Source organism: Streptomyces sp. B1I3, from assembly GCF_030816615.1.
In the GTDB taxonomy this organism is placed as follows: domain Bacteria; phylum Actinomycetota; class Actinomycetes; order Streptomycetales; family Streptomycetaceae; genus Streptomyces.
Map to the genome: position 1 here is coordinate 1126772 of NZ_JAUSYD010000001.1, position 55917 is coordinate 1182688.

Sequence of the window (55917 nt, forward strand, 5' to 3'; positions counted from 1 at the left end):
CAGACCGGTATCGGCAAGGTCAGCAAGAAGGGACTGCGTTCCGAAGCGGCCCCCGCCCGGTCCTGACGACGTCCCCCCGAGTCCGCCGGAACGCACCCGCACCCGGCCCCTCCGACACACGCCGGCCTACGCCGGCACCCCCGAGTCCGCCGAGAGCGGCACCGAAAGGCCCCATCTCCATGGCACTTCCCGCCATCGCCCCCTACGCCCTGCCGACCGAGGCCGAACTGCCCACGAACCGCGCCGACTGGACCGTGGACCCCGCACGCGCCGTGTTGCTCGTCCACGACCTGCAGAACCACTTCCTCAGCGCCTACCCGGCCGGACAGCAGCCCCTGACCGGGATGCTCGCCAACACCGCCCGGATCATCGAGGCGTGCCGCAGAGCCGGTGTGCCGGTGGTCTACTCGGCGCAGAACGGCGGCCAGACCCCCGAGGAACGCGGACTCCAGCTCGACTTCTGGGGCCCCGGCGCGGCCGACGACCCCGAGGCCCTGGCCATTCCGGCGGCGGTCGCTCCCGTGGACGGGGACACCGTCCTGACCAAGTGGAAGTACAGCGCGTTCGTGCGCACCCGGCTGGAGGACGTCCTGCGTGAGTCCGGCCGCGACCAGCTGGTCGTCACCGGGGTCTACGCGCACATCGGCGTCCTGATGAGCGCCTGCGACGCGTGGATGCGGGACATCCGGGCGTTCGTCGTCGCCGACGCCGTCGCCGACTTCTCGCGCGAGGACCACGACATGGCGCTTCGCTACGCCGCCGGCCGCTGCGCTTCGGTGACCACGACCGACGCACTGCTGAAGGAGATCTGACCGCTGTGGCACTCACCCGTGAACTCATCCGCGCCGACGTCGCCGACTCGCTCGGCGAGGACCCCGCCGACATACCCGTGGACGAGAACCTCCTGGACTACGGGCTCGACTCCGTCCGCATCATGGCGTTGCTCGGGCGCTGGCGCCGGGACCACGGCGTGCGGGCGGACTTCGCCGACCTGGCCGAGCAGCCCTCCGTCGAGAGCTGGGCCGCGCTGCTGGGAGCCGTCTCGTGACCGTCCCGCTCACCGGGGACACCGGTCAGGATGGCCTCGGCCAGGGCCTTCTCCCGCTGACCGCCGCCCAGTCCGGCATGTGGTACGCCCAGTCGCTCGACCCGCTCAGCCCCGCACAGAACACGGCGGAGTGCCTGGAGATCGACGGGCCGCTCGACGCCGGACTGTTCACCGAGGCCCTGCGGCAGGTGGCCGACGAGACGGACTCCCTGCGGGTGCGGGTCGAGGAGTCCGCGGACGGGCCGCGCCAGTACCTCGGTCCCCTGGGCGAACTGCCGTTGACCGTGCACGACCTGCGGGACGCGCCGGACGCGGACCGGCGGGCCGAGCAGTGGATGCGCGCCGACCTCGCCGAGCCGTGCGACCTGGCTGCGGGCCCGCCCTTCCGCCACGCGCTCTTCCGCGTAGGCGACGAGCGGTGGCTCTGGTACCAGCGGATCCACCACCTCGTCATGGACGGTTTCGGCTACTCGCTCCTCGTCCGGCGTACCGCCGAGGTCTACTCGGCGCTGGTGCGGGGCACGGACCCCGGCCCCCGGGTCTTCGGGGCGCTGGCGGACCTGGTCGCGGAGGACACCGCCTACCGCTCGTCGGACGCCTTCGACGCCGACCGTACACACTGGCGCGAGGCGTTCGGCGACCGGCCGGAGGTGCCCCGGCTCGCGGGCCGGGGCGCACTCCCCTCGCGTACGTTCCTGCGCAGCACGGCCCATCTGGGACCGGCCGCCACGGAGAGTCTGCACGGGCTCGCCGAACGGCTGCGCGCGACATGGCCCGACGTGCTGATCGCCGCCCAGGCTCTGTACACCGCCCGGGCGACCGGTCGCGGCGAGGTCGTGCTCGGCCTGCCGATGATGGGCCGGCTGGGCTCGGTGTCGCTGCGCGTGCCCGGCATGGTGATGAACGTGCTGCCGCTGCGGCTGACGGTCGCTCCCGCCATGACCTTCGCCGAGCTCGTCCGCCAGGTCGTCCTCGGCATTCGCGAGGTCCGCCGCCACCAGCGCTACCGCTACGAGGACATCCGGCGCGACCTGCGACTGCTGGGCGAGAACCGGGCTCTGGTCGGCCCGCTCGTCAACGTCATGCCCTTCGACTACGCCCTCGACTTCGCGGGAGCGCCTGTCCGCGCCCGGAACCTGTCCGCCGGGCCGGTCGACGACCTCACGGTGAACATCTACGACCGGGCCGACGGTCTCGGGCTGCGCATCGACCACGACGGCAACCCCGCCCTGTACGACGAGGGCGAACTCGCCGCGCACCAGGCACGGTTCCTGCACCTCGTGGAGCGGCTGGTGCGGACGGACCCGCACAGCCCGACCGCCGTGCACGCCATCGTCACGCCCGCCGAACACACCCTGGTCGTCGACACGTTCAACGACACCGCCCGTGCTCTGCCGCCGACGACGCTCATCGGCCCGATCGAGTCGCGCGCCGCGCGCACCCCCGAGGCGACGGCCCTGGTGCACGGGGACACCTCGCTCACCTACGCGGAGCTCAACACCCGGGCCAACCGGCTGGCCCGGCACCTGCAGACGCTCGGCGCCCGGCCGGGCACGGTGGTCGCGGTGTCGGTGCCTCGTTCGGTGGAGCTGGTCGTGACCCTGCTCGCCGTACTGAAGGCCGGGGCCGCGTACCTTCCGCTGGACCCGGACTACCCCGAGCAGAGACTCGCCTACATGCTGCGGGACGCGGCGCCGGTGTGCGCCGTGACCGACCGGGCCGGACGGCTTCCCGACGGCACCGGTACCCCGCTGGTCGTCCTGGAAGGGCTCGACGTCTCCGGACATCTCTGGGTGAACCCGGCGCGCCCCCTCACGCCGGCCCATCCGGCGTACGTCATCTACACCTCCGGCTCCACGGGCCGCCCCAAGGGTGTCGTCGTGTCGCACGCGGCGATCGACAACCGGCTCCGGTGGATGCAGGGCGAGTACGGCCTGACCGCCGAGGACCGGGTACTGCAGAAGACCCCGTCGTCGTTCGACGTGTCCGTGTGGGAGTTCTTCTGGCCCCTGCGTCAGGGGGCCACGTTGGTCGTCGCCGACCCGGGGGGCCACAAGGACCCGGTCCATCTGGCCCGTCTGATCCGCGAACAGGCCGTCACCACGTGCCACTTCGTCCCCTCGATGCTCCAGGTCTTCCTCGCCGGGGCGGAAGCCGGCGCGTGCGGGAGCCTGCGCCGGGTCTTCTGCAGCGGTGAGGCCCTGCCCCGCGAGACGGCGACCTCCTTCGGGCGCGCGCTTCCCGGCGTCGAACTGCACAACCTGTACGGGCCCACGGAAGCGGCCGTCGACGTCACCCACCATCCGTGTGCGGCGGACGGTTCCGGACCGGTTCCGATCGGCAGGCCCGTGTGGAACACCCGGCTCTACGTGCTGGACGCGGCGCTGCAGCCCTGTCCCCCCGGGGTCGCCGGAGAGCTGTACCTGGCGGGCCGTCAGCTCGCCGACGGCTACCTGGACCGTCCGGAGCTGACCGCTTCCCGGTTCGTCGCCGATCCCTTCGGCCCGCCGGGCGAGCGCATGTACCGCACGGGGGATCTGGCCCGCTGGACGCCGGACGGCGAGGTCGACTACCTCGGCCGCACCGATCACCAGGTCAAGCTGCGCGGCCAGCGCATCGAACTCGGCGAGATCGAGGCGGCGCTGGCGGCGCGGGCCGGGGTGGACGGGGCCTGCGCCGTGGTTCGGGAGGACAGGCCGGGCGAGCAGCTGCTGGTCGGCTACGTGACCGGTGACGCCGACCCCGTGGCCGTACGCGCGGCGCTGGGGCGGGAGTTGCCGGAGCACATGGTGCCCACGGCCGTGGTGGTCCTCGACGCCTTCCCGCTGAGTCCGAACGGCAAGCTGGACCGCAGGGAGCTGCCCGCCCCCGTCTTCACCGGCGGAACGGCGTCCCGGCGTCCCTCCGGTCCGCGCGAGGAGACCCTGACCCGGCTCTTCGGCGAGGTCCTGGGCGTGGACCGGGTGGGCCCGGACGACGCCTTCTTCGACCTGGGCGGCACGTCGTTGCTCGCGGTGCGGCTCGTGGCCCGCGTCCGCGAGGAGTTCGGCGCCGAGCTGACCATCGGCTCGCTCTTCGAGGCGGCCACCCCTGCCGCCCTCGCCGTCCGGCTCGACACCGGGTCGACCGCGTCCGAGGACGCGCTGGACGTCGTACTGCGGCTGCGCGGCGGGGACCACCGGCCACCGCTGTTCGCCATCCACCCGGCCGGCGGCATCGCCTGGTGTTACGCCGGCCTGTCGGCCGGGCTGGGTCCCGGCCAGGCGCTGTACGGCATCCAGGCCCGCGGGCTCGTAGGCGACGAGCCCCTCCCGCGCACCCTCCAGGAGGAGGCGGCCGACTACGTCGGGCGCATCCGTGAGGTCCAGGAGCACGGTCCCTACCGGCTGCTGGGCTGGTCGGTCGGCGGGGTACTGGCGCATACGGTGGCCGTCCTGCTCCAGGAGGCCGGCGAGGAGGTCCAGCTCCTCGCCCTGCTGGACTCGTTCCCCGCCGAGCAGTGGAGGGAGAGGCCGGCCCCCGAGGAGGGTGACGCGCTCACCGCGGTGCTGCGCATGGCGGGCTTCGAGCGCACCGGCGAACGCACCCGGGCCGATGTGGTGACGACGCTGCGCAGGGCGGGCAGTCCGCTGGCCGGGCTCAGCGACCTGACCTTGTCGAAGATCGTCGACATCGTGCCCAACCACGCCCGCATGATGCGTGAGCACGAGCACCACGTCTTCGACGGCGACCTGCTGTTCTTCACGGCCGCAGCCCCGCGGGCCGAGGACTGGCTCACCCGCGAGGCCTGGCGGCCGCACGTGACCGGGAGCATCGTGAACCACGATGTCGACTGCACGCATCCGCAGTTGATGCAGGACCGGTTCCTCGACGACGTCACCGCCGTCCTGGCGGCCCGGCTGAAGGAGCTCGACGCATGAACGGCGAGAGCGGCCCGTTCGATCCCGGCGCGGAGGACGACGCCACCCATCTGGTGCTGGAGAACGCCCGGGGGCAGCTGTCCCTGTGGCCGGTCTGGCGCGAGGTACCACCGGGGTGGTCCGCCCGCCCCGGCCCGCCCCCTACGGGGCCTGCGCCCGCGAGTGGGAGCCGGGCCGCCGAGGGGAGGCCGGGCCACTGAAGGGAGCCCGCCCCGGTGCCCGCACCCCGGGGCGGGCCTCCTACGGCCTGGCCCCCGGGGTGTCCGGAGACAGCAGCTCCACCAGGCCGTCCGCCATTTCCGTTCGCCAGCACAGGTAGTCGTGCCCGCCGTTGAACTCCCGGTACGAGGCGTCCTCGTACCCGGCCGCCTCGAGGGTGTCCCGGAGCCTGCGGGCGGCCGGGAGGGCCACCCACTCCTGCTCACCGAAGGAGAGCCGGAAGCGGACCGGGAGCCTCGGCCCCCGGGCGATCTGCTGGGTCAGCCACTCGGCACCCGGGCCGTCCGGCCACCAGAAGGAACCCGACTGGACGAGGACGTTGCCGAAGCGCCCCGGTGCGGACAGGGCCGTATGGGCGGCACACAGCCCGCCCAGACTCTGCCCGGCGACGACGGTGCGCGCGGGGTCGTCCGTGACCGGCAGCCGGGCGGCCGCCCAGGGCAGCAGTTCGTCGGCGAGGAAGGCCGCGTACTCCGGACGGCAGGTCATGTCCGTCCAGCGGGTGTCCGCGTCCACGGACTCCGGAAGCAGGGCGACGAGCGGGGGGATCCGGCCGTCCGCGATGAGGTTGTCCAGCAGGTGTGCCAGGCCGAGACGCGGCTGCCAGTGCTCCCCGTCCAGGAGGACGAGCACCGGGAGGTCGGCCGGATGCCCGGCGGGCAGGGCCGGTTCGTAGAGCCATACGCGGCGGTTGCCGCCGAGGCCCCGGGCAGGGACGTCGTGGACGGCGGTACGGCCGTGGGCCACGTCCGGCCTGGGCTGCCAGTCCTGGGCGCGTGGGGCAGCCGGGAGTTCGGCGTAGGAGACCGGATCGCCGCTCCACCGGCGCGGCAGTGCCCGGGGATTGTGCGGGTCGGGCCGGCGCTGGGTGCGCAGCCACTGCCAGTAGGCGGGGGTGCCGCTCTCCGGGCCGCCCCCCTCGTCCACGTAGAAGTCGTACGTGCCCCGCCAGTCGTGGCGCAGCCGCAGCGTCCAGTGCCACACGTCCGTGCCGGGCAGCCGTTCCATCAGATTGCCCTCGGGGGCCCGGGGGTCGCCGAGCTTGTTGGGGAGCACCTGGACGGCGCGAGTGGCGGGGCCGCCGCGCCACAGGAACGTCACCGCGCGGTGGTCGTCGCTGCCCCGGGGATCCGGTGAGACGACCGGTCCGCGCACGGCGGCCCAGAAATCCTCGGTCCCCTGAGCGGCGGGAAGCGGGCATCCCGGTTCGGTGAGTCGCGTCAGGGGATCCGGACGCGCCGTCCTCGGCGGTCTGCGCGGGGCGTCCTGCGGCGGTTTCGACGTGATCACGAGGGAACTCCGAACAGAGGGACGTGCGACTTAGGGTCACCTTACCTTTTGTCCGGCCCCTCGCCACGAGGGGGTCACGGGGCGCGACTCCGACACACTAAGGCTAGGCTAACCTAAGCGAATCCGGGGGACGTTCGGCCACTCGCGAGCCGGGCGCCTGCCCGTCCCTCTTCACTCCGCCGCCAGGAGCAGCTCACCATGATCCCTGCCAGACCCTCCCGCACGCCCGCACCGGCCCCCTTCGCCTCCCGGCCCCGGCTGAGCCGGGTCGCCGCGCTCGCCGCCGGCGCGACGCTCGGCCTCGGCGCACTCGCCGTCCCCCTGACCGCCACCGGCCCTGCCGGAGCGGACGCCACCGAAGCGGTCGCACTCGTCGCGGACACCGTGGCGCCCGCGGTCACGCTGGGCACGACGTCCGTGAAGGCGGGCGGTGAGGTGACGTTCCAGGTGTCGGGCTTCCCCGCCGGAACGAAACTGGCCGTCAAGTTCGACGACACGACGGTCCTCCTGCGGGACCTGCCGATCGGCGACGACGGCAGCGCGTCGGGGCGGGTGACCGTCCCGGCCGACGCGGCCCCCGGCGGCGAACACTGGCTGCGGTTCCTGGCACCGCAGACGAGCGTCCGCAGCGAGAACCTGTCGGTGACGGGCACCACTTCCACTCCCGGCCCGACCCCGGCGCCCACCGCGAAGCCGACTCCCACACCGACACCCACGGCCACCGCTCCGGCCGCCACACCGAAGGTGCGGCTGGCCGGATCCGAGGTCGCAGCCGGCGGAAAGGTCACCTTCGCCCTGTCCGGATTCACCAGGGGCCAGAGCGTCACGGTCAAACTGGACGACACCGGCATCATCGGGCAGTGGCCCTCCGCCGTGAAGGCCGACGGCACCCTCACCGCAACGGTCACCGTACCCAAGTCGACTGCCGCGGGCGCGCATTGGCTGCGCTTCCTGGCGCCCGCCCCGTCGACGAGCCTGAAGGCGGACATCTCGGTGACACCCTCCGGCACGGGCGGCGGTGACACCGGCCCCTCCGCCGGAGGCACCTCCGGCGGAGGGGACACCTCCGGCAGTGGCGGCTCCTCCGGCACGGGCGGGTCCGGCACGGGCGGGTCCAGCACAGGTTCCTCCGGCACGGGCGGGTCCGGCACGGGCGGGTCCGGGAGCGGCACCGGCGCCGCCTCGGCCACGATCACGGCGGGCTCGCAGGTCGCCGCCGGCGGCAGGGTCTCCTTCCGGGTGACCGGATTCCCGGCAGGGCAGCAGCTCACCGTGAAGCTCGACGACTCGAAGATCATCGGGCAGTGGCCGGGCATCGGCGCGGACGGGTCGTTCTCGGGCAGCGTGACCGTACCCGCGGACGCCACCGCAGGAGCCCACTGGCTGCGCTTCCTCGCCCCCAACCCTTCGACGAGCCTCAGAGCCGACTTCACGGTCACCACGGGTGCGGCGGCCGACGCCGGGGCAACCACGGGCGGGAGGGCAACCGGCGGCTCCGACGCGCCGGTCCCCGCGGCCTCCGGCGCGCCTGCCGCCGCGTCCAACTCGCGGGGCGCCAAGGCCGAGGTGACGGCCGACCAGGTACAGGCGGGCGGGAAGATCCACTTCAAGGTGACCAAGTTCCCGGCCGGACGGACCGTCACCGTCAAGTTCGACGACGAGGAGATCCTCGGCCAGTGGAAGGCCGACGCCGCCGGCGCGTACGAGGGTGACGTGACCATACCGGCCGAGACCCAGGCCGGGGCCCACTGGCTACGCTTCCTCGCGCCCAACCCCTCCACCACGCTCAAGGTCGGCATCACGGTCAGCGCGCCCGGCACGGCGGCCGTGGTGGACGGCGCACAGGCAGCCGCCTCCACCGCGCCACGGATCGCCACCGACACCACCGCCACGGCCGCCTCCGTGAGCAGTCCGGTCTCGTACGCGACCATCGGCTGGTCGGCGGCAGCCGCAGCGGTGGGCGGAGCAGCCGGGGCGGCGGGGACCACCCTGTTCGCCGTCCGCCGCCGGACGGGCCCGGCCGCACAGGCCTGACATACGCCGACCGCGCACCCTCACAGGGAAGTTGTCGCTCAGGTCACACACCTGAGGGTGCGTTACTTAGGTTAGCCTAAGCTAAGTTCTAAGCATCGCGAATCCTCCGTAGCCAGCTGTCAGGGAGTTGACCCCAGCATGACCCCGTCCGTCCGCAGAAGCCCTCGCACAGTCATCCGCGCCGCCGTCGCCGTCGCGATCGCCGCAGGTACCACCGCCGCACTGACGGGTACCGCCGCCGCGCACACCGGCGGCGACGCCGTCACGGTCGCGCCGTTGGTCAAGGGCCTCTACCAGTCCTCGTACTCCGAGCGGAACAACGTCCTGTGGGTGTCCTCCGCCGTGGGCAGGCCGCCGGTGGTGAGCTCCAGCCTCCTCAAGGTCGACCCGAGGACCTTCGAGGTGGAGCAGACCATCACTCCGCCGGTCACCGACGCCGCCACGGGCGCGCTCGAGGCCGTCTACGGTGTCGCCGTCGACGACGAGCACAACACGGTCTGGACGACGAACACCCGCAACAACACCGTCGCGGTCTACAGCCAGCGCTCCGGCAAGCACCTGGCCACCCTGCCGAACGTGAACCACGCCCGCGAGATCGTCGTCGACGAGCGTCACGACACCGTGTGGACGAGCGCCTTCACGGACGGCTCCCTCGTCGCCTTCGACTCGAAGACCCTCAAGGAGAAGAAGCGCGTCACCGTCGCCGGCTCGGGCCCGACCGGCCTGGTGGTGAACGAGAGGACCGGCACGGCCTACGCCGCCGACCTCAACGGCGATCAGGTCATCGAGGTCACCACCCGGTCCGCAGCACCTCGGCTCGTCCCCGCCGGTGACGGCCCGATCTCGATCGCACTGTCCAGGAACGGCCGCACCGCGTACACCGCCAACCAGACCAGCGGTGACGTCTCGGTGATCGACCTGAGGAAGGGCCTGGTCACCAAGTCCGTCGCGACGGGTGCGGGCGCCCTGTCCGTCGCCCAGGACGACCGCACGGGCAACATCGTGGTCGTCAACCGCACCGCGGCCGACGTGACGGTGGTCGACCCCAAGAAGGGCAAGATCGTCCGGACCGTGACCACCGGCGCCGGCCCCAACCACGTGACGGTCGCCAACGGCACCGCCTACGTCGTCGACAAGTCCGGAGCCGGCCTCGACGGCGCCGACCAGCTCCACAGCTTCCGCATCACGCGCTGATCCTGGGCCGCTCCCCCAGCCCGAGTGCCGGGCCCGCCGCCCTGAGCGGCGCGGGCCCCGCACCCCCTTCGCCCCCGGCCGACTCCCGGCCGGGGGCGTTCGACGTCCCGGGCCCCCGACAGAGCCGGGCACCCGCGCGGCCCGACACCCGCAAGGCCCGCCCGACACCCGCAAGGCCGGGCGCGGCGGGGCCGACAGCGCCGCCGAGCCTGACACCCATAACGTCGTCAAAATCGTTGACAATATTGTTTCCCTGGATTTAGGTTCAACAAGCACTCACCAGGGAGGGCGCGATGGGGAACGATCCCCGCCCAGGCATCGGGGAGCGGGCCGGACAGCACGTGCTCGTGCGGCTCGGGCAGGGCATCCTGCGCGGCGACATGGCGCCGGCTCGACGACTGGTGGAGAAGGCCGCCGAAGTGGCGGTCCGGGCCCGTCTGCGCGGTGTGATCGACGCACTGCGCGACGACGGGCACATGGGGGCGGGCGCACGCCCGCCCGTCGAGAGGATTCCCGCCGATGAGGGAGATGGCATGAGCGGCGCGACCGTCACCGAGCCGCCGAAGGCGAAAGCGAAGGGTGTCGCGGCGCCCGCCGGCTGCCGCGTGGTCTCCGGCCACGGGTCCACGCGGCGCACCGGCCCCCGCGAGCCCTTCGTCCGTCCCGGCGCCACGGGCCGGGCGCGCGAGGAGCACACCCGCGACGGGGCCGAGTCGTGACCGGCCCCCTCGACGGGGTGCGTTGCATGCTCATGCGCGGCGGCACCTCCAAGGGCGGTTACTTCCTCGCCGAGGACCTGCCCGCGGACTCCGCCGTCCGTGACGGGCTGCTGCTCCGCGTCATGGGCAGCCCCGATCCGCGGCAGATCGACGGCCTGGGCGGTGGGCACCCGCTGACCAGCAAGGTCGCGGTCGTCTCCCCGTCCGGCCACCCGGATGCCGATGTCGACTACCTCTTCCTGCAAGTGGGCGTGGACACAGCAGAAGTGGCGAGCCGTCAGAACTGCGGCAACATACTCGCCGGGGTCGGCCCCTTCGCGGTCGAGCGGGGCCTGGTCCCGGCCGGTGACGGCGAGACCTCGGTACGGATCCGGATGGTGAACAGCGGGGACTTCGCCACCGCGACCTTCCCGACGCCGGACGGTCGCGTCTCGCACACGGGACCGGCGGAGATATCCGGGGTGCCGGGTGCGGCCGCCCCCGTGGTGATCGAGTTCCTGCCCGGCAACAGCCCTCTGCTCCCCAGCGGCCGCGCCCGTGACACCGCGGCCGGGGTGGAGGTGACCTGCGTGGACAACGGCATGCCGACCGTGCTGGTCGCCGCGTCCGCCCTCGGGGTCACCGGTGACGAGGACCCGAAGGAACTGGAGGCGGACCGGGCCCTGGCCGAACGTGTCCGGGAGATCCGCCTCGTGGCCGGCGAACTGATGGGCCTGGGAGACGTCTCGGACACCACGGTGCCGAAGGTGAGCCTGCTGGCCCCTCCCCGGCACGGCGGGTCCGTGGCGACGCGCACGTTCATCCCGGTGCGCTGCCACACGTCCATCGGCGTGCTGGGCGCCGCCGGCGTCGCCGCCGGTCTGCGCATCGTGGGCGGCGTCGGCGAGGAGGTCGCACGGCTGCCCGCCCACGGGGACCGGCTGCGCATCGAGCATCCCACCGGGTTCCTCGACATCGAGTCGAGCATCGATCCGGGCACGGCGGGCGGCCTCCCGACGGCGCGCCGCACCGCCGTCGTACGCACGGCCCGAAAGATCTTCGACGGCACCGTCTTCCCACGCCCCAACTGACTCCTAACCCCTGTCCCCGCACCCGCACCCGCACTTCAAGGAATCGCAGATGACCCCGCCCCTCGGCGACATCGCCCACCTCGGCCACGTAGAACTGCTGACCCCGGACCTGGACGCCAGTGTCCGCTTCTTCACCGACTACCTCGGACTGACCGAGAACGGCCGCTCCGGTGACTCCGTGTACCTGCGGACCTGGGACGACTACGAGCACCACAGCCTGAAGCTCACCGCCCACACCACACCGGGCATCCGCCGTACGGCTCTGCGCACCTCCGGCGAGGAAGCGCTCCGCCGCCGGGTCGAGGCACTCGAGAAGGCCGGCCGCCCGGGCCGCTGGGTCGAGGACGAACCGGGCATCGGCCCGCTGTACGTCACCACCGACCCCGACGGCCACGAACTCGCGCTGTACTGGGAGACCGAGTGGTACGAGGCCCCCGAGGAACTGCGGCCCGGCCTCAAGAACCAGCCGCAGGCGAAGCCCGGCCACGGGGTGGGCGTGCGCCGCCTTGACCACGTCAACTTCCTGGGCGCCGACGTGGCGGCCGACGGCGACTTCCTCCGTGAGGTCCTCGGCGCCCGCCCCACGGAGCAGATCCGGCTCGACAGCGGCAGGATCGCCGCACAGTGGCTGACGTTCACCGACAAGTCCTACGACATCGTCTACACCGAGGACTGGACGGGCTCCAGCGGCAGGCTGCACCACATCGCCTTCGCCGCCGACACGCGCGAGGACATCCTGCGCGCGGCCGACCTCGCCCTCGACACAGGCGTGTTCATCGAGACCGGTCCGCACAAGCACGCCATCCAGCAGACGTTCTTCCTCTACGTCTACGAGCCGGGCGGCAACCGCATCGAGTTGTGCAACCCGCTCACCCGCCTCGTGCTCGCTCCCGACTGGCCCCTGATCACCTGGACCGAGGCGGAACGCGCCAAGGGCCAGGCATGGGGTCTGCAGACCATCGAGTCGTTCCACACCCACGGGACACCGCCCGTCGCCTGACGTCCCGCACTGCTCCTCCGGCCCCGGTCCGGCCCTGCGCCGAACCGGGGCCAAATTGTTTCTTAGATTGTCAACAAAAACGTTGACATGCTGTTCGGGTGTTTCTACCGTCAAGGCCACCATCGCGAGCATCCGTCTCGCCTCGTGTCGGGCCGGCGGATCGAGCCGCGCCGACCACCCGCCCTTCTTCGCACCGATCTCCAGGGACCCTCCTCCCGGACGAGAGGAAACAACGATGTCCTCCTCGCTCGCCCCGGCCGCCCGCGGCAGCAGAATGGCCATGCTGGTCATCGCTCTGTGCTGGCTCGTCGTGCTCTTCGACGGCCTCGACATGTTCATCTACGGCTCCGTGCTGCCCCACATGCTGGAGGAGCACGCTCTCGGCCTCGAGCCGGGCACGGCCGGTGACCTCGGCAGCTATGCCACCTTCGGCATGCTGATCGGCGCCCTGTCCTCGGGCACGCTCACCGACCTCATCGGGCGCAAGAAGATGATCATGGCCTGCACCGCGTTGTTCTCGCTGGCTTCGGCCCTCTGCGCGGCGGCCCCCACGGTCGCGGTCTTCGGGCTCGGCCGGACCCTCGCCGGGCTCGGCCTCGGAGGCCTGCTGCCCACCGCGATCACCATGGTCTCCGACTACGCCCCGCGCGGCCGCGGCGCCTTCGTCATCGGCGCGCTGATGACCGCCCACCACGCCGGTGGCATCCTCTCCGCCTACGTGGCCCTGTGGATCGTGGAGCCCCTCGGCTGGCGTGCGGCCTTCTGGGTCTGCGTGATACCGCTGGTCATCGCGGTTCCGCTGGTCGCCCGGCTCATGCCGGAGTCACTGAGCTTCCTGATCGCGAAGGGTCGGACCGCCGAGGCGCGCGAGCTCGCCGACCGCTACGCCGTCGAACTCCCCGCCCCCGCGAAGAACCGCCCCGCGGCAGGCGAGCGCTGGAGCGCCCTCGCCCAGCTCTTCCGGGGCGGCGAGTGGATCCAGACCGCGATGTTCTGGCTGGCCTCCTTCGGCGGCCTGCTGCTCGTGTACGGCGTCGCGACCTGGCTCCCCACCATGATGCGCGGCCAGGGGTACGAGCTCGGCTCCTCCCTGCACTTCGTCGTCGTCTTCAACCTCGGCGGCATCGTGGGCATGCTCGTCGCCGGCCGTTGCGCCGACCGCTTCGGCGCGCCACGCATCTCGGCGATCTGGTTCCTCCTGACCGCCGTCGGCGTCTACCTGCTGAGCGTCCACATGCCGCTCGCACTGACCTTCACGGTGATCTTCTTCACCGGTCTGTTCCTCAACAGCGCCCAGACGATGATCTACGCGACGGTGGCCGGCTACTCCACCTCCGGGAACCGCGCCACGGCCGTGGGCTGGACCTCCGGCATGGGCCGCTTCGGCGCCGTGTTCGGTCCCTGGCTCGGCGGTCAGCTGCTCGCCGGCGGAGCGGCTGACTGGGGCTTCACCGCGTTCGCCCTCTCCGCACTGTTCTCCACGGTCTTCATCACCCTGGCCGGCCTGCGCATGTCCCGCCGGACCCCGGGTCCGGCCACCGTGCCCCCTCTGACCGCCACCGGCTGACCGGCCCCGTCCCGCCGACCCGCGTGGACTGCTCCAGCGCCCCCTCCCGCCCGGTGGGCACCGCCGTGGCCGGTCCCCTGGAGCAGTCGGCGCTGGTGCCACCGCGCGTGCCGGGCACACACGGACGACGCGAACAGAACGGGTCCACCCGCCTCTCGCGCGAACAGGGCGTGGCCTGCCGGCAGGACCCGCGAGCAGGGCGGGCCCGCCGGCAGGACCCGCTCACTCCTCCTCCCCGCCGCCGAGGTGCGCCGGACGGTGCTGGGGCTCCACCAGCCTCGTGCGGGAGGTCGTCCCCAACTTGCGCATGGCCCTGGCGACGTGCTGTTCCACCGTGCGGTGCGACAGGTGCAGCGTCGCCGCGATCTCCCGGTTGGTCAGGCCGCCGGCCGCCAGTTCGCCGACCTCGCGCTCCCTCGGGGAGAGCTCGTCCGCGTACGACGGACGCCCCCGCGGACGCCGCTTCTCGTAGGGCTGGTGCGCACGCAACTCCGCCCGCACACGTGCGGCGTCCCAGGTCGCCCCGCGATCCGCGAACTCACGCTCGCAGGTGGCCAGATCGGACAGCGCCTGCGCCTTGGCGTCCTCGTCCCCGGCCGCCAGCGCGCAGCGGGCGGCGGCCTCGGCGGTGATCGTGCGGCTGTACGGGCGACGCATGTGCCCGAAGGCCTCCGCGGCCCGGCGGTAACGCGGAACCGCCTCCGTCAGCGCCCCCTCGGCCTCCGCCAGTGCGGCTCGCGCCCATTCCAGGCAAGCCGATGCCGACGGGGAGTCCCGTCCGACGAGTCCCGCCGCGAACCTGTCCGTCATGCTCCGGGCCGTCGCGGCGTCGCCCGTCCGCGCCAGCGCCTCGACGGCCCACGGGGCCAACTCGGCGGCCCACACCCACACGTTCTTGTTCTCGATGCCCGCCCATGCCTCCCGGGCCTGCCGTGCGGCGGCCGCGAGATCCTGGCGGGCCAGCGCGAGACGGACGAGCCCCGCGGACGCGGCGGTCGCGGTGGGAGCGGCCGTGCGGTCGGTCACCGACGCGTCCACCCCGCCCAGCCACTGTTCGGCCTGCCCCCACTCACCCTGGGCGACGGCGTGCAGTCCGAGCACCAGACGGGCGTCGGCGTTGACCGCGGGCAGGTCGCCGGCCCGCGCGACGAACGCCTCGCACCGGGCGACGAGCCCCGTCCAGTGTCCGGTGTTCCAGTCCAGCAGGAGCCGCGCCCCCAGTCCCGTCTGGCGGACGTAGTCGGAACCGCTCCTGGCCGACAGGTCGAGCCCCTCCGTGAGCAGGTCGGCAGCTCTGTCGTAGTGACCCAGCCACACAGCGGCGTCCCCGGCGTTGCACACACCCCGGGCCGCGTGCTGGGCCACCAGCCGGTCCGGACTGTCCGTCGGCAGCCCCCGCACCATCTGCCACGCCTCCGGGTCGCCGCAGCACATCGCCATGGCCGCCCCGTTTCCGGCGACGGCCGCGCGTGCGGCCGCGGAGCCGCTGTCGGCCGCGGCCCGTGCGGCCCGCCGCAGCCACGTCTCGTGCACGTCCAACGACGCCCCCAGCCATTGCGGCATGGCCAGAGCCGCCATCGCGCGGGCAGCGAGATCGGCCCGCTCCTCGCGCAACTCCTCGGCCGCGCGTTCCAGTTCCGCCCACCCGCTGGCGCTCCGGCCCACCTGGTTGCACAGGAGCAGCCCGAGGTCCAGGCGCAGTTCCCCGCGGACGGCGACCGGCAGGCTCGTGTCCTCCATCAGCTGTGACAGCACCTTCACCGTCTGGTCCGAACGCAGTCCCACCACCGCGTTACGAGCCAGTACGGGAGCCAGCCGGCCACGGTCCGCCTGCGGGACGACGTCGGAGGCCAACGCCCCCTCCAGCAGCGTGACGGCCTCGGGGTGGCGCCCGGCGTCAGCCGCCTGCCGCGCGGCCCGTTCGACGGCGCGCAGCCACCCGCGGACGTCCCCGGCGGCCTTCCGGTGCCTGGCGGTGGCCGCCCAGGGTACGGGCTGCCGCCGTGCGAGCACCTGCGCCGCCCTGCCGTGCAACTCCTGCCGCACCGACCACGGAACCACCTCCAGCACCGCAGGAGCAGCCAGCGGAACGAAAGGAACATACCGCCCCTCTTCGTCCCTCGTCAGCGCCGCACCGGTCAGAGCGGCGGTCAGCGCCGCCCTGCCCGCGCTCCCGGTCAGCCCGGCCACCGCCGTCAACTCGGGGCCGAACACCGGCTCGTCGAGCAACGCCGCGGCCCACACCACGGCCGCAGACCCGTCCCCGAGAGCGGCTGTACGGCTCAGAGCGAGCTCGGCCAGCCGGACCGGAACCCCGACGGCGTCCACGTCGGCGGCTGTGCACCGCTGTGGCCTGCTGTCGCGCAGCGCGGTGAGGACGTCGACGACGACCTGTGCCACACCGCCCGAACGCTCGTGGAGCCTGTCCACCGCCTCGGGTGTCGTCCCACCGCCGAGGGCCTCCGTCGCGGCCTGCAGGACCTGTTCCCGCGTCCAGGGCGCGACCCTGTGCCGCAGTACCACCAGCTCTCCCGGGTACCGGACGGGTGGGGCGCCCAGGGGGAGGCCGGGGACTGCCAACTCCTCGGACCGGTACGCCAGGACGGCGGCCAGTCCCGGCCTCGGCTGCTCCAGCAGCCCCCGCAACCAGGCCACCTCCTGCCCGCCCGCGAGGTGCACGTCATCGACCAGGAGCAGCACGGACCGGCCGGCCGGCACCTCGGGCACCGGCGCGCCGCCTCCGCACGTCCACGTCACCCGGGCCACCGGCGGTTCGGCGGACTCGGCGAGCGCGCGCAGCAGCCGGCTCCTGCCGGAACCGGCCGTCCCCTCGACCAGGACCAGCGCCGGGCGAGCGCCTTCGCAGGTCAGCGTCCGCCGCAGCCGGGGCTCCCACGCCGCTTCACCTACCGTGACCACTTCGCTCCCGTGCTACCGCATGACTCGTGCTCGGCCGGCCACACGCTCCGTCCCCGCCGAGGCGCGACGGTTCTCGTCCGGCGGACCTGCGACGGACAGGAGTATGCCCGCGGACCACACGTGAGCGCACCCGTTACGCGACATGCGGGCGCCCGGCCCGGGACCGCGCCGAGTCATCAGCCGGCCGCGGGGGCCTGGCGCACCTCCGCCGCTTCCGCGAGGAGAGCGACACCGGCGGGTTCGGCGACCCAGCGGACGACGTCCATGTATCCGGCAGCCCGAGGGGCTCCCGGGAGTGCTCCGGGCGGAAGGGTGAGCACGGCCCAGCACCTCTTTCCCGTGGCGGTGCGTTCCGCGCCGTGCGCGTGGGAGTAGGCGTCGACGAGGGTCAGTCCGCGGCCGTCCTCGGCGCAGGTGTCCAGCGGGCCCCTCCGAGCACCGGGGAGCTCGGGCGAGGTGTCGTGCACCTCGAGGATGAGACGGTCACCGTCCAGGTCGAGGCAGACCACCAGCGGCCCCCCGGCGTGACGCACAGCGTTGGTGAGCAGCTCCGAGGCGATCAGGGCGGCTGCCGAGGCCGGCTCGTCGTCGGGCACGAGGCCCCAGGAGCGCAGGGTGTCGCGGACGTGGTCACGGCCTCGGCGGACTGCCGAGGGCGTCGCGGGGAGGGAGAGGAGCGTCCTTTCCGCCCTCGCGATGGGTCTGTCTGTTTGATCGGGCATGACGCGTGTCCGGCCTTCGGCATTCGATGACGGTGGCTGCGGCGCCGCGGCGGGCGGCCCCCCTGCGGGTGACCGGCTTGTCGGCGTCGTTCTGTTCTTGGCTCGACGGCCTCGGCGACCTCGACGCGGTGGGCCGGGTGGGACCGAGCACGGAGGGCCCGCACGTACCGTGAGGTGCTCCGCGGGGCCCAGCCCGTCCGGGGTTTCGACGAGCTGGGTCACACGCAGTGCTTGCTTCGTGCATGTGCACCACCCCCGGCCGACCGACGCACCCGCTTGGGGGTGAGTACGCCCGTTCGGCCGGCAGTGAGGAATCTACGGACCGGGAGCACCGTGCGCCTATACGGAGCCGAGTCGCTACGGATACGTAAAAAATGCGGGGCGGTGCCCACCCGGCCTCATCCGCGCCTCGGCGCGACCAGGAACAGAGGCGGCCCGAAACGGCCAGAGGCCGTGTCGGATTGCTCCGACACGGCCTCTGATCTGCGACTCCTTCGAGTCGGGACGACAGGATTTGAACCTGCGACCCCTTGACCCCCAGTCAAGTGCGCTACCAAGCTGCGCCACGTCCCGATGCGATTCCCCCCGGCGTTCCCGGGTGGCCGCGCAGGACAAACATTACCTCACTCCGAGGGCCGCATCGACGTGCGTACCCGCTGGGCGCGGGTCGCCAGCGCCTCGGCGCCGCACGCGGCGGCGATCTTCTGGGCGCGGGCCAGCTCTCTCGGGGAACGGCTCGCGACCCCGTACTCGAAGCGGGCCGCCGCGTGCTCGTACGCGGACGACGACGCCTCGAGGTGCCGCACCGACTCGGCCAGCAGGTGCGTGGCCTCCTCGGGCGGGGCGAACAGGGCGACGCAGCGCAGGGCTTCACCGATCGCGGTGTCCGTGCCGAAGCGTTCCGCGTGGACGCGGGCGCGGTTGGCCACCTGGGCCGCCCTGACCGGGTCGGTGTCTGCCAGGGCGCGGGCGAGATCGCCCGCCCACGGCGCCCACACACCGTTGAACCGGCCGCGCGGCTCCAGCGCCGCACCGGCCGCCTCGAGTTCGGCGACGGCTTCCTCGGTACGGCCTTCGGCCAGCAGCAGCCGGCCGCGGACGCACGGGGCGTCGGGCAGGACCATGGCGCTGGGATACGGCGGACCGAAGGAGTAGCGGTCGGCGACGAGTCTGGCCTCCGCCGTCCTGCCGCGTGCGATCAGGGTGTCGACGAGCAGGCAGGTGGCGTCCCAGTGGACGGGCAGGCCGCTGCCGACACGGTCGGCGAGGCGCAGTCCCTCGCGCAGGAAGCCCTCCGCCTCGGCGAGACGCCCGCGTCGCCGGTGGACGAGTCCCAGCAGGGTGTGGGCGAACGCGAGGTGCGCCCCGCTCCAGCCGGAGATCTCGAAGGCGCGGACGGCTTCGCCGAAGAGCTCCTCGGCGCGGTCGAGCTGGTCGGTGAACGCGTAGGTGATACCGACCATCGTGGGGAGCTCGAAACCCCATTCGGTGTCGGTCCAGCCCAGCCCGCGTGCGGGCCGGCCGTCCACGAGGGCGCGTTCGCAGAGGTCCACGACGAGTTGGGCGTTCTCCCCGCGGAGCATGGCGTCGAAGGCCCGCAGGGTGAGCAGGGCGCGCTCGGCGTTGTCGCGGCCCTTCAGGTGGTCGGCGTTGCGCGCGAGCCGGGCCGACCGTGCGGGCCCGTCGTCCTCGGTGGCCTGCATCCCCTCCCAGAGGAAGTGCGCCGCCTGGAGCCTCATGAGCCCGGGTCCGGGAGCGGTGCGGGCCGCTTCGGCGGCCAGCGAGAGCGCTGCGTCCTTGAGCTGGTTGTTGTGGGACAGGGCGGCGGCGAGACGGAAGGTCGCGTCGACCCGCAGTGCCTCGTCGAGGCCCGGCGTGTCCAGTGCGGCACGCAGGTGCTGGACCGTGGTGGGCGGTGAGCTGAGCAGTGTGGCGCAGCCGAGTTCGTACAGCAGGGCGGCCCTGTCGTGAGGGCGCGGCGGCTCCTGCAGGGCGCGTTCGAGGCAGCGCCTGGCCGCCTCCGGGGCGCCGACCGCGAGGTGCTGGCCCGCTGCCTCGCGAAGCTGTGCGACCACCTCCTGGTCGTCGTCCGGGTGGACCTCGAGGAGGTGGCGGGAGGCCGCCGCGGCTCCGAGCCCGGCCTCGGTGATGGCCCAGGCGGCCCGCCCGTGGAAGGCGGTGCGGGTGGCCGGCGGGATGGAGCGGTAGACGGCGGAGGCGATCAGTGGGTGCACGAACTCGAGCGGGTCGAATCCGCTGACGATACGGGCGTCGCGCAGCCGCGCCGTGCAGTCGGCGGCCTCCGCCGGGCTCATCCCGGCGAGGTTCGCCGCGAGTTCCTGCGAGATCTCGGTGCCGAGTACGGCCGCGGCCCAGGCGAAGCGGTTGGCGTTGGTGCCCAGCCGTTCGAGGCGGGCGACCAGCCCGCTGCCGCGTGCCGACGCCCCGAGCTCCCGCAGCAGGCCGGCGGACTCCTCGACCGGGGACAGTTCGCGGTCCTGTGCCTTGGCGACCAGTTCGACCGCCTCGTACGGGTTGCCGCCGGTGACGGCCCACACCTCGCGGCAGAACGGGTCGTCGGCGTGGTCCCCGAGGGCGGCCCGGACCAGCTCCGCCGTGGCGTCGGGTGTGAGAGCGCGCAGCGCGACCCGGATCAGGGCCGGGTGGCCCGCGAGGCTCTCGTTCTGCAGGGCGCCGGCGACGGCCCGGTCGGCGTTGCGGTCGGCGAACTCCTGGGGGCGGTGGGCCTGGACGACCAGTAAGGGCAGTTCGGACAGGCGGGCGGTGAAGCCCGCGAGCCAGGCGAGCGATTCGCCGTCCGCCCAGTGTGCGTCGTCCACCATCAGGAGCAGCGGCCGGTGGCTGAGGCGGGAGGCGAGCCGGGAGACGACGTGGTCGAGACCGTCCCTGACGCCCTGGGGGTCGGGTTGCGGTCCACTGGGTTCGGCCAGGCCGAGTGCGGGTGCGGTGATCTCGAACCAGTCGCCGAACAGTGCCCTGGCCTCGTCGGCGGGGAACTGGTCCAGCGCGGGCTGCAGCAGCTGGCGTACGACGTGGAACGGTACGGACGTCACGGTCTCGCCGCCCCGCGCCGACCAGACGGTGCAGCGGTCGGCGGCCATGGCCCGGATCTCGCCGAGCAGGGCGGTCTTTCCGATGCCCGCCTCGCCGCTGAAGACCAGCAGTCCGCCGGTCGCCTGCCCGCCGCAGAGGGCGTCCACCGCCTGTGCGGCGGCGGCGAGTTCCGGTTCGCGCTCGTACAACGGCCGGGACGGCTTCATGCCTCCCCTTCCCAAGGTGGTTGCGGAGACTCCGAGCCTAGTCGTGCGCGGGTGCTCAAGGACAGGGTTCACGTGGTTCCTCGCAGGTGCGAGGCACAATCGGGGGGTGGACGAATCTCGCAGGGACCGCGACGAGGAAGGACGGGCGCGCAACGCGCGCCCCCGGGACGGGCTGGGGCGCCCCCTGCCCTACGGGACCCCGGGGGTGGAGCGCCAGCCCGAGGGTGTGGTGCGCTCCCCCGACGAGACGGTGCGCGAGGCTCAGCGGCTGCTGGACGCGGGCATGCCGTTCCATGCGCACGAGGTGTTCGAGGACGCCTGGAAATCGGGGCCCGACGCGGAGCGGGAGTTGTGGCGGGGGCTCGCGCAGATGGCCGTGGGTCTGACGCACTCCGCCCGGGGCAACACGGCGGGTGGTGCCCGGCTCCTCCGGCGGGGCGCCGCCGCGGTCGAGGCCTTCCGGGAGGCGGAGCCGTACGGGATCGGGGTGGGCCCGCTGATCGCCTGGGCGCGGGAACTGGCAGGACGGGTGGAGGACTTCGGGCAGGGGCCCGGTGACGCGCGCGTGGTGGACGCCGCGGCGGAGGCACCCCGGCTGCTGCCGGGGGGCCACACCGCGTGACACCCGCGGGTGCGATAGGTTTTGCTTTTTCTTGACCGCGTGTCACTTCGCGCGTGCCAGGTGCCATCCTTCGATCCACATGCTCAGGAGACGGACGCCCCGATGACCGACATCATCAACGGCCTCGGCCGTGCCACCGCGTACGGTGCCCTCGGCGTCGTACTGCTCGTTCTCGGCATCTTCCTGATCGACGCCCTGACTCCCGGCAAGCTCGGCCGCCAGATATGGGAGGAGCGCAACCGCAACGCCGCCCTGCTGCTCAGCTCGGCGCTGCTGGGCATCGGCGGCATCGTGTTCACGTCGATCTGGACGACGTACGAGGACTTCGGCAAGGGCCTGGCGTCGACTGCCGCGTTCGGGCTGCTCGGCCTGGTCATGATGGCCGTGGCGTTCCTCGTCGTCGATCTGGTCACGCCGGGGAAGCTCGGCGCGACTCTGGTGGAACGGGAGCCCCACCCGGCGGTCTGGGTGACGGCGAGCTGCAATCTGGCGGTGGCCGCCATCGTGTCGGCTTCGATCGCCTGACCGCGCCCGGCGCGATCCGGTCGAAGGAACCTCACGGTCCGGCGGCCATCGGGGCGTGCAGCTATTACGATCCGGCGTCATGAGCACTTCTGACCAGGACCAGGACCAGCAGCCCCAGGACATAGCGGAGCCGGTGGCGGGGGAACGGAGACTGACGCCCCGTCAGGCACGGCGGCTCCGGATCGTCCTCTCGTCGGTGGGCATGGCCGTGATGGCCGCAGTCCTGGCCCTGCGCATCGCCAGCCGGTCGTCCGTCCTGGTCGTCGGGGTGTACGGGCTGGCTCTCATCCTCTGCGGAGCGGTGATCGAGCTGAGCAGGAACGGCCGGACCCGCCTCGGCAGCTGGTTGCTGGGCATCGGCCTGCTGGCGGCCGTCGGCGCGGACTGGCTGCTCATCCCCTAGCCGAGGGGGCCGGACGGCGGCGTCACGTCGCACCGGTGGGGGCCGACCGACCCGCTCGGTCCTCTCCCGGAATCGGTGGGCGACCGGGCCAGGCCGGCGGCCCGTCCCTCAACGGCCCGGAACGGTGATCCGTACGGGCGGGCCGTGCGGATCGACGCGGTCCAGCCACTCCGCTGCCAGGTGGAACGGCCGGCCGGGGACGGCCGGCACCAGCAGTCGCTGCCGGTGGAGTTCACGGTCCCCCTGGCTGACGAGGAAGCGCGGCCGGGGCAGTCGCCGTGCGGTACGCAGGACGAACCGGCCCCCCGCCGGCCGTTCGCCGTACGGGCCGGTCACATTGGGCGCGATCCATCGCAGGGGCGCGTCCACCACGAGCGGCCGTCCCGGTGCGGTGGGCAGCTCGGTGCCGGACAGGCGGTGCAGTACGGACACGGCGACGGCACGGCCCTCCCTTGCGGCGACGTCCGCGCGCTCGACGGCGTGCAGCAGGTTCCCGACGGCGAAGACGCCGGGCTGCGACGTACGGAAGGCGGCGTCGTACGCCGGCCCCCGGGTGCCGGGGTCGAGGGTGAGACCGCCGCGGCGGGCCAGCTCGTGTTCGGGGACGAAGTCGCCGGTGAGGACGACCGTGTCGCAGCGCAGGATCGTGGTGCGGCCGTCGTCGCGACGCAGCTCCACCCCGGAGAGCCGGGTCCTGCCGGTGAGGGCGGTGACCGTGGCACCGGTGAGCAGCGGAAGGCCGGGGCGCCGGACACGGAGCGGGGCGGACGGCCGGTCGGTGACCATGGCGACGACGTGGACGCCGGCGGCGCGCAGGGTGGCCACGGCCGCGTGTGCGACGGGCTCGTCGCCGACGACCACCGCGCGGGTGCCGACCCACTGCCCGTGCAGGTGTACGGCCTGCTGGAGCTCTCCCGTGGTGTAGACGCCCGCGGGCCTGGTGCCGGGGATCAGCCGGGCGCTGCGCGGGCGTTCACGGGCACCGGTGGCGAGGACGACGGCCGTCGCGGTGATCCGTTCGAGCCCGGCGGGTCCGGTGGTCTCGACGGTGCGGGGACCCGCCCAGCCCGTGACGGTGACTCCGGTACGCAGGGCGGCGCCCGCGCGCACGGCGGCGGCCACGCTCTGCCGGGCGTACGCCGGCCCGCTCGTCCCGCCCCGGGCGTATGTCCGCGCGGGCGTGCCGAGCGGCCCCTGCGGCCCGGCCCCCGTGCGGCCCCCGCCGAATCCGCCGTGGAGGCAGTGACGGGGGACGCCGCCCGCCTCCGCTTCGCGTTCCAGAATCTCGACGTGGCCCGCGCCGGCGGCGGCGAGTTCGGCCCCGGCGGCGAGGCCGGCGGGGCCCGCCCCGACGATCAGGACGTCGACTCGGCGGGCGGTCCGGGTCACGCGCGGCCCCCTTCGAACAGGGCGCGGACGGCCGCGCCGCAGTAGAAGCCCTGGCAGCGGCCGCCGCGGGCGCGGGTGCGGCGCCGCAGGCCGTCCGGGGAGTGCGGCGGGAGGGTGGCGGAGAACGCGTCGCGGATCTCGCCCAGGGTGACGTGCTCGCAGTGGCAGACGAGCGTGCCGTACGCCGGGTCGCGCGCGATCAGATCCGCCCGCAGGTAGGGCCTCGGGAAGGCTTCGCCGAGGTTCGGCATGGTGAGCTCCGGGAGGTCGTGCCGGTCTCCGAGGTCCAGCCCGATGCCCGCGAGCAGGCCGGTGACGTGCCGCGCGATGGCCATGGAGGCCGTGAGGCCGGTGGACCGGATGCCGCCGACGGTGACGTACCGCCGGCCGGGGTGGTCCCGGATGCGGTAGTCCTCCTGTCCGGTGCCGGCACGCAGTCCCGCGTAGACAGCGGTGACCTCCTCGTCGAGGAGCGCGGGCACGATCCGGCGGCCCTTCTCGCGCAGGAGGTGCAGGCCTTCGGCGGTGGAGCCGGTGGCAGTCCTGTCGTCCAGGTCCTCGGAGGTGGGCCCGAGGAGCACGTTGCCGAACACGGTCGGTGCGACCAGGACCCCCTTGCCGGCCGCGGTGGGGACCGGCAGCAGGATGTGGTCGACGAGACCGCGGGCGAGCTTGTCGAAGACGATGAGCTGACCGCGGCGCGGGGTGACGGTGAACTCCTCGTGGCCGAGGAGCCGGTCGACCTCGTCGGCGTACAGCCCGGCCGCGTTGACCAGGTACCGCGTGCGCAGCGGGCCGCGCGAGGTGCTGAGCGTGTGGCCGCCGGCATCGCCGGCGATGCCCCGCACCCGGCAGTTGAGGTGCAGATGGACGCCGGCGCGGACGGCCTGGGTGGCGAAGGCGAGCGGTGTGGTCCAGGGACAGATGATGCTCTCGTCGGGGACCTCGAGTGCGCCGAGCGCGCCCGGTCCGAGGTGTGGTTCGCGCTCACGCAGTTCCTGCGCGCCGATGAGGCGGGCCGCGTGGTAGCCGTTGCGGGCGGCCTTGGCCAGCAGTCCGGGCAGCGTGGCGAGCTGCTCGTCGTCCCAGGCCACGAGCAGGGCGCCGACCCGCTCGACGGGGATGCCGGTCCGGGCCGCGTAGGCGGCGAGCAGTTCATGCCCCTCGCGTACGAGCCGTCCCTCCAGCGAGCCGGGCACGGCGTCGAAGCCGGTGTGCAGAATCGCGGTGTTGGCCTTCGACGTTCCGTTGCCGACGTCGTCGGAGGCCTCCACGAGGGCGGTACGCAGGCGGTGTCCGGCCAGTTCGCGGGCGATGGCCGCCCCGACGACACCCGCGCCCACGACGGTGACGTCGTACGTGCCGTCGCCGGGGCCGTCCGTGCTGCCCGGGCCGTCGCCCGTGGGCAGAGGCCCGGCCGTGGTGACCGTGACCGTCATGCGTGCTCCAGCAGGGTGTCCACCGCTGCCCGGAAGTGTGCGAGGCGTGCGGCAGCCTCGTCCGGGCCGATCCGGGGTTCGTAGACGGCTGAGGGCTTCCAGCGCGGTGTCGCCTGCCCCACGGACAGGTGGGGGTCGAGCCCGAGCCGGGCCACGGCTCCGGCGCCGAGCGCCGTCACGTCGGGCAGCGCGGAGACCTCGACCGGCCGTTGCAGCAGGTCCGCCTGGGTCTGCATGAGCAGGGTGGAGCGGGTGAGGCCACCGTCGACGCGCAGGGTGGTGAGCGGTTCGCCCAGGTCGCCGGCCACGGCGTCGGCCAGGGCGACGACCTGCGCGGCGATGCCCTCGCACAGGGCCCGCACCAGGTGGCCTGCGGTGGTGTCGAGGCCGAGGCCGGTCACCGAACCGCGCAGGTCGCCACGCCACCACGGAGCGGCGAGGCCGGCGAGCGCGGGGACGAAGACGACTCCGTTCGTGCCGGGGACCGTGGCCCCCACCGGGTCGAGGTCGGCGGCGCCGGAGATCACACCGAGGTCCGAGAGCCAGCGTACGGCGGAGGCCGCCGTGTAGACCTGTCCGTCGAGGCAGTAGTCGGTGCGTCCGCCGATCCGCCAGGCGACGCAGCTGACCAGGCCGGAGGAAGTGGTGCGAGGACTGCTTCCGGTCTGCGCGAGCAGGAAGGCACCGGTGCCGTAGGTGCATTTGGCCTGGCCGGGTTCGAGGGCGTTCTGGGCCAGCAGGGCGGCCTGCTGGTCGACGAGGAGGCCGGTCAGGGGGATCTCACCGCCGAAGGCGGTGGTGGTGCCGACGGGTCCGGCGCAGTCGACGACGGTGGGGAGCCGCTCGTCGGACAGGCCGAAGATCTCCAGGGCGGCGGGTGACCAGGCGACGTCACGGAGGCCGAGCAGCTGGGTGCGTCCCGCGGTGGCCGCGTCGGTGACGAAGGCTCCGGTCAGCCGGTGGACCAGCCAGGAGTCACTGGTGGTCACGACCCCTTCCCGGGTCAGCTCACGACGGATCCAGGCCATTTTGGGCGCGGCGAAGTACGGGTCGAGCGGCAGCCCGGTCAGATCCCGTAACTCCTCGGCGTACGAGCCGAGTTCCGCACAGATGCCCTCCGCCCGCCGGTCCTGCCACACGACGGCGTCGGTGAGCGGGCGGCCGGTCGCGGGGTCCCAGGCCAGGACCGTCTCACCCTGGTTCGCCAGGCCCACCGCCACCACGGGTTCGGCAGCCGCGGCCACCGCCTGACGGCCGGCGTCGATCACCGAGGTGAGCAGCTCGCCGGGATCGGCCTCGACGGTCCCGCCTGCGCCGTACCGGGGGCGGACGGGTGCGGAACCGGAACCGATCACGCCCCGTTCGGGACAGATCACCAGCGCCTTCGTGCCGGACGTCCCCTGGTCGACGGCGAGTACCGCGCCTGTCATCGACACCCCCGTCGTGCGGGCCGCCCACGGCGGGCGGACACGTGATCATCCGGTTACTGCGCCCACAGTCGTGCAGACCCAGCCGTTGCGTCAAGCCTCGCCGGACTTCCCGCCCATCGGCCCTTGTGACGTTCAACGTCCGGCAGATGCACGCAACTTGCGTAAGATCCGCGAAGTCGCCGGATCGCGGGCGCACGGCGCCTACACTCACCGCCGAGCAACCAACCGGACGCTTGACGGCAGTTCACGGCCCGAGCTGTCCCACCCCCACGTCCTTGAGGATTCATGACGTACAGACCATGCCCCGTGCCGCTCCGCCCGGCACCCCGCCCCGTCCCCGCAGGCCGTCCGGGGACGGGGCGCGCAGATGGCATCCAGTGATTTCCGCCCGGTCTACCACCCCGCGGGCCACGACCACGCGTTACGCGCGGCGCTCCAGGATCTGCGCACCGGCCGCTGGCTCTCCATGCGCGACCTGCTGGAGAGCACTCCGGACTGGGCGCTGTGGACCCAGCGCACCCAGGTCCTCGCGACCGTCGCGGCGGGTTCCGACGCGGTCCGGGCCTGGCTGGCCGAGGAGCCGCGGAGCGTGGCCGCGACGGTGATGCACGCCCGGGTGGTCGTGGAGCGCGCGGTGCGCGCCCACCGCGAGAAGCACGCGCGCGCCCAGGAGTTGTGGCAGGAGGCCTGGGAGGGGTGCCGCTCCGCCGCGCACGCCTCCCCCGCCGATCCCGTGCCCTGGGTCTGCCTGCTGGCGCTGTCCCAGCTCGACGAACGGCAGCGCCTCGAGGAGCACCGCGTGCCGCCGCCGGGCCCCATGCTCTTCCCCGGGCCGTGGGGGCTGCTGGCGGAGGCGGACAGGCGCGACCCGTTCAACCGCGAGGCCTACCACCGGATGCTGCAGTTCGTCTACGCGAGAGCGGCGAGCGGAACGCTGTCCGAAGCGGTCAACTTCGTCCAGTGGGCGGCCTCCTCGGCACCGGAGGGCTCCCCGCTCCACGTGCTGCCGTTGTACGTGCGGGTGGAGCGCTACCGGCGCGAGCGCGGCAACGAGAAGGCCCTGGACCTGCACTGGGTCACCGAGGACGGCGAACGCGACGCGCGCCGTGCCCTGCGCGTCTGGTTCGCCGGCGCCGATCCGGCGGCACAGTCACTGCTCGACCTGAACCAGCTGGCCCACGCCCTGTGGGGTTCGCTCCAGTTCGCCGAGGCGGCGCCGGTCTTCCGGGCGCTGGGCCCGTACTACACCTCGGTCCCGTGGGTGTACCGCACCCGCGTGACGGCTGATCCTGCCGGGGCCGAGGACGTGTTCCTGCGGGCCCGCAGCCGCTGTCTGGCCGCCGAGCGCGAGCCCGGCACGGGGCCGCACGGCTGACCGGCAGGCGCCCGGCAAAGCACTGCCCGGCCGAGCCGTCGGCCCCTGGGCAGCACACCTCACGGCCGGCCGGACGGTCCCCGGGGAGGGCCGCTCGGCCGACCGGCCCAAGCCCGCCCCACGCCACTCCCTGTCTGTCCCCCGAACTCCCTGTCTGTCCCCCGACCCCTCCCGGAGGTCTTATCCATGTCCATATCCGCCTCGCCGCCGAGCACGGAGACCGCCCCGCAGAAGGACGAGGAGCAGCGGCTGCGCGAGCTCGGCTATCAGCCGGTGCTGGCCCGCCGTATGGGCGGCTTCGGTAACTTCGCGATCAGCTTCTCCGTCATCTCGATCCTCTCCGGCTGCATGACGCTGTACGGGTTCGGCATGTCCACCGGCGGGCCGGCCGTCATGCTGTGGGGCTGGGCCGGTGTCGGGCTGTTCGTGCTCTGCGTCGGCATGGCCCTGGCCGAGGTCACCAGCGCGTACCCCACGTCCGGAGCGCTGTACTACATGGCCGACCGGCTCGGCGGCCGCAAATGGGGCTGGTACACCGGCTGGCTGAATCTGCTCGGTCTGCTGGGGGCGATCGCCGGTATCGACTACGGGGCCGCGCTGTTCACGGGCGCGCTGCTCAACCTGCAGTGGGGCTTCGACCCCACGCCCGGCTCCACCATGCTGATCTTCCTCGGCATCCTGCTGCTCCACGCCGTGCTGAACCTCTTCGGTGTCCGCCTGGTCAGCGTGCTGAACTCGATCAGCGTGTGGTGGCATCTGGCGGGTGTGGCCGTCATCGTCACGGTGCTGGCGATCGTGCCCTCCCACCACCAGTCGCCGTCGTTCGTCTTCACCGAGTTCGTCAACGACACCGGGTGGGAGAATCCGGTCTACGTGGCGGCGATCGGACTGCTCCTGGCCCAGTACACCTTCTGCGGCTACGACGCCTCCGCCCATCTGTCCGAGGAGACCTCCAACGCGTCGGTGACGGCGGCCAAGGGCATCGTCCGGGCGATCTGGGTCTCCTGGGTCGCCGGGTTCGTGCTGCTCGCCGGGCTGACCTTCGCCATCCAGGACTACGCGAGCACCCAGAACAGTGCCACCGGGGTGCCGCCTGCCCAGATCCTCATCGACGGGCTGGGCACGGCGGGTGCCACCGCCATGCTGCTGATCGTGATCGCGGCGCAGTTGTTCTGCGGCAACGCGGAGGTCGCCGCCGCGAGCCGGATGGTCTTCGCCTTCAGCCGCGACAACGCCCTGCCCGGTTCCGGCCTGTGGCGCAGGGTGAGCGCCCGCACGCAGACCCCGGTGCCCGCCGTGTGGCTTTCGGTGTGCGTGGCCGCCCTGCTGGCCGTGCCGTCGCTGTACTCCGCGACCGCGTACGGAGCGGTCACGGCCATCAACGTCATCGGCATCACTCCCGCCTACGCCATCCCGATCTTCCTCAAACTGCGCGCCGGGGACCGCTTCGAGCGCGGCCCCTGGCACCTGGGCCGCTGGTCGAAGCCGATCGGCTGGATCGCCGTGGTGTGGGTCGCTCTCGTGACGGTGCTGTTCCTGCTGCCGCAGTCCTCGCCGGTGACCATCGACTCGATGAACTACGCGTCCATCGCGCTGGTCGCGGTGCTGGTCCTGGCCACGGTGTGGTGGTTCGTCGCGCGCCGTTCGTACGGCACCCCGGCCGCGTACGGGACCGCCCGCGAACAGGCGGAGGTCGCCGAGGGCATCGTCTGACCGCTCCCTGCCGGGGCGGCTCCCGTCCTTGCCGGGCGGCCTTCAGCGCAGCAGCAGCTGGAGGCCGCCCATGACGGTCGCGCCGATCACGATGCGGTCGAAGAGCTTCTGATCGATCCGCCCCACGCAGGCACGGCCGAGGTACGCCCCGGGGACGACGAACAGCACCAGGGCTGCGTCCAGCAGCAGTGACCGGGCGTCGATGAGCCCGAGCCCCACGCTGAAGGGCACCTTGGAGGTGTTGACGATCAGGAAGAACCACGCCGACGTCCCCAGGAAGCCGAGCTTGCGGAAGCCCGCCGAGAGCAGGTAGAGCGACATCACGGGGCCGCCCGCGTTGGCGACCATGGTGGTGAACCCGCCGAGCACCCCGTACGAACGGGCCGTGAGCCGCCCGGCGCGCGAGACCCCGGCAGGTGCCCCGCCCTCGGGCTCCTCCTCCTCGCCCACGGCGGGCCGCCGGGCAGCGCTCCGCCGCCTCCAGAGGGTGACGCCCGCCATGAAGAGGAGGATCGCGCCGATGGAGGTGCGCACGGCGTCGTCGTCCGCCCACATCATGAAGACGGTGCCCGCCACCACGCCCACGGCGACGGCGGGGAAGAGCCGGAGCAGGGTGGGCCAGTGGGCGTGCCGCCGGTAGATCAGCACGGCGAGTACGTCGCCCGCGATCAGGATCGGAAGCAGCACTCCGGTCGACTCGCGGGCCGGGAGGACGGCCGCGAAGACCGCGAGGCTGATCGTGTTGGCACCGCTGACGGCTGTCTTGGAGAAGCCGACGAGTGAGGATGCCGCCGCGAGCGCGGCCAGTTGCCAGAGCGTGAGGGTGTCCATGCCAGGTCAGATGGTATACACATCTGCTTCTCGGACGATGATCGTCCACGGTGCGGTACCCGGCGGGCCGTCCCTCGCTATGCTGCGATCGCTCACGAAAACGTTCAAACGAACACCGCGTAAGCGAACACGGCACGAGCGGTACGGCAAGGGAGCCAGCAGCATGCGGGAGCCGGTGGAACTGAGGCGCAAGCGCATCCTCGCGGTGGTGCACGCGCGCGGGGCCGTCAAGGTGAGTGCGCTCGCCGCCGAGCTGGACGTCTCCGTGGTCACGCTCCGGCGGGACGTGGAGGAGCTGGCCCGGGCGGGAAAGCTGCGGCGCGGACACGGGGTGGCCCGTCCGGTGGGGGACGCCGAGGCCACGACGGCCGCCCGGAACGGGAAGCCGGCCACCCGGAACGGGGCGGCGGAGGGCGGGCCGGCGGGTGACGGCGGTGCGATCGCACTGGTCGTGCCGGAGCGGCATTCGTATCTGTACGAGACCCTGCACGGCGCCCGCACCGCGCTGGCCGAGGCGGGGGTGCGCATCGCCCTGCACATCTCCCCGCAGCCGGCCGGAGCCGAACGTCCGCAGGTGGAACAGGCCCTGGCGGGCGGGGCGCGGGGATTGCTGATCGCTCCCCGGTGGCGCAGCGCCGTTGAGGAGGAGAGGGACTACGGCTGGCTGGCGGAGGTCGGTGTGCCGACCGTCCTGATGGAGCGGCGCCCGCGGCCCGGCAGCGCGCTGCACGCCCTCGACTCGGTCTGTTCCGACCACTGGTACGGAGTGCATCTGGCCGTAGACCACCTGGTCTCCTTGGGCCACCGCCGGATCGTCCTGGCGGCCCGGAACGACAGCCCCACCGCGCGGGCGATCCGGGTGGCGTTCGCCGAGGTCGCGGCCGGGCGGCCCGAGGTGGAGGAGTGGTCGGTGGTGCTGAGCTCGCCGAACGCCGGCCCCGGGTCGGGTCTTCCCGCCGCCGCGCCGGAGGGGCACGCCCCGGACCTCGCGGGGCTGTTGCGTGAGCGCGGGTTCACGGCCGCGGTCCTGCACGGCGACGAGGACGCCCTGATGCTGGTGCAGCGGCTGGCGGAGGGTGGCATCCGGGTGCCTCAGGACCTGTCGGTGGTGGCGTACGACGACGTGGTCGCGGCGCTGGGCAGTCCGCCGCTGACCGCGGTCGCCCCGCCGAAGGCCGAGATCGGGCGGGCCGCGGCCGAGCTGTTGCTGCACCGGCTCGGGCACCCGGACGGGGCGGCCGGTCCGGTGCGCAGGACGGAACTGCTGCCGACACTCGAAGTGCGCGGTTCGGCGCAGGAGTTCTCCCCTTCGAGTCAGTGAGCGTTTGACCGCTTCAAGCTTCTTTTGATCGCTCTATTGACCGTTAACGATCAGGCGATCAGTATTCCCGTGTCTTGAATCAGGAGCCGCGGGAGGCACCCATGCCTGATCGGCAGAGCCGTCGATCCGTGCTGGCCACGATCGCCGCGTTGCCTCTGACAGGTGCGCTGAGCGCCTGCAGCGGCGGCGGCGGCACACGGTCGGGCAGCACGAGCAGTACCGGCACGACCGGCAGCACGAGCAGGACCGGCAGGACCGGCAGGACCGGCAGAAAGAAGCGGGTCACCTTCTGGTCAGCCCTGCGGGGCAGCCAGGAAGTCGTGGACGCGTTCAACCGCGGGCACGACACCATCCAGGTCGACTTCCAGCAGGTGCCCTCGGGGGGCCAGGGAGGCTACGCCAAACTGAGCAACGCGGCCCGGGCGGGCAACGCCCCGGACGTCGCCACCATCGAGTACCCGCAGGTACCGGGCTTCGCCATCGACGGAGTCTGCCGCGACGTCACGGACCTGGTCAGCGACGGGCTGCGGGCCAAGCTACTGCCGCAGGCGCTGGGACTGACCACCTTCGACAAGCGGGTGTTCAGCGTCCCGCTCGACGTCGAGCCGATGGTCATGCACTACCGCACCGACCTCTTCGAGCAGTACGGCCTCCGCGTTCCGCGCACCTGGGACGAGTTCGAGGAAGCGGCCGGGGCCGTGAGACGCAAGGGCGGGGGCCGGCGGTTCGTGCTCTTCCCCACGGACGGCGCCACCCAACTCGCCGCTTACGCGTGGCAGGGCGGCGCACAGTGGTTCGACACGGCCGGCGGCGCGTGGAACGTCTCGCTCGCCGACGCCCCGACCCGCCGCGTGTGCGCGTACTGGCAGCGGCTGATCGACCAGGACCTCGTGTTCGTGAACGCGGTGGAGAGCAGGCAGAGCGACGCCCAGATAGGCAACGGCCTGGTGCTCACACGCCTGTCGGGGGCATGGGACGCCGGAGCGCAGATGAAGGCCCGCCCGGGCCAGAAGAACCGGTGGACCCTCGCCCCGCTCCCCCAGTGGGATCCCTCCGACCCCGGTGTCGGCACACACGGCGGCTCGACCTTCGCGGTCACCGAGGGCAGTTCGGACCCGGAGGCCGCCATGGAGTTCATCGAGTGGCAGGTGTCCCACCCGGACGCGCTGCGCGCACGTCTCTCCAGTGGCACCAGCAGCCAGTACCCCGCCGCCCCCGGGCTCGTGGCCGTCGGCCGCGCGGCGTTCGACCGCGGCTACTACGGCGGCCAGGACATCTACACCCTGTTCGAGCAGGAGGCCGAGAAGATCCGCCACGGCTGGGTCTGGGGCCCGCGGATGACCGCGACCAACAGGGTCATGCAGGACGGCTTCGCGCGCGCGGGCGGCAGCCAGGGGTCCCTGATCGATGCGGTCCGGACGGCTCAGCGCGGCACCATGCCGGACCTCGAGGCGCTCGGCCTGTCCACCACCCAGCACTCCACCTGACGTGCGACCCGTATCCAGCAGCCAGCAGCAGAGAGGCAGGTGACACCCATGACCAGCGCGACCCCCGTGTCCGCCCCGGCCCGGCCGTCCGCGGCTGTGCCGGCCGCCGCGGCACCGGCGCCGGCCGCCCGCAGGTCCACCCGGCGGCGCGAACTCGGCGCCTGCGGCGTCCTGATGACTCCGTTCTTCGTCCTCCTGGTGACCGTCTTCCTGATCCCGGTCGGCACCGCCGTCTACCTGAGCTTCTTCAGTGACGACCAGCCGGGACTCGGCTTCGGCCCCGAACGCACGGTCTTCGCCGGGTTCCGCAACTACTCGGCGGTGCTGACCGACCCGACGTTCCTCGGCAGCCTCGGCATCGTCGCCCTGTACTGCCTGGTCTACATCCCGCTGATGGTGCTCGGCGCCCTGGCCCTCGCGCTGCTGCTGGACTCCGGTGTGGTGCGCCTGCGGGCCACGGCGCAGCTGGCGCTGTTCCTGCCGCACGCCGTGCCCGGCATCATCGCGGCCCTGATCTGGCTCTACCTGTACACCCCCGGCATCAGCCCGGTCATCGAGCTGCTCGGCAAGGCTGACGTCACCGTCGACTTCCTCGGGGTGCACACCGTGCTCCCGTCCATCGTGAACATCGCCCTGTGGAGCAACCTCGGTTACAACATGGTCGTGTTCTACGCCGCGCTGCAGGCCGTGCCCCGCGAGGTGATCGAGGCGTCGGTCGTCGACGGCGCCGGACCGGTCCGCACGGCCCTCCAGGTCAAGACCCCGCTGATCCGCCCGTCGATCGTGATGGTGGCGATGTTCACCCTCATCTTCGCCCTGCAGCTCTTCACCGAACCGATGCTCGTCAGCCAGTCGACGCCCATGATCAACTCTCGCTTCTCACCCAGCATGTACATCTACGACGCCGCCTTCACCCGTAACAACTACGGCCTGGCGGCAGCCGCCTCGGTCGTCCTCCTGCTCTGCACGATCGCCCTCTCCTACGGCGTCACCCGCTGGACCAACCGCGCTTCCGCAGAGGAGGACGCCCGATGAGCGCGTCGACCGCATCCCGCACCGCCTCGCCCCTGCGGCCCCGTCTCCTCGGGCGCTCGGTCGTCAACGTGGTGGTCGGCGTCTCGGTGCTGTACACCGTGCTGCCGTTGCTGTGGCTGGTACTCGCCGCGTCAAAGGACAGGGACGCCCTGTTCAGCAGCAACGTCCTGTCGCTGACCGACTTCTCCTTCGCGCGGAACCTCACGGACCTGTTCGCCATGGACGGCGGCCTGTACGGCCGCTGGTACGGCAACAGCCTGCTCTACGCGGTCCTGGGTGCGGCCCTCGGCGCGCTGGTGAGCGTCGCCTGCGGCTACGCCTTCGACAAGTACCGCTTCCCGCACAAGGAGAAGCTGTTCGGCCTGGTGCTGGCCGCGGTCATGGTCCCGCAGACCGTGCTCGCGCTGCCGCTCTACCTGATGGCATCCGGCACGGGTCTGGTGAACACCTTCTGGGCGGTCTTCATCCCCGTCCTCTTCAACCCGTTCGGGGTCTATCTCGGCCGGATCTTCAGCCAGGGCTACGTCCCCGACGAGGTGCTGGAGGCGGCGCGCATGGACGGCGCGGGCGAGCTGGCCGCCTACTTCCGGGTGGCGCTGCGCATGCTCGGCCCGGGACTGGTCACCGTCTTCCTCTTCCAGCTCACCGCCATCTGGAACAACTTCTTCCTGCCCATGGTGATGCTCTCCGACCAGGACCTCTACCCGGTGAGTCTCGGCCTGTACGCGTGGAACAGCTCCGCGTCCGTCTCGCCCGAGTACTACCCCGTCGTCATCATGGGCTCGCTGCTCGCCGTGCTGCCGCTGATCCTCGCGTTCGCCCTCCTCCAGCGCTTCTGGCGCTCCGGCCTGACAGCGGGCGCCGTCAAATAGCCGTACCGCCCTTCCCGGACCACCGCACAGGAGAACCATGCCCAGCACTCCCCCCCACCGCCGCCCCCGCGCAGCGCTCGCCATGGGCCCCGACGCCGCAGCCGCGGTACTCCGCCCGGACTCCCTGGCCGCTCTCGCCGAGGTGTGCACCCTCGCGGGCGGGCCCGTGATCGACGACTTCACGACCCCGCGGGCCCGCGCCGCTCTCGCGGACGCGGAGCTCCTGATCACCGGCTGGGGCTGCCCGCCCGTCCATGCGGGTGTCCTGGCCGCCGCGCCCGAGCTGCGGGCCATCGTGCACACGGCGGGCAGCGTGCGCGGCCATGTCACCGACGCCTGCTGGGACCGGGGCATCGAGGTGGCGTCGGCGGCCTCGGCCAACGCGTTGCCGGTCGCGGAGTACACGGTCGCGATGATCCTGCTCTCCGGCAAGCGGGTGCTGGAGCGCGCCCGTGACTTCCGGGCCGAGCGCCGCCGTGACGCCTGGCTCGCCGTCCCGCCCGATGTGGGCAACTACGGCCGCACGGTGGGCATCCTGTCCGCCTCCCTGATCGGCCGGCGCGTGATCGAGCTGCTGCGCCCCTACGACCTGCGGGTGCTCCTCCACGATCCGTACGTCTCCGAGGCGGAGGCCACCGCGCTGGGGGTCCGCCCCGTCACGCTCGACGTTCTCTTCTCACGGAGTGACGTCGTCAGCGTCCACACCCCGTTGCTGCCCGCGACCACGGGGCTCGTCGGCCGCGAACTCCTGGCCTCCATGCGGCCCGGCAGTGTCCTCATCAACACCTCCCGGGGCGCGGTCGTCGATCAGGACGCCCTCGCCGACACCCTGGGGCAGGAGCGGATCCGCGCGGTGCTGGACGTCACGGACCCGGACCCGCTGCCGCCCGGCCACCCGCTGTGGGAGTGCGAGAACGCGCTCATCACCCCGCACCTCGCGGGTTCCCAGGGCAACGAACTGCGGCGGCTGGCCGACCTGGCGGTGGGCGAGGTCGCCCGCTGGGCCGCGGGCGACGGCTTCGCCCATCCCGTACGACGCGAAAGGCTGGCATTTCTCGCATGACCCCTCCCCCCTTCCACCTCCCCCCGCAGGACCGCACGTCGAGCCCTCACACCGGCTACACCCGGGCGCACTGGGAGGCGGCGGCCGACGGCCTGCTGCACGCCGCCTGGCAATGGGCCACCCCCGGCCGGGCGCTGCTCGACCTGCCGGGGCGGCCTTCGCGCTCCGGTGTCCGCTCCGACGGCCTGGAGGGCTACGCCCGTACCTTCCTGGCCGCCGCGTTCCGGGTCGCCGGGGCGGACGGCAAGGACCCGCACAACTGGCTGGAGCGGTACGCCGACGGGCTCACCGCCGGGACGCTCACGGCCGGGCGGGACGACGCCGAGTCCTGGCCGCTGATCCTGGACCACACGGTCTTCGGCCAGCCCATGGTCGAGTCGGCGTCCGTGGCGATCGGGCTGCGGCTGACCCGTCCCTGGCTGTGGGACCGGCTGGACGCGGGTACGCAGGACCGGGCGGAGGAGTGGCTGCGGGGCGCCCTGCGGCACACGCCGGCGCCCAACAACTGGTACCTGTTCCCCTTCTCCGTCGCCGGGTTCCTGGAGTCGGTCGGCCGCGGCGACGCGGAGACGGCCCGGGCCCGGAAGCGGGCACTGGACCTGCTGGAGGTCTGGTACCGCGGCGAGGGCTGGTACGCCGACGGGGACGGGCGCGCCTTCGACCACTACAACGGCTGGGCGCTGCACCTGTATCCGGTGCTGGACGCGTACCTCTCGGGCGACGCGGAGCTCGCCGGGCACTACGGTGCACGGCTGAGCGAGCACCTGGAGTCCTTCTCGCTGATGTTCGGCGCGGACGGCGCTCCGCTGCACTTCGGACGCTCCCTCACCTACCGTTTCGCGGCGGGCGCGGCGGTGGCGATGGGCGCGGTGTCCGGGCACACCCCGCTGACACCCGGAGTGTCGCGCCGGCTCATCAACGGATCGCTGCGCTACTTCCTGGAGCGCGGTGCGACCGGCGACGACGGACTGCTGAGCCTGGGCTGGCACGGTCCGCACGACGCGACGCTCCAGGTGTACTCCGGTCCCTCGTCGCCGTACTGGGCGTCGAAGGCGTTCGTCGCGCTGCTCGCGCCGGCGGAGCATCCGCTGTGGGCGGCGACCGAGGAGAACGCCCCCAGCGAGGGTCCCGACCGGGTGCTGTCGCTGCCGTCGCCGGGGCTGCTGGTCCAGTCGACCCGGGCGGACGGCATCGTCCGGCTGCACAACCACGGCAGCGACCATGTCCGGCCGCACGAGGGTGAGACGGCGGAAGTGTCGGACCCGCACTACGCGCGCCTCGCGTATTCGACGGCCACCGGTCCCACGGCGTCCGCCAACACGGCGGACAACCACCTGGCACTGCGGGTCGAGGGCTCCCGCAGCAGCCGGGTCCGCATCCACCCGCTGGGTGCGGGCCACGGCGAGGGCTGGGGCTGGGCCGCGTCCTGGCACACCCCGGTCTTCCCCGAGGGACCGCCGACCTGGCCGGGACTGCGGGTCGAGAGCGTGACCGTGGTCAGGGGACGGTACGAACTGCGGGTGCACCGGATCCTTGACGCCCCGGCCGGGACGCGCGCCGAGCAGACCGGCTGGGCGACGGATCCTCAGGGGGCGGTGCGTTCCGCGCTGCACGGGCTGCACGGCTGGGAGGAGCAGGAGGAGGTACGGGCTCCGCAGGGCACGGCGTTCACCCGATGGGCGGTGTTGCCCCGGCTCGGCGCGGCTACGGAGGGAACGGAACTGCTGGTGGCGCTGGCCTCGCTGACGGCGGAGCCGGATCCCGCACCGCTCGGCACGGCCGTTAACGGGGTGAACGTGGACGGAGAGACGGTCGAGGTCGTCTGGGCCGACGACGGTTCGACGACCCGTATCGCCTTCGCCCCTCTGGAAGTCACTCACGGGCTGTGAGGGCCTTGCGTTCGGACCGGGGCACGCGAGGCCGGCAATGATCCGGACGCGAGGGCCGACCCGGTCGAGGCGGACCGCGGCGCCTGAGCCGGGCAGGAACTTCGGTGCTTGCGGTGGGGCGTGGCACCGAAGTGCGAGTCCTGCAGGTGCGCGTTCGTCGTTCCCGGGAGATGCGGCCCGACAACCTGTTCCGAGCAGCCACGAATGTTGGCTGAAACGTCAACTAGTCACTCCTGAAACTCAGTTGTTTTCGAACTCGCCCGTCGCCCAGACTCTTCCCGCTGCTGACGGCACACCACGTCGGCGGAGTGACAACCGTCTTCCTTGGGGGGAACACAGATGAAACTCACCATGCCCGGACGCGCTCTGGCCAGAGGCGCGGCCGTGCTCACACTGGCCCTCACCATGGCCACCGGTACGACGGGGCTTCTGTCCGGGCCTCAGGCCCATGCCCAGCCGGTCACGAACGGGTCCCTGGCCTTCAGTGGGGACGAGGGCGACTGGATCAGCGGTGGCGGGTCCTACTCCTACTCGACGGACTCCCAGGACAAGGTCTCGGTGTCCGGATCGAGCGACCACCGAGTGGTCTCGCTGTCCGTCGACGGGGCCAACGGGGACTGGTGGTACCTCGACCTCGCGGCCCCTGAGGGCACCACCCTGGCCCCCGGTACCTACGCCGGGGCCACCCGGTACCCGTTCAACGAGGCGGCCGAACCGGGTCTGTCCCTCGGCGGGAACGGGCGCGGCTGCAACACGCTCACCGGCAGCTTCACCGTCACAGCCGTGGAGTTCGGCCCGCTGGGATACGTGAAGGAGCTCGACGCCTCCTTCGAGCAGCACTGCGAGGGCGGCGAGACCGCCGCGCGCGGTGAGGTGCACATCGACAACCCGGCCCCGCCCGCCGAGCTCGGTCTCGGCCTCGCCGTGGCACTCGACGGCACGGCGAGCACCCTGAACGGCAAGGCCACCCTGCACGGCACGGTGAGCTGCAACAAGCCGGTGCACGTGGAGGTGGCGGGCGACGTCACACAGGTGAAGCGGAACCAGCTCATTCGGGGCTCGTACTCCACATCGGTGGAGTGCGTCCCCGGCGCGCCCGTCGCCTGGACCGCAAAGGCCGTCCCCACCGGGTCGGTGCCGTTCCAGCGCGGTGACGTCGAGGTGGAGGCGCGGGCCACTGCTACGGACCCGGACTACGAGCAGCCGGTGTCCGTCAGCGAGACGTCGGCCGTCCACCTGAGCCGGGGCTGAGGCACCCACGGCACACCGTCCGCCGGCCCGGCCCTCCGAGGCGCCGGGCCGGCGTCGGGCGACGCCACTCCAGGTCGTCCGCCGCCGAGCGGACGCACGCCTAGGCGTCCGTGCGGATCACCACGACGAGGTTGCGCGGGCCGTGGACACCCTCCACCCGCTCCAGCTCGATGTCGGAGGTGGCCGACGGACCGCTGATCAGGGTCGTCGGCCGCTCCGGCACCAGCCGGGCGACCGCCTCCGGAACCCCCGCCACGACCGAAGACAGGTCGACGACGCACACGTGCAGGTCGGGTACGAGGGAGAGGGCACGCCGGCCCTGGTCGGGCGATCCGTCCAGGAAGATCGTGCCGGTCTCCGCGCAGCTGACGGCAGAGGCCGTCACCACGCCGTCCAGTGCGTCGAGACTCGGCGCGGGAATGTCCGCCGAGTCCCGCTGGACCTCGCCGTCGTAGGCGCCGAGCCACTGTTCGTCCAGGCCGTCCGGCACGCCGATCCGCCGCGCGCCGCGTTCGCGCATGATCTCGGCGATCACTTCGGCTGTCCGGTCGCCGGTGCAGGGGTACACCTTCGCCTTGTAGTCGACGAGCCGGTGCGTCAGGAGGGCGAGTCGTTCGTCGTCGGGGAGGGTGCGGCCGGTGCGGTAGCCGCGGGGAACGGTGGCAGTAGGGACGGGTGCGAGGGCCAGGGCGTCCCTGACCCGGCCGAGCACCGTGTCACGGGCGGTCGTCGTCACCGGTCCTCCTTGTGATCGTCGGCGGTGCGCCGGGCGCCCTCTTCGGCGGCGGCGCTCATCGTTGCCGCGCCCTCGGCCGATGCCAGCCACGCACGGAAGGTCTGCTTGGGCGGGGCAGCGGTGTCGCGGCTGTCGCTCCAGCCACTGAGCGGGGCGGGCAGGTGCGAGATCGTGCCGCTCGGTCCGCCGGCGATCCGGCCGAGGGCGGCGCCCTTCTGCGCGGCGGTGAAGAGCTTCGGCCGCTTCATCACGCCGGCGGCGGCCTTCATGGCCAGCTTCTCCGCGGTGGTGCCGGACTGTTCGGTGTGCTGGTGGCGCAGTTCGACGAGCATCGACGGGATGTCGATCTTGACAGGGCAGGCGTCGAAGCAGGCACCGCACAGGCTGGAGGCGTACGGCAGCGAGCTGTTGGGGTCGTCCTTGGCCGCGTCCATCCCGGCGAGCTGCGGGGTGAGGACCGCGCCGATCGGGCCGGGGTACGTCGATCCGTACGCATGGCCGCCGGTCCGCTCGTACACGGGGCAGACGTTGAGACAGGCCGAGCAGCGGATGCAGTTGAGGGCCTCACGGCCGATCGTGTCGGCGAGCGCGGCGGTGCGGCCGTTGTCCAGGAGGACCAGGTGGAAGTCCTGCGGCCCGTCCCCGGGTGTGACGCCGGTCCACATCGAGGTGTACGGGTTCATCCGCTCGCCCGTCGAGGAGCGCGGCAGCAACTGGAGGAAGACTTCCAGGTCCTGGTAGCGCGGCAGGACCTTCTCGATGCCCATCACGGTGATGAGGGTGTCGGGCAGGGTCAGGCACATCCGGCCGTTGCCCTCCGACTCGACGACGGACAGCGTGCCGGTCTCGGCGATACCGAAGTTGGCCCCGGAGACCGCCACCTTGGTCGTCATGAACTTCTCGCGCAGATGGACGCGTGCCGCCGCGGCGAGATGCGCGGGGACGTTGTCGAGGTCCGGGTCGACACCGGGGATCTCGTCGAGGAAGATCTGCCGGATCTCGTCGCGGTTGCGGTGGATCGCGGGCACCAGGATGTGCGAGGGCTTGTCGTCGGCGAGCTGCACGATGAGCTCGGCCAGGTCGGTCTCGTACGGGGTGATGCCGATGGATTCGAGGTGCTCGTTGAGGCCGATCTCCTGGGTGGCCATCGACTTGACCTTGATGACGTCGCTGCTGCCCGTCGCCCGGATCAGCCGGGCGACGATCTCGTTGGCCTCGGCTCCGTCGCGCGCCCAGTGGACGGTGCCGCCGTGCTCGGTGACCTTCTGCTCCAGCTGCTCCAGGAGTTCGGGGAGCCGGTTCATCGTGTCGGTCTTGATGGCGGATCCGGCGTCGCGCAGCTGCTCCCAGTCGGGGAGTTCACCGGTGACGCCCAGCCGCTTCGTGCGGATGGTGCGGGTGGCCCTGCCGAGGTTGCGGCGCAGCTGCTCGTTGCGGAGCTCGTCGTGGGCGGCCTTCGGGAACTTCCGGTCGCCGCGCAGGTTTCCCGTTCCGTACGGGGACCGGGGCGGCGCGGCGGGCATGCCGAGGAACGTACTCATCGGGCGGCCTCCGTCAGGGCGTACGGCGCGATACGGGTGGATCCGAGGATCTGGGCGAGGTGCAGGGTGCGCGTACCGGACCTGATGCGGGAGAGTCCGCCGGCGATGTGCATCAGGCAGGAGGAGTCCCCGGCGGTGCACACGGCGGCCTCGGTCGTGGCGATGTTGCGCATCTTGTCCTGGAGCATCGCGGTGGACGTCTCGGCGTTCTTGACGGCGAAGGTGCCGCCGAAACCGCAGCAGGAGTCGGCTTCGGGGAGCTCGACGAGATCGATCCCCTCGACGGCACGCAGGAGCTTCAGCGGCTTGTCGCCGACCCGGAGCATGCGCAGCGAGTGGCAGGTGGGGTGGTAGGTCACTCGGTGCGGGAAGTACGCGCCGACCTGGGAGACGCCGAGGACGTCGACGAGGAACTCCGACAGCTCGTACGTCTTGGCCTTGACGGTGGCGACGCCGGCGCGCAGCGAGGCGTCCCCGTACCGCTCGGCGACGATCTCGTGCTGGTGGCGGACGCAGCCGGCGCACGATCCGGACGGCATGACGACCGCGTCGATGGACGCGTCCCCGAACTGCTCGGCGAACCTGCGCACCAACGGGACGGGTTCGCGCTGGTAGCCGGTGTTGACGTGCATCTGGCCGCAGCACGTCTGGTCCGGCGGGAACACCACGTCGTGGCCCAGGCGGGCGAGCAGTACCGCGGTGGATTTCACCGCCTCGGGGAAGAGCGTGTCTCCCAGACAGGTGGCGAAGAGTCCGATGCGCATGGGACCTCCCCGGTCGTTTATGGTCCGACCATACTAGCCTCGGTCCGCATGGGGAACCGTCGGGCGCGTGGGAGAAAAAGGTGGCGGGCAAACAGGAGCGGGGACGGTGCTCGTGCGCACCGTCCCCGCTCCCCTGCCGCCCCGTGCGGGCTATGTCTCGTCCACCAGCGTCCCGTGCAGACCACGGATGTGTTCCTCGACCAGGTCGGCCGCCTCGCCGCCCCGCCCCTCGCGCACCAGCGCAAGCAGCCGCGTGTGCTGGGCGTTGAGTGCACCCGCGGTGGCCGGCCAGTCCTCGGCCTCCTCCAGCGCCCGCAGGATCAGCGGACGTACGGACTCGCGCACCGCGGAGGTGAGCGTCGAGGTCAGCGCGTTGCCCGAGCTCCCGGCGATCAGCACGTGGAAGCGGGTGTCGAGGTCGTTGAACTCGGCCACGCCCACATCCGGCTCGCCCATGCGTACGAGGAGCCGCTCGGCCTCGTCCAGATCCTCGGCCGGGGCGTGCCGGGCAGCAGCTTCCCAGCTGGAGCGCTCCAGTACGACGCGCGCCTCCAGTACGTCATGGAGGCTGTAGCTGCCGAGGGCGAAGTGCAGACGCAGCAGACGACCCAGGGCATCGTCCGGGTTGCGCACGATCCGGGCCCCTGAATCCGGGCCCCTGCCCGGCTGCGCGACCAGTACGCCGATGGTCTCCAGCACCCGGAGCGCCTCACGCAGAGCGGAACGGCTGACCCCGAGCACCGGTGCCAGCTCCCGCTCGGGCGGAAGACGGTCGCCCGCCTTCAGCTCTCCGGCGAAGACCCGCTCCTCGATGCTCTGGAGCACGAGTTCGTGCGTACGGGACTGCCGTACGGGTTGCCACTCGACCGGCATCCGCTACTCCCCGCTCAGGGTGATACGTATGGTCCGACTATGTCACACATGGCGTGTGGTCGGACCAAATACGGCGGGTCGCCGCGACGCTCTGGAGCGCACCTGGTACGCGATGCGGGCCGCGGCGGTCGAGCCGCTGGCGGTTTGGTGACGCGGGACGGCTCAGGCCACCCGGAACGTGATCACAAGCACCTTGTGTGTTTCATACGATTCTCACCGAGTGCGCCTACGGTGCTGTCGTGACCCAGACGAGCCCGCCCGGTTGGCATGCAGACCCCGGGTATTCAGGAATCGGCCCCGCACAGGAACGCTGGTGGGACGGGAGCCGGTGGACCGATCAGCTGCGCATACCGCCCGCCACCGTCCGGCGCCGCCGGATACGCATCGGCGCCGGCATCGCCGCCGGTGTCGTCGTACTCGCGGCCGTCGGCGGTGGCGCCTACATGCTGGGGGACGACTCCGGCGGAGGGGACGGCACTTCGGCCGCCACCGCCCCGTCGCAGAGCCCCGGCCGCCAGGGGGCGCCCGATGGCGACGGGCAGGACGGAGGCAGCGGCGGAGAGGACGGGGGCGGCCAGGGCCCCGGCCAGGACATGCCGCAGACCGAGGAGGGGTATGCCACCGACCTGGCCAGTGGCATCAGCATCCCGGTGCCCGACGGCTGGAACGGCCGGTCGGGACCGGTCGGGGCCGGTGTGACGACCGGCGAGTACGCCTGTCCCGGCGACGAGGAACAGAAGTGCGTGCGCGGCGGCGTGTTCTCCGCGCCGGCACAGGCATTGGAGATCGCGGAGACCACGGCGAAGGCCGCGGCGGAGGCGGACATCAAGGTCAACGCCGAGGAGTCGTACGGCGAGAAGATCTACGGCGGCATCACCTCGCACGAGCAGCTCAGGTCCGAGGCGGTCACGGTGGCCGGGCAGAAGGGCTACGTGGTGCGCTGGAAGGTGGTGACCAAGGAGGGCGACGACGGGTACGTGGAGTCGCTCGCCTTCCCCTCCCCGAACATCAAGGACATGCTGGTCGTCGTCCGCTCCGGGTTCGACATCAACACCAAGGCCCCGAAGCTCTCCGTCCTGGACGGCATCACCAAGGGCATCAAGGCGGCGACGGGAACCGGTTCCGGCAGGACCGCCTGATCGAACGGCCGTGTGCGCCACCCCGGAGGCCGTACCGGATCATTCCGGTACGGCCTCCGGCCGCCGGGGCCGCCGGTGCACCTGAGGCCGGGGCCGCCGAGGACGATGCGTCCTCCAGGGACACCCGGTGATCGACGCAAACGGGTTCGTGACCACCCACCCAAGTGCGGTATTGTTCTCATGCACGTTCGGCCAGGGCGAAACCCCAGGTCAGGCGGGCAACGGGACGTGGCGCAGCTTGGTAGCGCACTTGACTGGGGGTCAAGGGGTCGCAGGTTCAAATCCTGTCGTCCCGACTCGAAGGAGTCGTGGTCCGAGGGGCTGGACCGGAGCAATCCGGTCCAGCCCCTCGACCGTTTCCGGCATACCTGCCTGCTCAGCCCCGGACGGTGTCTTGCGCCCGCCCGGCCTCGCACGGCGCCTCCGCGTGCCCGCCCCCGGACCGGGCCCGCAGCCGTCCCGGTCGGCGATGCACCGGTCACTCGCGCGTGGCTGAGTGTGCCGGCGGACTCGTTCGCGCGCTGTCCTGAGCGGGCGGGCCGACGGTCCCGGCCGGATGGGCCCGCGTCCCTCAGCCGTGGAAGATCTCGCGCCGGTCGAGGTGCCCGACGAGTTCCCCTGCCAGCAGCTTGATGGTGTCCAGCCCGGCCCGGCCCCAGGGGCGCGGCACGGTGTCCACGGCGCAGACCGTCCCGAGGGCGATGCCCGTGCGGTCGATGAGCGGGGCCCCGAGGTAGGAGCGGATGCCTATGCCGTCGACGACGGGGTTTCCGGCGAACCGCGGATAGTCGCAGACGTCTTCCAGGACGAGCGCCTTGCGCCGCACGAGGACATGGGGGCAGTAGCCGTGGTCCCGGGCCAGCCGGCGGATGCTGCGGCTGCTGCCGGCGGCCGCAGCCGCGCCGAGGTCGGCGCCGGTCCGGATGCCGGCCGGAGTGTGCAGGCCGGCGAAGAACTGCCTGTTCTCGTCGATGAAGTTGACCATCGAGAACGGTGTCGCGGTCACTTCGGCCACCCTGTCGGCGAAGGCGTCGAAGCTGTCGAACGAGAAATCGGCACGCTCTCCCAGGCCGAGTCTGCGGAGCCTGGAGCCCCTGCGGGCACCCTCCCGGTCGACGGGAGTGAGCAGCGGCCGGCCGGCCCCGTAGGGGATCACTGATGGGCTCCGGAGCCCGACAGCGGTGCCGGCGCCGTGGCGTTGATGAGGTGCTGGACGAGGGTGACCAGCGCCCCGGTTCCTGAGCTGGCGATCCGGGCGTCGCAGAGGACGACCGGCACTTCGGGCGTGAGGTCGAGCGCGGCCCGCACCTCGTCCGGCTCGTAACGGTAGGCGCCGTCGAACTCGTTGACGGCGACGATGAATCCGATGCCGCGGCGCTCGAAGAAGTCCACGGCGGCGAAGCACTCCGCCAGTCGCCGCGTGTCGGCCAGCACGACGGCGCCCAGCGCCCCTTTGGAGAGTTCGTCCCACATGAACCAGAACCGCTCCTGGCCGGGGGTGCCGAAGAGGTAGAGCACGTGCTGCTCGGAAAGCGTGATCCGGCCGAAGTCCATGGCCACGGTGGTCGACGTCTTGGACTCGATGCCCTCGAGACTGTCGGTCGCCACGCTGATCTGCGTCAGGAGCTCCTCGGTGCTGAGCGGGGCGATCTCACTGACTGCCCCCACGAACGTCGTCTTCCCCACGCCGAACCCGCCCGCCACCAGGATCTTGAGGGCCACGGGAAAGTACTCGGAGCTTCCGGTGCTGTCAGAGCTGTCGTCGTAGACCATCGAGCACTGCCTCCAGCAGGGATCGGTCGGTGGGCATGTCGTGGAAGGCGGGAGCGTGCGCGGTGACCGCGCCGCAGTCGACCAGGTCGGACAGGAGGACCTTGGTGATGACCGCGGGCAGCCGGAGGTGGGCGGCGATCTCGGCCACGGACGTCGGGCCGTCGCACAGTCCCAGGGCAACGCTGTGTTCGGGCCCGAGGTGGACCTGGGGCTCGCTCCCCGTGGCCATCACCAAGGAGAGCAGGTCGAGCACGGTCGTCGGCCTCGTCCGGCCGTTGCTCACGGTGTACGGGCGGATGAGCCGGCCGGCCGCGTCGTCGAGCAACGGCCCGTCCTGCGGGGCCGGCATCCTCACAGCCCCGGGGTGAACGGCGCTCCGGCCGTCTGCCGGAGCGGCGTCATCAGGTAGGGGCGGACGCTCTTGACCAGCATGGCCATCTCGTAGCCCAGTACGGCGGCGTCCGCCTCGCGCCCGGCGAGGACGGCGAGGCAGGTTCCCGATCCGGCGGTCGAGACGAACAGGAGCGTCGAGTCGAGCTCGACGACGACCTGTCGCACGTCACCGTTGTCGCCGAAGCGGGCGCCGGCGCTGCGGCCGAGGGAGTACAGGCCGGCGGCGAGGGCTGCCATGTGGTCGGCGCTGTCCCCGTCCATGCCGTGGACGGATTTCACCAGGCCGTCTGCCGAGAGCAGGACCGCACTGCGCGTGTAGGGCACGCGCTGTACCAGCCCGCTCAGCAGCCAGTCGAGGTCCGAGACCTGACCGGACGGCATGTCGCTCGTCATGGTGCATCTACTCCTTGGAGGGGGTGTGGCGGCTTTTCGGGGTCGGTCGGGGCGGGCCTGGGCGGATCGGTCCGCCCGGTGGACCCGGACCACTCGGTGCCACGCGGCGCACGGGGTGCATGGGGTGCACATGCCGCACGTGGCGTCGTGACGCACGTGGCACACAGCTCACGGCCCGTCCGGGCCGTGCGGCCGGTTCGGGCCGGGTAGCCGCGGCCCGGAGGGGCCGCCCGGCTCCGTCGTCGTGGAGGGGCCGCGGACCGGCAGCGGGGCGAGGCCGTGGTTCCGCTGCGGCCCCACGGACACCTCGGGGGCGTCCCCCGTCGCCGTACCCGGCGCGGCGGCGCCGGCTCCCTGCCCCGAAAGGCCGGAAGGCGGGGCGTACGGGAATCCGGGCTCCGGGTCCTCGGCGGACTGTGCCCCGGCGAGGTCGACCCCTCGCCGGAAGGCGGCCATGAGCCCGGGGTCGTGCAGCGCGTTCTCGTCCTCCACACGCGGGACGGGGGCCTGTCTGAGCTGGGGAACCAGATGCTCCTGGTTGCTGCGCCTGGGGAGTTGCGGGCGGGCCTGGGTGCTGCTCGCCGTCCCCGGATCATCCCGCCCGGCCGCGGAGACGTGGGCGGCGGCGCCGTCGGCCGGCCTGGTGGGAGGCGGGCCGGCCGCGGGGTTGGGGCCGTCGACACGCTCGGCGCGCAGCGGCAGCGCCGGCCCCTCCCCCGGGCGGCGGGCCGTCTCCTGCGGCTGGTCGCGCCGGAGGACGGGCTGTTCGGGCGGGGGCAGCGGCGCGTGGGACGCTGGCGCGTCTTGGGGGGACGGCGGGCCGTGGACGGTCGCGGACTGCGGGACGGGCGCCGTACCAGGCGTCTCCTGCACATCGGTGTCGATGCCCAGGAGGATCTGCGGCAGCACGAGCACCGCCTGCGTCCCGCCGTAGATGTTGCTCTGCAGCCGCACGGCGATGCCGTGCCTGCGGGCCAGCGAGGCGACGACGAACAGCCCGATCCTGCCGTCCTGCAGCAGATGTGCCACGTTGACCCGGTCGGGGTCGGAGAGCAGGGCGTTCATCCGCTTCTGCTCGGGACCGGGCATGCCGAGCCCGCGGTCCTCGACCTCCAGGGCGAGTCCGGCGGTCACGCGCTGGGCCCGCAGCAGGACCTGGGTGTGCGGGGCGGAGAACACGGTCGCGTTCTCGACGAGTTCGGCCAGCAGGTGGATCACGTCGGCGACCGCGTGACCGCGCAGCGTGCCGTCGATCGGTGGCACCAGTTTCACCCGCGGATACTGCTCGACCTCCGCGATCGCCGAGCGCAGCACCTCCGTCACGCTCACCGGACTGCTCCACTGCCGTCTCGACACAGCGCCGCCGAGCACCGCGAGGTTCTCGGCGTGCCGGCGGATGCGGGTGGCGAGGTGGTCGACGTGGAAGAGTCCCTTGAGCAGGTCGGGGTCCTCGACCTCGTGCTCCAGTTCGTCGAGAATCTGGATCTCCCGGTGCACGAGGGACTGCAGGCGCCGTGCCAGGTTGACGAAGACCTCGACCTTCTGTTCGTTCCCGGCGCTCCTGAACAGCTGGGACGCCTCGACGACGGCGGACACGGCTCCGTCCTGCGCCCGGCCCATGTCCTGGGCGAGCAGGTCGAAGGCGTCGGCGTCGGGGGCGGCGGGCGGTCTGGCCGCAGGGGGCGGCACGGGTGCGCCCTCGCGGAGCTGTTCCATGACCCGTCGCAGCTCGGCGGCGTCCTGGGCGCTGGTGCGCCGGAGGGCGAGACAGCGGTCGAGCACCCCGGCCGCGACACGGTTGGCGCCGAGGAAGGCCGCGGCCACGGCGGCGACGGCCAGCGCGCCGGAGCCGCCGAGGGCCGCCAGCAGGCTGGCAGACGGCCGGACACCCGAGGACCGTACGGTGAAGATGACGGCGGCGGCACCGCTCAGCACGGCGGCGACGGCCGGCAGGAGGGCCGTACGCAGCACCTGGGGCCGTACGCGGGCGTCGGGGGCGGGGGGCGTGGCGCGCGGCCGGCCGGCAGCCGAGTGTGCACGGCCGCCCGGACGGCCGTGCCGCCCGCCTTCGCGGCGTTCCGGTCGCGCGGTGGGTGCGCGAAGTTGAGACATCATCGTCCTCGGTACGTGGGGCACCAGGAATCGGCATTCGTGTGGTGACACCTACGGTGGTCGGTCAGGCCCGGGTCAACGGCGTGGGCGGACTCGACCGATAGGAGCCCACCGTTGATCACCGACCACACACGGTAGTCGCGAAGCGCCCGCGTCCGATGTGCAGTTGTCGAACTTGCCCACCAGGCGTCCCGCTCTGGTATGAGGCCTCGTACGGGTAGCCGAATCCGCGCGAAGGCCTCTTGGTACTGGTGACCGAACTCCGTTCGGACGAGCGAGTCGCAAGGGCCGACGCAGGACGGTGTCACCACGGCGGGCCCACGGCGGCGAAGGGCCGGGGCACCGGGCGGATCACCGGGGGACATAGAAGACGATCGGTTGTTTATCGACTTCACGGCGGGTACCCGGACGGCGTGTCGAAAGACGTCCGGCAGGGAGATTCCTGTGCGCACGGACGACCGCCGGCACGGCGCCCGCGGTGGTGGCCGTTTGGGGCGGGACACGAGTTCTCCCGTGTGACACCACCAGGCGCGGACCTTCCCGCGTGCATCACCGACGAGCAGAAGGAGATCCACCATGGCCGAGACGAACCCCATCGAGCTGCAGAAGGCGCTCAAGGGAGCCGAATATCCCGCCGCCCGTGACGACCTGGTGTCGGTGGCCCGGGACAACGGCGCCGATGACGCCTTCGTCGACAAGCTCTCCCACGTGAACAGGGACCGGTTCGACGGTCCGAACGACGTGCAGAAGGCCGTGTTCAGCGACAGCTGACCCCCGGAGCGCGAGGTTCCACGTGGACGCCCCCACCGTGCGGCGGGGGCGTCCTCACGAATCGCGGGGGCGTCCGGCGCGCCGCGTGGTTCAGAGGAGGATCGCGTACACGAGGAAGAAAGCCGCCACGAGGACCACGCAGACGACGATGGCCAGGAGTGGTCCCTTGGCCCAGCCCTTCGGTGGGCTGTGCTGCGGCCCGGCCTCGGACATGCTGCCCTCGGCGGGGGGCGTGTCACCCGGAGGCACAGCTCCGCCGGGCTCCAGGCCGGGGGTGCTGTCCGGGTCGGGATCAGGATTCGATGCGCTCATGCGCCACCGGGTTCCCACCGAACAGCTGCTCAACCGTGCGCCGACGGCCCGCGTCGGTACACGGCCGGCGGAAACGCGCTCCTCGCACTCGTCGCCCGGCGCCGGATCCGGCCGTGGCAGGCTGCCCCACACCACGCCGTCACCGGGCGTCCCTGCCCCGCCGTGCCGCGGCGACCGTCGCGAGCACCACTCCGACGGCGAGCACCAGGAGTCCGCGCAGCCACACCTGCGCCTCGATCTGCGTGGCGAGCAGGACGCAGGAGGCGCCGCCCAGCACGGGGAAGGCCGTGGCGACCCGGAAGTGGCCCGCCTCGCCCGGCTCCCGGCGAAGGACGAGGACGGCGGTGTTGACGATGAGGAACACCACGAGGAGGAGCAGGACGAGGGTGGAGGCCAGGGTGGCGACACTGCCCGTGAGCGCCAGGATCATCGCCGGGACGGTGGTGGCCACGATCGCGGCCCAGGGGGTGCGCCGTCCGGGCAGCACCTTGGCCAGACCGGAGGGCAGCAGCCCGTCCCGTGCCATGCCGTAGGTGAGACGGGAGGACATGATGCCGGTCAGCAGTGCCCCGTTGGCGACGGCCACGAGGGCGACCGCGCTGAACAGCCAGGTCGGCACCCCGCCCGTGGCCTCGACGACCTCCAGCAGCGGGCCGCTCGACTCCGCGAGCCGGCCTGTCGGGACGGCGGCGGAGGCGGCGATGCCCACGAGGACGTACACGGCGCCCGCCGTGGCGAGTGCGCCGAACAGGGCGCGCGGGTACGAGCGCCGCGGATCGCGGGTCTCCTCGGCGACGTTCACCGAGGTCTCGAAGCCGACGAACGAGTAGTACGCCAGTACGGAACCGCTGAGGACAGCCGTCGCTGCGCCCTTCTCCGCCGTGCCGAGCTGGGTGAGTCGGCCCGGGTCCCCGTCGCCGCGCAGCAGCAGCCATGCGCCCAGTACGACGATGACGGCCAGGCCGCCGACCTCGATGAGGGTGGCGACCACGTTGGCGCGCGTCGACTCCTTGATGCCCCTGGCATTGACCAGCGCCAGCAGCGCCAGGAACACCACGGCGACGAGCCCGACGGGCAGCGTGACGAAGGCCGACAGGTAGTCCCCGCCGAAACCGCGGGCGAGCGCGGCGACCGAGACCACGCCCGCCGCCAGCATGCAGAACCCGGCGACGAAGCCCATGAAGGGGCCGAACGCCCGGGTGGCGTAGTGCGACGCTCCCCCGGCCCTCGGGTACTTCGTGGCCAGCTCGGCGTACGAAGCGGCGGTGAGCAGGGCCAGCAGGAGGGCCACCAGGAGCGGTACCCACACGGCCCCGCCCGAGTCGGCGGCGACCTGGCCCACCAGGACGTACACGCCGGCGCCCAGGACGTCGCCCAAAATGAAGAAGTAGAGCAGCGGGGTCGTGAGGGCCGGTTTGAGCGCCGGGCCGGACGCAACCGTCGCCGTCTTGTCCTTGGCTGTCGACATGTCGCCTCCGGTCCCCCGTTTCGCGGGAATCATGCTTGTGTGTTTCACGCCGGCTCGCGTTCGCACGCCGGTCTCGCTCGCGCCGGACGGAGGGCCGGCAGTCGCCTGCCGGCCCTCCGTCGATGTCGCGCTGTCTCGTGGCGGGGTCAGATCCGTCCGCCGGTGAGCCGGGTGATCGGCCCGCCGTGGACCTTGGCGGTCTGGCGTCCGAGGGCGAAGGCGCCCCCGACCAGGCCGACGGCACCGGCAGCGGCACCCGCCGCTATCGCCTTGCGGTGCTTGACCACGGTCCACGCGGTGGTGGCGGTCGAGGCCACCTTGCCCACCGTGGACCTGACGGTCTGCTGGCTCGTGTCCCATCCGGCAGCGGCGGCGCGCTTCGTCGCCTCACCCGCCGAGCGGACACCGGACTGCGCGGACTTTCCGGCTTCCTCAGCGGACGAGGTGGCCTTCGAAGCTGCGACCGCCGAGTTCGTCTTGGCGCGGTTCCCGGCGGAAGCGGTGGTGCTGCGCCCCTTGGAAGCGGCGGCCTTGGCATTCGCCCCGGTCTTCGCCGTCGCACCGTTCACGTTCTTCGTCTCTTCTCTCTCTGCAGTCATGGTATGCGTGTTGCCGCTCGATCCCGCCTGAAACAGGGGCGGTTGTTCTTCGCGGTGCTTGTTCTGTGCGGTGCTTGTTCTGTGCGGCGCTGTTCCGCCGTGGTCCTTCCACGCGGCTGCTCCAGGTGACTGCTCTAGGCAGCGTCCCGGGGCAGCAGAGATCCCAAGGGCCCCAGGTCGAGATTCAGGTCTTCCATGGTCAGGTCGTAACGCTCGCAGAGTTCCGTCATGCGGTCCTGGAGAATCATCAGCGTCATCCCGATGCGCTCTTCCTGGTCCTCGCGCAGATCACCTTGGTCGACCCTGTGCAGCGCGGTGCGTTCCATGAGTTGACGCAGCAATTCCACGATGGTCAGCACGAGCTTGATCAGGTCACGCTCGACGGTGTCCGGGTCGGTCTCCAGCCGCTGGGCGATGCCGCTGCCGGGTCTGTGCTCGTCAGGTCCCGCGGGGACGAGGTCGAAAGCCCGAGCTGCCGCCTGTGCGACGTCCTGCAGGTCCGCTCCTCGGGGGCCCGGTCCTTCCGCGTCCTTCATGAAAGATCTCCTCGTTCGTTCGGTCGCCCGGGGAACGTGCTCCCTCACCAGGGTGCCGGTTCGTCCGATGTGATCGACCGGATGACGGCCCGCAGGTTGATGTGGACCAGGTCCACGTCGGCGACGGACAGCACCAGGTCGCCGGTGAGGACCGCGCCGCCGTTCAGCAGCCTGTCGAGCAGGTCGATGAGCGCGACCTGGCGGCCCGCCAGGGACTCGACCGAGTCGTCCGTGGCACCGGCCTGCCCGGCACCGGTCTCGCCGAGACCGGTGCCGGGCAGTCCCTCGTACGGCCCGTTCATCGAGGTCCGCCCCCACTCGCCGGCGGTGTCGCGAACGAGTAGGGGGCCCACGGGCCGGTGACCTCGACCTCCACTCCCGGGACGCCGTCGGCCAGCCCCCTGAGCGCCTCACGGAACTCCGCCTCCTGCGACGCCCTCACCAGGTACGCCTCGTTGGCGATGTTCTCGCCCGCAGCCCGGGCCAGATCCCCTTGCTGGGGCCGGTGCGACATGTGCGCCCGGGCGATGTCCGCCACCCGGGCGGATATGCCGGCCGCCACCGCTCCGGCCGCCCGGTAGGCGTCCCGGTGGTTCTGGCGCTGCGCCCGGCGCTGCTGCAGGTACGCGCGTCCCGGGCTCGACGCCTGCCCGCTCTCCTGCCCGCCGCCCACCGCGGCCGCGGTGGCAGCGCTACGGGGGTCGGCGTAGACCTTGACTCCCAGCTCCACATGGCCTTCGAGACGGGCCAGGAGCGCGTCGAATTCCGGCTCCCGCCCTTCGAGCATCGCGCGCACCCGGGCGTCGTCGACGTACACCGTCGCCAGCCGCATCGGCAGGACGGTCGTGTGGGCCGAGGCGCTCTCGACGACGGCGTGGTGGGTGCGGGCCATCACCTCGAGCAGCCCGAGATCCTCCATGCGGGAGGCGATACCCGCCGAGTCGTACGACGCGGACGGGACCGAGGACACCACCGCGAGGAGGCCGCCGCCCCGTACGGTCCGCAGCGTCCCGCCATCCAGGCCGGGGTGTCCGCTCAGGGCCGTATCGAGGGGGGTGCCGATGCGCCCGACGGCGTATACGTAGGAGAGCTCCTGCCCGGTCCCCGGGTCGAATTCCGCCGTCACTGCCGTTCCCCGCCTTCCGCGTTCTGTGCTCCTGCCGTGCCGGGCAGCGCTTCGGGCGCCTTCCCGCCGGCGGTGGCGGTCAGTCCGGCGGCAGCCCGCAACTCAGCGATCTCGGCCCGGAGCCGGGCATTTTCCTGGGCGAGTGTTCCCTGCGGTTCCTCGCCGCCGGACGGATCGTGGGCGCCGGTCACCTGCCGCTCGGGGCGCGCACGGGAGGAGAGCGAGGGATCGTGCTCCCACCAGTCGATACCCATTTCCTTGGCCTTGTCCACGGAAGCGACGAGCAACCGCAATTTGATGGTCAGCAGCTCGATGTCAAGAAGGTTGATCTTGATATCGCCCGCGATCACGATTCCCTTGTCGAGAACGCGCTCAAGGATGTCGGCGAGATTCGCGGAAGAGCCTTGCTGACCGTACGAGGAGACTCCCGAAGAGCCCCCCATCCGGCCGGCCAGTGAATCGGACACGTGGAATCAGCCCCGTCCGCTGTCGTATCGGCGCCGCATGTCAGCCACGCGCCGATGCGGTACGGCGCCGACTGCGCGGGGCCGGCTCCTCGTCGGCCTCTTCACCCTGGCCGGGCTCGTCGGCCTCTTCGTATTCGTCGTACTCCTCGGAGTCCTCGACCTCCTCGGGCTCGTCGCCCTCCTCGGCGTCCTCGGCCCCATCGGCGTCCTCGGCCCCATCGGCGTCGTCGCCCTCCTCGGCGTCGAGGGGTTCCTCGTCGTCGTCCTCGGCACGCGGCTCGTCGTCGTCGGGGTCTTCCTCGGCCTCGTCCTCGTCGGCGTAGGCCTCATCGGTGTCGGAGGGCTCGCCGTCCTCCTCGTCGGCGTACCCGGACTCCTCGGGCTCCTCCCCGTCCGCCCCGGTCTCCTCCTGGGCGCGGGCCTCCTCCTCCTCGACGGCCTCGTCGTGGCCCACCACGACCTCGCCGTCCCTGATCTCGCCGCGCCATCCGTCGGTCGCCTCACCGCGCATCATGATGAACTTGCGGTAGAGCTTGAGATCGAGGCGGGCCCGGCGGCCCTGCGCCCGCCAGATGTTGCCCGTCTTCTCGAACAGGCCCTTCGGGAAGTACTCCAGCACGAGCAGGACCCGCGTCAGGTTGTCGGTGATGGCGTGGAAGGTCACGACGCCCTTCACCGTGCCCTTCGCACCTTCCGTGGTCCAGGTGATCCGTTCATCGGGCACCTGCTCGGTGACGTTCGCCTTCCAGCTACGCGTGGACTTGGCGACCTTCACCTTCCAGTTGCTGGTGGTGTCGTCGGCCTTCTCGACGCTGACGACACCCTTGGCGAAGGTGCTGAACTCCTGGAACTGCGTCCACTGGTCGTACGCCTCGCGCACCGGCACACCGACGTCGATGTCCTCGCTGACGGTGACGCTCTTCGACTTGCCGCCACCGCTCTTGCGCCCCTTGCCGAACAGCCCCTTGACCTTCTCCTTGACCGCGTCCTTCACGTGCGAGGCGCCGGCGGCCATGGCCGCCTGGGCGGGTGACTTGCCCTCACTGAGCTGTTGGCCTCCCTTGGCGATGCTCTTGGCGGCACCACCGAGGCCACCGCCCTTGCCGTCGGCCATCGAGCTGACGCCCTCACCGAGCCGGTGGCCGAGGCTGGTGACCGCGTGCTGGGCCCGGGCCGCGAGGTAACTCTGCAGTTCCTGCTTGAGCCGGTCGGTGGCCGGGTTGTTCGCGACGCCGTCCTTGACCTTGCTGAACGTCGAGTCAGCCATTGCTGCCACCCCGCTCCTT

51 protein-coding genes and 2 tRNA genes (2 of these 53 only partly in view) are annotated in these 55917 nt (G+C 72.2%); 26 read left to right on the forward strand and 27 right to left on the reverse strand.

The features are described 5' to 3' along the window. The 5 genes from QFZ58_RS05345 to QFZ58_RS05365 form a co-directional block, all read left to right on the forward strand. On the forward strand, window positions 1-66 hold the 3' portion of the coding sequence (locus QFZ58_RS05345) for a (2,3-dihydroxybenzoyl)adenylate synthase (RefSeq protein WP_307123738.1). The gene continues 1569 nt to the left of window position 1, outside the view; the window shows 66 of its 1635 coding nt (coding positions 1570-1635); the start codon falls outside the window, past its left edge; it ends in the stop codon at window positions 64-66. A 113-nt stretch (window positions 67-179) separates the two neighbouring features. Next, window positions 180-812, forward strand: a complete 633-nt coding sequence (locus QFZ58_RS05350; RefSeq protein ID WP_307123739.1) for an isochorismatase family protein — start codon at window positions 180-182, stop codon at window positions 810-812. 5 nt (window positions 813-817) lie between these two features. Beyond that, window positions 818-1048 carry a phosphopantetheine-binding protein gene (locus QFZ58_RS05355; RefSeq protein ID WP_307123740.1) on the forward strand — a complete coding sequence of 77 codons (231 nt, stop codon included), beginning with the start codon at window positions 818-820 and terminating at the stop codon, window positions 1046-1048. A gap of 77 nt (window positions 1049-1125) precedes the next feature. Further along, window positions 1126-4968, forward strand: a complete 3843-nt coding sequence (locus QFZ58_RS05360; protein WP_373428649.1) for an amino acid adenylation domain-containing protein — start codon at window positions 1126-1128, stop codon at window positions 4966-4968. Then, window positions 4965-5168 carry an MbtH family NRPS accessory protein gene (locus QFZ58_RS05365; protein ID WP_307123742.1) on the forward strand — a complete coding sequence of 68 codons (204 nt, stop codon included), beginning with the start codon at window positions 4965-4967 and terminating at the stop codon, window positions 5166-5168. The genes QFZ58_RS05360 and QFZ58_RS05365 overlap by 4 nt, the downstream gene beginning before the upstream one ends. Window positions 5169-5208: 40 nt before the next feature. Here QFZ58_RS05365 and fes read toward each other — a convergent pair whose 3' ends face one another. After that, window positions 5209-6477 carry an enterochelin esterase gene (gene fes, locus QFZ58_RS05370; RefSeq protein WP_307123743.1) on the reverse strand — a complete coding sequence of 423 codons (1269 nt, stop codon included), beginning with the start codon at window positions 6475-6477 and terminating at the stop codon, window positions 5209-5211. Window positions 6478-6675: 198 nt separating this feature from the next. Between fes and QFZ58_RS05375 the strand changes: the two genes are divergently transcribed. From QFZ58_RS05375 to QFZ58_RS05400, 6 genes are all read left to right on the forward strand, one after another. Beyond that, window positions 6676-8511, forward strand: coding sequence for a hypothetical protein (locus QFZ58_RS05375; RefSeq protein WP_307123744.1), 1836 nt, complete (start codon window positions 6676-6678; stop codon window positions 8509-8511). Window positions 8512-8649: 138 nt separating this feature from the next. Then, complete coding sequence (locus tag QFZ58_RS05380; protein WP_307123745.1) at window positions 8650-9705, forward strand: YncE family protein; 1056 nt, start codon at window positions 8650-8652, stop codon at window positions 9703-9705. A 293-nt stretch (window positions 9706-9998) separates the two neighbouring features. Next, window positions 9999-10424 (forward strand): hypothetical protein, encoded by a 426-nt coding sequence (locus QFZ58_RS05385; protein ID WP_307123746.1) that lies wholly within the window; start codon window positions 9999-10001, stop codon window positions 10422-10424. Next, window positions 10421-11494 (forward strand): 4-oxalomesaconate tautomerase, encoded by a 1074-nt coding sequence (locus QFZ58_RS05390; RefSeq protein ID WP_307123747.1) that lies wholly within the window; start codon window positions 10421-10423, stop codon window positions 11492-11494. The genes QFZ58_RS05385 and QFZ58_RS05390 overlap by 4 nt, the downstream gene beginning before the upstream one ends. A gap of 49 nt (window positions 11495-11543) precedes the next feature. Continuing rightward, window positions 11544-12494 (forward strand): catechol 2,3-dioxygenase, encoded by a 951-nt coding sequence (locus QFZ58_RS05395; protein WP_307123748.1) that lies wholly within the window; start codon window positions 11544-11546, stop codon window positions 12492-12494. A 235-nt stretch (window positions 12495-12729) separates the two neighbouring features. Then, on the forward strand, window positions 12730-14061 hold the full coding sequence (locus tag QFZ58_RS05400) for an MFS transporter (protein ID WP_307123749.1): 1332 nt from the start codon (window positions 12730-12732) through the stop codon (window positions 14059-14061). A 222-nt stretch (window positions 14062-14283) separates the two neighbouring features. Here QFZ58_RS05400 and QFZ58_RS05405 read toward each other — a convergent pair whose 3' ends face one another. From QFZ58_RS05405 to QFZ58_RS05420, 4 genes are all read right to left on the reverse strand, one after another. Beyond that, entirely contained in the window at window positions 14284-16980 is a 2697-nt protein-coding gene (locus QFZ58_RS05405) for a helix-turn-helix transcriptional regulator (RefSeq protein WP_307123750.1), read from the reverse strand. Between the two features lie 176 nt (window positions 16981-17156). Beyond that, window positions 17157-17702, reverse strand: a complete 546-nt coding sequence (locus QFZ58_RS05410; RefSeq protein ID WP_307123751.1) for an ATP-binding protein — start codon at window positions 17700-17702, stop codon at window positions 17157-17159. Between the two features lie 499 nt (window positions 17703-18201). Next, window positions 18202-18275: transfer RNA gene (locus tag QFZ58_RS05415), tRNA-Pro, on the reverse strand. 50 nt (window positions 18276-18325) lie between these two features. Next, a complete protein-coding gene (locus tag QFZ58_RS05420) occupies window positions 18326-20983 on the reverse strand; it encodes an AAA family ATPase (RefSeq protein WP_307123752.1) in 2658 nt (885 codons plus the stop codon). Between the two features lie 106 nt (window positions 20984-21089). On the opposite strand from QFZ58_RS05420, the gene QFZ58_RS05425 reads away from it, so the two are divergent. The 3 genes from QFZ58_RS05425 to QFZ58_RS05435 all read left to right on the forward strand — a co-directional run bounded on the left by QFZ58_RS05425 (window position 21090) and on the right by QFZ58_RS05435 (window position 22533). Next, window positions 21090-21605: a DUF309 domain-containing protein gene (locus QFZ58_RS05425; RefSeq protein ID WP_307123753.1), complete on the forward strand. Its 516-nt coding sequence runs from the start codon at window positions 21090-21092 to the stop codon at window positions 21603-21605. A 102-nt stretch (window positions 21606-21707) separates the two neighbouring features. Continuing rightward, window positions 21708-22130, forward strand: a complete 423-nt coding sequence (locus tag QFZ58_RS05430; RefSeq protein WP_307123754.1) for a DUF350 domain-containing protein — start codon at window positions 21708-21710, stop codon at window positions 22128-22130. Window positions 22131-22209: 79 nt separating this feature from the next. After that, window positions 22210-22533: a hypothetical protein gene (locus QFZ58_RS05435; protein WP_307123755.1), complete on the forward strand. Its 324-nt coding sequence runs from the start codon at window positions 22210-22212 to the stop codon at window positions 22531-22533. Window positions 22534-22641: 108 nt separating this feature from the next. Here the strand turns inward: QFZ58_RS05435 and QFZ58_RS05440 are convergent, their stop codons facing one another. Genes QFZ58_RS05440 through QFZ58_RS05450 form a run of 3 tightly spaced genes read right to left on the reverse strand, consistent with a single transcriptional unit; the run spans window position 22642 to window position 26791 of the window. Next, a complete protein-coding gene (locus QFZ58_RS05440; protein ID WP_307123756.1) occupies window positions 22642-23922 on the reverse strand; it encodes an FAD/NAD(P)-binding oxidoreductase in 1281 nt (426 codons plus the stop codon). After that, the gene (locus tag QFZ58_RS05445) at window positions 23919-25361 is read right to left on the reverse strand and encodes an FAD-dependent oxidoreductase (RefSeq protein ID WP_307123757.1); all 1443 of its coding nucleotides are present in this window, start codon (window positions 25359-25361) and stop codon (window positions 23919-23921) included. Before QFZ58_RS05445 ends, QFZ58_RS05440 begins: the two co-directional genes overlap by 4 nt. Beyond that, entirely contained in the window at window positions 25358-26791 is a 1434-nt protein-coding gene (locus tag QFZ58_RS05450; RefSeq protein WP_307123758.1) for an FGGY family carbohydrate kinase, read from the reverse strand. The genes QFZ58_RS05445 and QFZ58_RS05450 overlap by 4 nt, the downstream gene beginning before the upstream one ends. A 367-nt stretch (window positions 26792-27158) precedes the next feature. Here QFZ58_RS05450 and QFZ58_RS05455 point away from each other — a divergent pair, with 367 nt between their 5' ends. After that, window positions 27159-28166, forward strand: coding sequence for a hypothetical protein (locus tag QFZ58_RS05455; protein WP_307123759.1), 1008 nt, complete (start codon window positions 27159-27161; stop codon window positions 28164-28166). Between the two features lie 186 nt (window positions 28167-28352). Continuing rightward, window positions 28353-29879, forward strand: a complete 1527-nt coding sequence (locus tag QFZ58_RS05460; RefSeq protein ID WP_307123760.1) for an amino acid permease — start codon at window positions 28353-28355, stop codon at window positions 29877-29879. 42 nt (window positions 29880-29921) lie between these two features. On the opposite strand, the gene QFZ58_RS05465 is transcribed toward QFZ58_RS05460, so the two are convergent. Further along, window positions 29922-30710 (reverse strand): sulfite exporter TauE/SafE family protein, encoded by a 789-nt coding sequence (locus tag QFZ58_RS05465; RefSeq protein ID WP_307123761.1) that lies wholly within the window; start codon window positions 30708-30710, stop codon window positions 29922-29924. Between the two features lie 163 nt (window positions 30711-30873). On the opposite strand from QFZ58_RS05465, the gene QFZ58_RS05470 reads away from it, so the two are divergent. The 7 genes from QFZ58_RS05470 (at window position 30874) to QFZ58_RS05500 (ending at window position 39628) form a co-directional block, all read left to right on the forward strand. Further along, a complete protein-coding gene (locus QFZ58_RS05470; protein ID WP_307123762.1) occupies window positions 30874-32031 on the forward strand; it encodes a substrate-binding domain-containing protein in 1158 nt (385 codons plus the stop codon). A gap of 101 nt (window positions 32032-32132) precedes the next feature. Beyond that, complete coding sequence (locus QFZ58_RS05475) at window positions 32133-33518, forward strand: ABC transporter substrate-binding protein (RefSeq protein WP_307123763.1); 1386 nt, start codon at window positions 32133-32135, stop codon at window positions 33516-33518. A gap of 48 nt (window positions 33519-33566) precedes the next feature. Beyond that, window positions 33567-34553 carry a carbohydrate ABC transporter permease gene (locus QFZ58_RS05480; protein ID WP_307123764.1) on the forward strand — a complete coding sequence of 329 codons (987 nt, stop codon included), beginning with the start codon at window positions 33567-33569 and terminating at the stop codon, window positions 34551-34553. Next, a complete protein-coding gene (locus QFZ58_RS05485; protein WP_307123765.1) occupies window positions 34550-35425 on the forward strand; it encodes a carbohydrate ABC transporter permease in 876 nt (291 codons plus the stop codon). Before QFZ58_RS05480 ends, QFZ58_RS05485 begins: the two co-directional genes overlap by 4 nt. Before the next feature lie 37 nt (window positions 35426-35462). Further along, window positions 35463-36488 carry a hydroxyacid dehydrogenase gene (locus tag QFZ58_RS05490; protein ID WP_307123766.1) on the forward strand — a complete coding sequence of 342 codons (1026 nt, stop codon included), beginning with the start codon at window positions 35463-35465 and terminating at the stop codon, window positions 36486-36488. Then, window positions 36485-38377, forward strand: coding sequence for a DUF2264 domain-containing protein (locus QFZ58_RS05495; RefSeq protein WP_307123767.1), 1893 nt, complete (start codon window positions 36485-36487; stop codon window positions 38375-38377). The genes QFZ58_RS05490 and QFZ58_RS05495 overlap by 4 nt, the downstream gene beginning before the upstream one ends. A gap of 339 nt (window positions 38378-38716) precedes the next feature. After that, on the forward strand, window positions 38717-39628 hold the full coding sequence (locus QFZ58_RS05500; protein ID WP_307123768.1) for a hypothetical protein: 912 nt from the start codon (window positions 38717-38719) through the stop codon (window positions 39626-39628). 100 nt (window positions 39629-39728) lie between these two features. On the opposite strand, the gene QFZ58_RS05505 is transcribed toward QFZ58_RS05500, so the two are convergent. The 4 genes from QFZ58_RS05505 to QFZ58_RS05520 form a co-directional block, all read right to left on the reverse strand. Continuing rightward, on the reverse strand, window positions 39729-40364 hold the full coding sequence (locus QFZ58_RS05505; protein ID WP_307123769.1) for an LUD domain-containing protein: 636 nt from the start codon (window positions 40362-40364) through the stop codon (window positions 39729-39731). Beyond that, the gene (locus QFZ58_RS05510) at window positions 40361-41905 is read right to left on the reverse strand and encodes a lactate utilization protein B (protein WP_307123770.1); all 1545 of its coding nucleotides are present in this window, start codon (window positions 41903-41905) and stop codon (window positions 40361-40363) included. The genes QFZ58_RS05505 and QFZ58_RS05510 overlap by 4 nt, the downstream gene beginning before the upstream one ends. Further along, complete coding sequence (locus QFZ58_RS05515; protein ID WP_307123771.1) at window positions 41902-42669, reverse strand: (Fe-S)-binding protein; 768 nt, start codon at window positions 42667-42669, stop codon at window positions 41902-41904. The genes QFZ58_RS05510 and QFZ58_RS05515 overlap by 4 nt, the downstream gene beginning before the upstream one ends. Window positions 42670-42819: 150 nt before the next feature. Beyond that, window positions 42820-43542 (reverse strand): FadR/GntR family transcriptional regulator, encoded by a 723-nt coding sequence (locus QFZ58_RS05520; protein ID WP_307123772.1) that lies wholly within the window; start codon window positions 43540-43542, stop codon window positions 42820-42822. Window positions 43543-43781: 239 nt separating this feature from the next. Between QFZ58_RS05520 and QFZ58_RS05525 the strand changes: the two genes are divergently transcribed. Then, window positions 43782-44681, forward strand: a complete 900-nt coding sequence (locus QFZ58_RS05525) for a DUF2510 domain-containing protein (RefSeq protein ID WP_307123773.1) — start codon at window positions 43782-43784, stop codon at window positions 44679-44681. 222 nt (window positions 44682-44903) lie between these two features. After that, window positions 44904-44977 (forward strand) — tRNA-Pro (locus tag QFZ58_RS05530). Window positions 44978-45252: 275 nt separating this feature from the next. Here the strand turns inward: QFZ58_RS05530 and QFZ58_RS05535 are convergent. The 5 genes from QFZ58_RS05535 to QFZ58_RS05555 form a co-directional block, all read right to left on the reverse strand. Further along, window positions 45253-45837, reverse strand: a complete 585-nt coding sequence (locus QFZ58_RS05535) for a GAF domain-containing protein (RefSeq protein ID WP_307123774.1) — start codon at window positions 45835-45837, stop codon at window positions 45253-45255. Then, entirely contained in the window at window positions 45834-46454 is a 621-nt protein-coding gene (locus tag QFZ58_RS05540) for an ATP/GTP-binding protein (protein ID WP_307123775.1), read from the reverse strand. Before QFZ58_RS05540 ends, QFZ58_RS05535 begins: the two co-directional genes overlap by 4 nt. After that, complete coding sequence (locus QFZ58_RS05545) at window positions 46432-46803, reverse strand: DUF742 domain-containing protein (RefSeq protein ID WP_307123776.1); 372 nt, start codon at window positions 46801-46803, stop codon at window positions 46432-46434. Before QFZ58_RS05545 ends, QFZ58_RS05540 begins: the two co-directional genes overlap by 23 nt. Window positions 46804-46805: 2 nt before the next feature. Then, on the reverse strand, window positions 46806-47240 hold the full coding sequence (locus QFZ58_RS05550) for a roadblock/LC7 domain-containing protein (protein WP_307123777.1): 435 nt from the start codon (window positions 47238-47240) through the stop codon (window positions 46806-46808). A gap of 168 nt (window positions 47241-47408) precedes the next feature. Beyond that, window positions 47409-49352 (reverse strand): ATP-binding protein, encoded by a 1944-nt coding sequence (locus tag QFZ58_RS05555; RefSeq protein WP_307123778.1) that lies wholly within the window; start codon window positions 49350-49352, stop codon window positions 47409-47411. Between the two features lie 576 nt (window positions 49353-49928). Here QFZ58_RS05555 and QFZ58_RS05560 point away from each other — a divergent pair. Then, a complete protein-coding gene (locus tag QFZ58_RS05560) occupies window positions 49929-50123 on the forward strand; it encodes a DUF2795 domain-containing protein (RefSeq protein ID WP_307123779.1) in 195 nt (64 codons plus the stop codon). A 90-nt stretch (window positions 50124-50213) separates the two neighbouring features. Here QFZ58_RS05560 and QFZ58_RS05565 read toward each other — a convergent pair whose 3' ends face one another. The 9 genes from QFZ58_RS05565 to QFZ58_RS05605 form a co-directional block, all read right to left on the reverse strand. After that, entirely contained in the window at window positions 50214-50435 is a 222-nt protein-coding gene (locus QFZ58_RS05565) for a DUF6480 family protein (protein WP_307123780.1), read from the reverse strand. Window positions 50436-50574: 139 nt separating this feature from the next. Beyond that, complete coding sequence (locus QFZ58_RS05570; RefSeq protein WP_307123781.1) at window positions 50575-51903, reverse strand: APC family permease; 1329 nt, start codon at window positions 51901-51903, stop codon at window positions 50575-50577. A 146-nt stretch (window positions 51904-52049) separates the two neighbouring features. Continuing rightward, entirely contained in the window at window positions 52050-52502 is a 453-nt protein-coding gene (locus tag QFZ58_RS05575) for a hypothetical protein (protein ID WP_307123782.1), read from the reverse strand. 134 nt (window positions 52503-52636) lie between these two features. After that, complete coding sequence (locus tag QFZ58_RS05580; protein ID WP_307123783.1) at window positions 52637-53038, reverse strand: gas vesicle protein K; 402 nt, start codon at window positions 53036-53038, stop codon at window positions 52637-52639. A 44-nt stretch (window positions 53039-53082) separates the two neighbouring features. Further along, entirely contained in the window at window positions 53083-53340 is a 258-nt protein-coding gene (locus QFZ58_RS05585) for a gas vesicle protein (protein WP_373428521.1), read from the reverse strand. Next, complete coding sequence (locus QFZ58_RS05590; protein WP_307123784.1) at window positions 53337-54164, reverse strand: GvpL/GvpF family gas vesicle protein; 828 nt, start codon at window positions 54162-54164, stop codon at window positions 53337-53339. Before QFZ58_RS05590 ends, QFZ58_RS05585 begins: the two co-directional genes overlap by 4 nt. Continuing rightward, window positions 54161-54631 (reverse strand): gas vesicle protein, encoded by a 471-nt coding sequence (locus tag QFZ58_RS05595; protein WP_373428522.1) that lies wholly within the window; start codon window positions 54629-54631, stop codon window positions 54161-54163. Before QFZ58_RS05595 ends, QFZ58_RS05590 begins: the two co-directional genes overlap by 4 nt. 40 nt (window positions 54632-54671) lie before the next feature. Next, window positions 54672-55898: an SRPBCC family protein gene (locus QFZ58_RS05600; protein WP_307123785.1), complete on the reverse strand. Its 1227-nt coding sequence runs from the start codon at window positions 55896-55898 to the stop codon at window positions 54672-54674. Further along, a protein-coding gene (locus tag QFZ58_RS05605) for a hypothetical protein (protein ID WP_307123786.1) crosses the window boundary here: on the reverse strand, window positions 55891-55917 show its 3' end. 579 nt of this gene lie beyond the right edge of the window; the window shows 27 of its 606 coding nt (coding positions 580-606); the start codon falls outside the window, past its right edge; the stop codon is at window positions 55891-55893. The genes QFZ58_RS05600 and QFZ58_RS05605 overlap by 8 nt, the downstream gene beginning before the upstream one ends.

Coding starts and splice junctions, on each gene's coding strand:
- QFZ58_RS05350 (WP_307123739.1), top strand. CDS start 180: ATGGCACTTCCCGCCATCGCCCCCTACGCCCTGCCGACCGAGGCCGAA.
- QFZ58_RS05360 (WP_373428649.1), top strand. CDS start 1,126: ATGTGGTACGCCCAGTCGCTCGACCCGCTCAGCCCCGCACAGAACACG.
- QFZ58_RS05365 (WP_307123742.1), top strand. CDS start 4,965: ATGAACGGCGAGAGCGGCCCGTTCGATCCCGGCGCGGAGGACGACGCC.
- QFZ58_RS05375 (WP_307123744.1), top strand. CDS start 6,676: ATGATCCCTGCCAGACCCTCCCGCACGCCCGCACCGGCCCCCTTCGCC.
- QFZ58_RS05380 (WP_307123745.1), top strand. CDS start 8,650: ATGACCCCGTCCGTCCGCAGAAGCCCTCGCACAGTCATCCGCGCCGCC.
- QFZ58_RS05385 (WP_307123746.1), top strand. CDS start 9,999: ATGGGGAACGATCCCCGCCCAGGCATCGGGGAGCGGGCCGGACAGCAC.
- QFZ58_RS05395 (WP_307123748.1), top strand. CDS start 11,544: ATGACCCCGCCCCTCGGCGACATCGCCCACCTCGGCCACGTAGAACTG.
- QFZ58_RS05400 (WP_307123749.1), top strand. CDS start 12,730: ATGTCCTCCTCGCTCGCCCCGGCCGCCCGCGGCAGCAGAATGGCCATG.
- QFZ58_RS05410 (WP_307123751.1), bottom strand. CDS start 17,702: ATGCCCGATCAAACAGACAGACCCATCGCGAGGGCGGAAAGGACGCTC.
- QFZ58_RS05420 (WP_307123752.1), bottom strand. CDS start 20,983: ATGAAGCCGTCCCGGCCGTTGTACGAGCGCGAACCGGAACTCGCCGCC.
- QFZ58_RS05430 (WP_307123754.1), top strand. CDS start 21,708: ATGACCGACATCATCAACGGCCTCGGCCGTGCCACCGCGTACGGTGCC.
- QFZ58_RS05435 (WP_307123755.1), top strand. CDS start 22,210: ATGAGCACTTCTGACCAGGACCAGGACCAGCAGCCCCAGGACATAGCG.
- QFZ58_RS05445 (WP_307123757.1), bottom strand. CDS start 25,361: ATGACGGTCACGGTCACCACGGCCGGGCCTCTGCCCACGGGCGACGGC.
- QFZ58_RS05450 (WP_307123758.1), bottom strand. CDS start 26,791: ATGACAGGCGCGGTACTCGCCGTCGACCAGGGGACGTCCGGCACGAAG.
- QFZ58_RS05455 (WP_307123759.1), top strand. CDS start 27,159: ATGGCATCCAGTGATTTCCGCCCGGTCTACCACCCCGCGGGCCACGAC.
- QFZ58_RS05460 (WP_307123760.1), top strand. CDS start 28,353: ATGTCCATATCCGCCTCGCCGCCGAGCACGGAGACCGCCCCGCAGAAG.
- QFZ58_RS05465 (WP_307123761.1), bottom strand. CDS start 30,710: ATGGACACCCTCACGCTCTGGCAACTGGCCGCGCTCGCGGCGGCATCC.
- QFZ58_RS05470 (WP_307123762.1), top strand. CDS start 30,874: ATGCGGGAGCCGGTGGAACTGAGGCGCAAGCGCATCCTCGCGGTGGTG.
- QFZ58_RS05475 (WP_307123763.1), top strand. CDS start 32,133: ATGCCTGATCGGCAGAGCCGTCGATCCGTGCTGGCCACGATCGCCGCG.
- QFZ58_RS05480 (WP_307123764.1), top strand. CDS start 33,567: ATGACCAGCGCGACCCCCGTGTCCGCCCCGGCCCGGCCGTCCGCGGCT.
- QFZ58_RS05485 (WP_307123765.1), top strand. CDS start 34,550: ATGAGCGCGTCGACCGCATCCCGCACCGCCTCGCCCCTGCGGCCCCGT.
- QFZ58_RS05490 (WP_307123766.1), top strand. CDS start 35,463: ATGCCCAGCACTCCCCCCCACCGCCGCCCCCGCGCAGCGCTCGCCATG.
- QFZ58_RS05495 (WP_307123767.1), top strand. CDS start 36,485: ATGACCCCTCCCCCCTTCCACCTCCCCCCGCAGGACCGCACGTCGAGC.
- QFZ58_RS05500 (WP_307123768.1), top strand. CDS start 38,717: ATGAAACTCACCATGCCCGGACGCGCTCTGGCCAGAGGCGCGGCCGTG.
- QFZ58_RS05510 (WP_307123770.1), bottom strand. CDS start 41,905: ATGAGTACGTTCCTCGGCATGCCCGCCGCGCCGCCCCGGTCCCCGTAC.
- QFZ58_RS05515 (WP_307123771.1), bottom strand. CDS start 42,669: ATGCGCATCGGACTCTTCGCCACCTGTCTGGGAGACACGCTCTTCCCC.
- QFZ58_RS05520 (WP_307123772.1), bottom strand. CDS start 43,542: ATGCCGGTCGAGTGGCAACCCGTACGGCAGTCCCGTACGCACGAACTC.
- QFZ58_RS05540 (WP_307123775.1), bottom strand. CDS start 46,454: ATGGTCTACGACGACAGCTCTGACAGCACCGGAAGCTCCGAGTACTTT.
- QFZ58_RS05545 (WP_307123776.1), bottom strand. CDS start 46,803: ATGCCGGCCCCGCAGGACGGGCCGTTGCTCGACGACGCGGCCGGCCGG.
- QFZ58_RS05550 (WP_307123777.1), bottom strand. CDS start 47,240: ATGACGAGCGACATGCCGTCCGGTCAGGTCTCGGACCTCGACTGGCTG.
- QFZ58_RS05555 (WP_307123778.1), bottom strand. CDS start 49,352: ATGTCTCAACTTCGCGCACCCACCGCGCGACCGGAACGCCGCGAAGGC.
- QFZ58_RS05560 (WP_307123779.1), top strand. CDS start 49,929: ATGGCCGAGACGAACCCCATCGAGCTGCAGAAGGCGCTCAAGGGAGCC.
- QFZ58_RS05565 (WP_307123780.1), bottom strand. CDS start 50,435: ATGAGCGCATCGAATCCTGATCCCGACCCGGACAGCACCCCCGGCCTG.
- QFZ58_RS05570 (WP_307123781.1), bottom strand. CDS start 51,903: ATGTCGACAGCCAAGGACAAGACGGCGACGGTTGCGTCCGGCCCGGCG.
- QFZ58_RS05575 (WP_307123782.1), bottom strand. CDS start 52,502: ATGACTGCAGAGAGAGAAGAGACGAAGAACGTGAACGGTGCGACGGCG.
- QFZ58_RS05580 (WP_307123783.1), bottom strand. CDS start 53,038: ATGAAGGACGCGGAAGGACCGGGCCCCCGAGGAGCGGACCTGCAGGAC.
- QFZ58_RS05585 (WP_373428521.1), bottom strand. CDS start 53,340: ATGAACGGGCCGTACGAGGGACTGCCCGGCACCGGTCTCGGCGAGACC.
- QFZ58_RS05600 (WP_307123785.1), bottom strand. CDS start 55,898: ATGGCTGACTCGACGTTCAGCAAGGTCAAGGACGGCGTCGCGAACAAC.